This is a genomic window from Thermovenabulum gondwanense (genome assembly GCF_001601575.1).
GTDB lineage: Bacteria > Bacillota > Thermosediminibacteria > Thermosediminibacterales > Thermosediminibacteraceae > Thermovenabulum > Thermovenabulum gondwanense.
In genome coordinates this window covers 115,343-171,685 of the sequence record NZ_LOHZ01000023.1, presented here as the reverse complement: position 1 = coordinate 171,685, position 56,343 = coordinate 115,343, and the positions used below count along the sequence as shown (strand labels likewise).

Annotated in this window: 63 protein-coding genes, 1 tRNA gene, 5 pseudogenes and 2 riboswitches (2 of these 71 only partly in view); of the genes and pseudogenes, 59 read left to right on the top strand and 10 right to left on the bottom strand. The window is 37.5% G+C overall.

The features are described 5' to 3' along the window. The 3 genes from ATZ99_RS04345 to ATZ99_RS04335 all read left to right on the top strand — a co-directional run. Positions 1–221, top strand: partial view of a glycosyltransferase family 2 protein gene (locus ATZ99_RS04345; protein WP_187694821.1) — the 3' end only. It extends 448 nt beyond the left edge of the window; 221 of the gene's 669 nt are visible here — the last part of the coding sequence; its start codon lies beyond the left edge, outside the window; the stop codon is at positions 219–221. Between the two features lie 66 nt (positions 222–287). Then, complete coding sequence (locus ATZ99_RS04340; protein WP_068748019.1) at positions 288–938, top strand: lactate utilization protein; 651 nt, start codon at positions 288–290, stop codon at positions 936–938. A gap of 290 nt (positions 939–1,228) precedes the next feature. Further along, positions 1,229–2,440 (top strand): MFS transporter, encoded by a 1,212-nt coding sequence (locus ATZ99_RS04335; protein ID WP_068748018.1) that lies wholly within the window; start codon positions 1,229–1,231, stop codon positions 2,438–2,440. Between the two features lie 118 nt (positions 2,441–2,558). On the opposite strand, the gene ATZ99_RS04330 is transcribed toward ATZ99_RS04335, so the two are convergent. Both ATZ99_RS04330 and ATZ99_RS04325 read right to left on the bottom strand, forming a co-directional pair. Continuing rightward, a complete protein-coding gene (locus ATZ99_RS04330) occupies positions 2,559–3,458 on the bottom strand; it encodes an IS3 family transposase (protein ID WP_245641302.1) in 900 nt (299 codons plus the stop codon). Between the two features lie 2 nt (positions 3,459–3,460). Further along, complete coding sequence (locus ATZ99_RS04325) at positions 3,461–4,144, bottom strand: helix-turn-helix domain-containing protein (RefSeq protein WP_068748017.1); 684 nt, start codon at positions 4,142–4,144, stop codon at positions 3,461–3,463. 276 nt (positions 4,145–4,420) lie between these two features. On the opposite strand from ATZ99_RS04325, the pseudogene ATZ99_RS11595 reads away from it, so the two are divergent. The 11 genes and pseudogenes from ATZ99_RS11595 to ATZ99_RS12295 form a co-directional block, all read left to right on the top strand. Further along, positions 4,421–5,459 (top strand): annotated as a pseudogene (locus tag ATZ99_RS11595) (UPF0236 family transposase-like protein). Between the two features lie 454 nt (positions 5,460–5,913). Next, on the top strand, positions 5,914–6,843 hold the full coding sequence (gene yhfZ, locus ATZ99_RS04310) for a GntR family transcriptional regulator YhfZ (protein ID WP_068748014.1): 930 nt from the start codon (positions 5,914–5,916) through the stop codon (positions 6,841–6,843). 90 nt (positions 6,844–6,933) lie between these two features. Next, positions 6,934–7,308 (top strand): PRD domain-containing protein, encoded by a 375-nt coding sequence (locus ATZ99_RS04305; protein WP_068748013.1) that lies wholly within the window; start codon positions 6,934–6,936, stop codon positions 7,306–7,308. Beyond that, positions 7,305–7,667 (top strand): DUF2620 family protein, encoded by a 363-nt coding sequence (locus tag ATZ99_RS04300; RefSeq protein WP_068748012.1) that lies wholly within the window; start codon positions 7,305–7,307, stop codon positions 7,665–7,667. The genes ATZ99_RS04305 and ATZ99_RS04300 overlap by 4 nt, the downstream gene beginning before the upstream one ends. A 17-nt stretch (positions 7,668–7,684) precedes the next feature. Then, positions 7,685–8,968 (top strand): YhfT family protein, encoded by a 1,284-nt coding sequence (locus tag ATZ99_RS04295; RefSeq protein WP_068748011.1) that lies wholly within the window; start codon positions 7,685–7,687, stop codon positions 8,966–8,968. 54 nt (positions 8,969–9,022) lie between these two features. Continuing rightward, positions 9,023–10,132, top strand: a complete 1,110-nt coding sequence (locus ATZ99_RS04290; protein WP_068748010.1) for an amidase — start codon at positions 9,023–9,025, stop codon at positions 10,130–10,132. Continuing rightward, on the top strand, positions 10,133–11,032 hold the full coding sequence (locus ATZ99_RS04285) for a phosphotriesterase family protein (RefSeq protein WP_068748009.1): 900 nt from the start codon (positions 10,133–10,135) through the stop codon (positions 11,030–11,032). Positions 11,033–11,035: 3 nt separating this feature from the next. Then, positions 11,036–12,127: an aminotransferase class V-fold PLP-dependent enzyme gene (locus ATZ99_RS04280; RefSeq protein WP_068748008.1), complete on the top strand. Its 1,092-nt coding sequence runs from the start codon at positions 11,036–11,038 to the stop codon at positions 12,125–12,127. Positions 12,128–12,138: 11 nt separating this feature from the next. Beyond that, positions 12,139–13,335 (top strand): YhfX family PLP-dependent enzyme, encoded by a 1,197-nt coding sequence (locus ATZ99_RS04275; protein ID WP_068748007.1) that lies wholly within the window; start codon positions 12,139–12,141, stop codon positions 13,333–13,335. After that, positions 13,332–14,534 carry a phosphopentomutase gene (locus tag ATZ99_RS04270; protein ID WP_068748006.1) on the top strand — a complete coding sequence of 401 codons (1,203 nt, stop codon included), beginning with the start codon at positions 13,332–13,334 and terminating at the stop codon, positions 14,532–14,534. The genes ATZ99_RS04275 and ATZ99_RS04270 overlap by 4 nt, the downstream gene beginning before the upstream one ends. A 54-nt stretch (positions 14,535–14,588) precedes the next feature. After that, a pseudogene (locus ATZ99_RS12295) lies at positions 14,589–14,819 on the top strand (adenine nucleotide alpha hydrolase family protein); the annotation flags it as partial. 495 nt (positions 14,820–15,314) lie between these two features. On the opposite strand, the gene ATZ99_RS04265 reads toward ATZ99_RS12295, so the two are convergent. Continuing rightward, positions 15,315–15,746: a DDE-type integrase/transposase/recombinase gene (locus ATZ99_RS04265; protein ID WP_068748005.1), complete on the bottom strand. Its 432-nt coding sequence runs from the start codon at positions 15,744–15,746 to the stop codon at positions 15,315–15,317. A gap of 322 nt (positions 15,747–16,068) precedes the next feature. Between ATZ99_RS04265 and ATZ99_RS12375 the strand changes: the two are divergent. Next, positions 16,069–17,281 (top strand): annotated as a pseudogene (locus tag ATZ99_RS12375) (IS3 family transposase). Between the two features lie 65 nt (positions 17,282–17,346). Here ATZ99_RS12375 and ATZ99_RS11820 read toward each other — a convergent pair. Then, positions 17,347–17,484: a hypothetical protein gene (locus ATZ99_RS11820; RefSeq protein ID WP_157074707.1), complete on the bottom strand. Its 138-nt coding sequence runs from the start codon at positions 17,482–17,484 to the stop codon at positions 17,347–17,349. 120 nt (positions 17,485–17,604) lie between these two features. Between ATZ99_RS11820 and ATZ99_RS12290 the strand changes: the two genes are divergently transcribed. The 4 genes and pseudogenes from ATZ99_RS12290 (at position 17,605) to cobT (ending at position 20,250) form a co-directional block, all read left to right on the top strand. Beyond that, complete coding sequence (locus ATZ99_RS12290) at positions 17,605–17,883, top strand: transposase (RefSeq protein WP_342669104.1); 279 nt, start codon at positions 17,605–17,607, stop codon at positions 17,881–17,883. 206 nt (positions 17,884–18,089) lie between these two features. Further along, positions 18,090–18,344 (top strand): annotated as a pseudogene (locus tag ATZ99_RS04250) (hypothetical protein); the annotation flags it as partial. A 282-nt stretch (positions 18,345–18,626) separates the two neighbouring features. After that, positions 18,627–18,714 (top strand) — tRNA-Leu (locus tag ATZ99_RS04245). Between the two features lie 219 nt (positions 18,715–18,933). Then, positions 18,934–19,110, top strand: a riboswitch (cobalamin riboswitch). Between the two features lie 87 nt (positions 19,111–19,197). Beyond that, complete coding sequence (gene cobT / locus ATZ99_RS04240) at positions 19,198–20,250, top strand: nicotinate-nucleotide--dimethylbenzimidazole phosphoribosyltransferase (protein WP_068748035.1); 1,053 nt, start codon at positions 19,198–19,200, stop codon at positions 20,248–20,250. Position 20,251: 1 nt separating this feature from the next. Here cobT and ATZ99_RS04235 read toward each other — a convergent pair whose 3' ends face one another. Further along, positions 20,252–22,336, bottom strand: a complete 2,085-nt coding sequence (locus tag ATZ99_RS04235) for a PAS domain S-box protein (RefSeq protein ID WP_068748001.1) — start codon at positions 22,334–22,336, stop codon at positions 20,252–20,254. Positions 22,337–22,719: 383 nt separating this feature from the next. Here ATZ99_RS04235 and mgtE point away from each other — a divergent pair, with 383 nt between their 5' ends. From mgtE to ATZ99_RS11980, 29 genes are all read left to right on the top strand, one after another. Continuing rightward, on the top strand, positions 22,720–24,033 hold the full coding sequence (gene mgtE / locus ATZ99_RS04230) for a magnesium transporter (RefSeq protein ID WP_425428282.1): 1,314 nt from the start codon (positions 22,720–22,722) through the stop codon (positions 24,031–24,033). A 72-nt stretch (positions 24,034–24,105) separates the two neighbouring features. Continuing rightward, a riboswitch (cobalamin riboswitch) is annotated at positions 24,106–24,273 on the top strand. 123 nt (positions 24,274–24,396) lie between these two features. After that, positions 24,397–25,701 (top strand): cobyrinic acid a,c-diamide synthase CobB, encoded by a 1,305-nt coding sequence (locus ATZ99_RS04225; RefSeq protein WP_068748034.1) that lies wholly within the window; start codon positions 24,397–24,399, stop codon positions 25,699–25,701. Between the two features lies 1 nt (position 25,702). Further along, positions 25,703–26,083 (top strand): sirohydrochlorin chelatase, encoded by a 381-nt coding sequence (locus ATZ99_RS04220; protein ID WP_068747999.1) that lies wholly within the window; start codon positions 25,703–25,705, stop codon positions 26,081–26,083. Continuing rightward, complete coding sequence (locus ATZ99_RS04215) at positions 26,073–26,705, top strand: precorrin-8X methylmutase (RefSeq protein WP_068747998.1); 633 nt, start codon at positions 26,073–26,075, stop codon at positions 26,703–26,705. Before ATZ99_RS04220 ends, ATZ99_RS04215 begins: the two co-directional genes overlap by 11 nt. Continuing rightward, positions 26,696–27,769 (top strand): cobalt-precorrin-5B (C(1))-methyltransferase CbiD, encoded by a 1,074-nt coding sequence (gene cbiD / locus ATZ99_RS04210; RefSeq protein WP_222927069.1) that lies wholly within the window; start codon positions 26,696–26,698, stop codon positions 27,767–27,769. The genes ATZ99_RS04215 and cbiD overlap by 10 nt, the downstream gene beginning before the upstream one ends. Continuing rightward, on the top strand, positions 27,751–28,329 hold the full coding sequence (gene cbiE / locus ATZ99_RS04205; RefSeq protein WP_068747997.1) for a precorrin-6y C5,15-methyltransferase (decarboxylating) subunit CbiE: 579 nt from the start codon (positions 27,751–27,753) through the stop codon (positions 28,327–28,329). The genes cbiD and cbiE overlap by 19 nt, the downstream gene beginning before the upstream one ends. Next, positions 28,320–28,889 (top strand): precorrin-6Y C5,15-methyltransferase (decarboxylating) subunit CbiT, encoded by a 570-nt coding sequence (cbiT, locus tag ATZ99_RS04200; protein WP_068747996.1) that lies wholly within the window; start codon positions 28,320–28,322, stop codon positions 28,887–28,889. Before cbiE ends, cbiT begins: the two co-directional genes overlap by 10 nt. Beyond that, positions 28,868–29,521, top strand: coding sequence for a precorrin-2 C(20)-methyltransferase (gene cobI, locus ATZ99_RS04195; protein ID WP_068747995.1), 654 nt, complete (start codon positions 28,868–28,870; stop codon positions 29,519–29,521). The genes cbiT and cobI overlap by 22 nt, the downstream gene beginning before the upstream one ends. Positions 29,522–29,525: 4 nt before the next feature. After that, positions 29,526–30,275, top strand: a complete 750-nt coding sequence (gene cobM / locus ATZ99_RS04190) for a precorrin-4 C(11)-methyltransferase (protein ID WP_068747994.1) — start codon at positions 29,526–29,528, stop codon at positions 30,273–30,275. Continuing rightward, complete coding sequence (cbiG, locus tag ATZ99_RS04185) at positions 30,272–31,237, top strand: cobalt-precorrin 5A hydrolase (protein ID WP_068747993.1); 966 nt, start codon at positions 30,272–30,274, stop codon at positions 31,235–31,237. The genes cobM and cbiG overlap by 4 nt, the downstream gene beginning before the upstream one ends. After that, the gene (gene cobJ, locus ATZ99_RS04180; protein WP_068747992.1) at positions 31,230–31,949 is read left to right on the top strand and encodes a precorrin-3B C(17)-methyltransferase; all 720 of its coding nucleotides are present in this window, start codon (positions 31,230–31,232) and stop codon (positions 31,947–31,949) included. Before cbiG ends, cobJ begins: the two co-directional genes overlap by 8 nt. Next, entirely contained in the window at positions 31,946–32,683 is a 738-nt protein-coding gene (cobK, locus tag ATZ99_RS04175; RefSeq protein ID WP_068747991.1) for a precorrin-6A reductase, read from the top strand. The genes cobJ and cobK overlap by 4 nt, the downstream gene beginning before the upstream one ends. 9 nt (positions 32,684–32,692) lie before the next feature. Further along, the gene (hemA, locus tag ATZ99_RS04170; RefSeq protein WP_068747990.1) at positions 32,693–33,868 is read left to right on the top strand and encodes a glutamyl-tRNA reductase; all 1,176 of its coding nucleotides are present in this window, start codon (positions 32,693–32,695) and stop codon (positions 33,866–33,868) included. Beyond that, on the top strand, positions 33,832–34,491 hold the full coding sequence (locus ATZ99_RS04165) for an NAD(P)-dependent oxidoreductase (RefSeq protein ID WP_068747989.1): 660 nt from the start codon (positions 33,832–33,834) through the stop codon (positions 34,489–34,491). The genes hemA and ATZ99_RS04165 overlap by 37 nt, the downstream gene beginning before the upstream one ends. Beyond that, a complete protein-coding gene (gene hemC / locus ATZ99_RS04160; protein WP_068747988.1) occupies positions 34,457–35,332 on the top strand; it encodes a hydroxymethylbilane synthase in 876 nt (291 codons plus the stop codon). Before ATZ99_RS04165 ends, hemC begins: the two co-directional genes overlap by 35 nt. A 1-nt stretch (position 35,333) precedes the next feature. After that, positions 35,334–36,830: a uroporphyrinogen-III C-methyltransferase gene (gene cobA, locus ATZ99_RS04155; protein ID WP_068747987.1), complete on the top strand. Its 1,497-nt coding sequence runs from the start codon at positions 35,334–35,336 to the stop codon at positions 36,828–36,830. Further along, on the top strand, positions 36,796–37,743 hold the full coding sequence (gene hemB / locus ATZ99_RS04150; protein ID WP_068747986.1) for a porphobilinogen synthase: 948 nt from the start codon (positions 36,796–36,798) through the stop codon (positions 37,741–37,743). Before cobA ends, hemB begins: the two co-directional genes overlap by 35 nt. A gap of 35 nt (positions 37,744–37,778) precedes the next feature. After that, the gene (locus ATZ99_RS04145; RefSeq protein ID WP_068747985.1) at positions 37,779–38,489 is read left to right on the top strand and encodes an energy-coupling factor ABC transporter permease; all 711 of its coding nucleotides are present in this window, start codon (positions 37,779–37,781) and stop codon (positions 38,487–38,489) included. Then, positions 38,486–38,749, top strand: a complete 264-nt coding sequence (locus ATZ99_RS04140; protein WP_068747984.1) for an energy-coupling factor ABC transporter substrate-binding protein — start codon at positions 38,486–38,488, stop codon at positions 38,747–38,749. Before ATZ99_RS04145 ends, ATZ99_RS04140 begins: the two co-directional genes overlap by 4 nt. After that, positions 38,742–39,440, top strand: a complete 699-nt coding sequence (locus ATZ99_RS04135) for a CbiQ family ECF transporter T component (protein WP_068747983.1) — start codon at positions 38,742–38,744, stop codon at positions 39,438–39,440. The genes ATZ99_RS04140 and ATZ99_RS04135 overlap by 8 nt, the downstream gene beginning before the upstream one ends. A 16-nt stretch (positions 39,441–39,456) precedes the next feature. Continuing rightward, the gene (gene hemL / locus ATZ99_RS04130; RefSeq protein WP_068747982.1) at positions 39,457–40,728 is read left to right on the top strand and encodes a glutamate-1-semialdehyde 2,1-aminomutase; all 1,272 of its coding nucleotides are present in this window, start codon (positions 39,457–39,459) and stop codon (positions 40,726–40,728) included. Positions 40,729–40,744: 16 nt separating this feature from the next. Next, the gene (gene cobO, locus ATZ99_RS04125) at positions 40,745–41,269 is read left to right on the top strand and encodes a cob(I)yrinic acid a,c-diamide adenosyltransferase (RefSeq protein ID WP_068747981.1); all 525 of its coding nucleotides are present in this window, start codon (positions 40,745–40,747) and stop codon (positions 41,267–41,269) included. Positions 41,270–41,396: 127 nt separating this feature from the next. Further along, a complete protein-coding gene (locus ATZ99_RS04120; protein WP_068747980.1) occupies positions 41,397–41,597 on the top strand; it encodes a type II toxin-antitoxin system VapB family antitoxin in 201 nt (66 codons plus the stop codon). Further along, on the top strand, positions 41,594–41,992 hold the full coding sequence (gene vapC, locus ATZ99_RS04115) for a type II toxin-antitoxin system VapC family toxin (RefSeq protein WP_068747979.1): 399 nt from the start codon (positions 41,594–41,596) through the stop codon (positions 41,990–41,992). Before ATZ99_RS04120 ends, vapC begins: the two co-directional genes overlap by 4 nt. Before the next feature lie 182 nt (positions 41,993–42,174). After that, positions 42,175–43,110 carry an ABC transporter substrate-binding protein gene (locus ATZ99_RS04110; RefSeq protein WP_068747978.1) on the top strand — a complete coding sequence of 312 codons (936 nt, stop codon included), beginning with the start codon at positions 42,175–42,177 and terminating at the stop codon, positions 43,108–43,110. A gap of 202 nt (positions 43,111–43,312) precedes the next feature. Beyond that, positions 43,313–43,885 carry an ECF transporter S component gene (locus ATZ99_RS04105; protein WP_068747977.1) on the top strand — a complete coding sequence of 191 codons (573 nt, stop codon included), beginning with the start codon at positions 43,313–43,315 and terminating at the stop codon, positions 43,883–43,885. Further along, on the top strand, positions 43,857–44,465 hold the full coding sequence (locus tag ATZ99_RS04100; protein ID WP_068747976.1) for a class I SAM-dependent methyltransferase: 609 nt from the start codon (positions 43,857–43,859) through the stop codon (positions 44,463–44,465). The genes ATZ99_RS04105 and ATZ99_RS04100 overlap by 29 nt, the downstream gene beginning before the upstream one ends. A 79-nt stretch (positions 44,466–44,544) precedes the next feature. After that, entirely contained in the window at positions 44,545–45,534 is a 990-nt protein-coding gene (gene lplA / locus ATZ99_RS04095; protein ID WP_068747975.1) for a lipoate--protein ligase, read from the top strand. Between the two features lie 184 nt (positions 45,535–45,718). Beyond that, positions 45,719–45,847: a nucleotidyltransferase domain-containing protein gene (locus ATZ99_RS11980; RefSeq protein WP_222927068.1), complete on the top strand. Its 129-nt coding sequence runs from the start codon at positions 45,719–45,721 to the stop codon at positions 45,845–45,847. A 285-nt stretch (positions 45,848–46,132) separates the two neighbouring features. Here the strand turns inward: ATZ99_RS11980 and ATZ99_RS11570 are convergent, their stop codons facing one another. Both ATZ99_RS11570 and ATZ99_RS11815 read right to left on the bottom strand, forming a co-directional pair. After that, the gene (locus tag ATZ99_RS11570) at positions 46,133–46,342 is read right to left on the bottom strand and encodes a hypothetical protein (RefSeq protein ID WP_157074706.1); all 210 of its coding nucleotides are present in this window, start codon (positions 46,340–46,342) and stop codon (positions 46,133–46,135) included. 134 nt (positions 46,343–46,476) lie between these two features. Then, complete coding sequence (locus ATZ99_RS11815; protein WP_157074705.1) at positions 46,477–46,632, bottom strand: hypothetical protein; 156 nt, start codon at positions 46,630–46,632, stop codon at positions 46,477–46,479. A 317-nt stretch (positions 46,633–46,949) separates the two neighbouring features. On the opposite strand from ATZ99_RS11815, the gene ATZ99_RS04090 reads away from it, so the two are divergent. From ATZ99_RS04090 to ATZ99_RS04075, 5 genes are read left to right on the top strand one after another with little or no spacing between them, the layout of a single operon-like run. Then, positions 46,950–47,375, top strand: coding sequence for a hypothetical protein (locus ATZ99_RS04090; RefSeq protein ID WP_068747974.1), 426 nt, complete (start codon positions 46,950–46,952; stop codon positions 47,373–47,375). Then, on the top strand, positions 47,372–47,983 hold the full coding sequence (locus ATZ99_RS04085) for a hypothetical protein (RefSeq protein WP_068747973.1): 612 nt from the start codon (positions 47,372–47,374) through the stop codon (positions 47,981–47,983). Before ATZ99_RS04090 ends, ATZ99_RS04085 begins: the two co-directional genes overlap by 4 nt. Positions 47,984–48,007: 24 nt before the next feature. Next, positions 48,008–48,568 carry a hypothetical protein gene (locus ATZ99_RS04080; RefSeq protein WP_068747972.1) on the top strand — a complete coding sequence of 187 codons (561 nt, stop codon included), beginning with the start codon at positions 48,008–48,010 and terminating at the stop codon, positions 48,566–48,568. A gap of 54 nt (positions 48,569–48,622) precedes the next feature. Continuing rightward, entirely contained in the window at positions 48,623–48,799 is a 177-nt protein-coding gene (locus ATZ99_RS11810) for a hypothetical protein (RefSeq protein ID WP_157074704.1), read from the top strand. Beyond that, the gene (locus ATZ99_RS04075) at positions 48,792–50,144 is read left to right on the top strand and encodes a DUF5050 domain-containing protein (RefSeq protein ID WP_068747971.1); all 1,353 of its coding nucleotides are present in this window, start codon (positions 48,792–48,794) and stop codon (positions 50,142–50,144) included. The genes ATZ99_RS11810 and ATZ99_RS04075 overlap by 8 nt, the downstream gene beginning before the upstream one ends. Positions 50,145–50,276: 132 nt before the next feature. Here the strand turns inward: ATZ99_RS04075 and ATZ99_RS04070 are convergent, their stop codons facing one another. Beyond that, positions 50,277–51,176: a nuclease-related domain-containing protein gene (locus tag ATZ99_RS04070; RefSeq protein WP_068747970.1), complete on the bottom strand. Its 900-nt coding sequence runs from the start codon at positions 51,174–51,176 to the stop codon at positions 50,277–50,279. Between the two features lie 360 nt (positions 51,177–51,536). Further along, complete coding sequence (locus ATZ99_RS11805) at positions 51,537–51,683, bottom strand: hypothetical protein (protein WP_157074703.1); 147 nt, start codon at positions 51,681–51,683, stop codon at positions 51,537–51,539. An 846-nt stretch (positions 51,684–52,529) separates the two neighbouring features. Here ATZ99_RS11805 and ATZ99_RS04065 point away from each other — a divergent pair. Together ATZ99_RS04065 and ATZ99_RS04060 are read left to right on the top strand one after the other, a co-directional pair. Beyond that, positions 52,530–52,796, top strand: a complete 267-nt coding sequence (locus ATZ99_RS04065; RefSeq protein WP_068747969.1) for a cache domain-containing protein — start codon at positions 52,530–52,532, stop codon at positions 52,794–52,796. A gap of 150 nt (positions 52,797–52,946) precedes the next feature. Then, complete coding sequence (locus tag ATZ99_RS04060) at positions 52,947–53,258, top strand: transposase (protein ID WP_068747968.1); 312 nt, start codon at positions 52,947–52,949, stop codon at positions 53,256–53,258. 51 nt (positions 53,259–53,309) lie between these two features. Here ATZ99_RS04060 and ATZ99_RS12370 read toward each other — a convergent pair. Beyond that, a pseudogene (locus ATZ99_RS12370) lies at positions 53,310–53,429 on the bottom strand (Mu transposase domain-containing protein); the annotation flags it as partial. A 223-nt stretch (positions 53,430–53,652) separates the two neighbouring features. Here ATZ99_RS12370 and ATZ99_RS04055 point away from each other — a divergent pair. The 4 genes from ATZ99_RS04055 to ATZ99_RS04040 all read left to right on the top strand — a co-directional run. Further along, positions 53,653–54,315 carry a GntR family transcriptional regulator gene (locus ATZ99_RS04055; protein ID WP_068747967.1) on the top strand — a complete coding sequence of 221 codons (663 nt, stop codon included), beginning with the start codon at positions 53,653–53,655 and terminating at the stop codon, positions 54,313–54,315. An 80-nt stretch (positions 54,316–54,395) separates the two neighbouring features. Further along, complete coding sequence (locus ATZ99_RS04050) at positions 54,396–55,757, top strand: acyclic terpene utilization AtuA family protein (protein ID WP_068747966.1); 1,362 nt, start codon at positions 54,396–54,398, stop codon at positions 55,755–55,757. 2 nt (positions 55,758–55,759) lie between these two features. After that, on the top strand, positions 55,760–56,083 hold the full coding sequence (locus tag ATZ99_RS04045) for a DUF4387 domain-containing protein (RefSeq protein WP_068747965.1): 324 nt from the start codon (positions 55,760–55,762) through the stop codon (positions 56,081–56,083). A 67-nt stretch (positions 56,084–56,150) separates the two neighbouring features. After that, positions 56,151–56,343, top strand: the 5' portion of a protein-coding gene (locus ATZ99_RS04040; RefSeq protein WP_068747964.1) for a tripartite tricarboxylate transporter substrate binding protein. The gene runs 830 nt beyond the window's last position; 193 of the gene's 1,023 nt are visible here — the first part of the coding sequence; its start codon is at positions 56,151–56,153; its stop codon lies off the right edge, out of view.

Here is a 56,343-nt window from a genome sequence, read left to right as displayed (position 1 = left end):
GGGCGGTAAAAAGGGTATTTTTAAAAGACTGCAAATTTTTTTCCCGGGGATACGGTATGGAGGTAGGGCTTACCATTGAAGTAGTTAAAAAGGGAGGAAGGGTTAAAGAGGTTTTAACAAATATGCAGCACGAGGGAACAAAAAGGAATTTAAAAGGTTTTTTACACCGGGTAAAGCAGCTTTTGGATATTATTGTTGCTTTTGCCCAAAAAATGATTTAATTTAGCCGTATTTGTTGTAAAATTAATTGACAGGAGCCCATTTAAAATGAACGGGAGGTGTTGTATATGACTTCTTCTAAGGAAATATTAAATTGGGCTTATGAGAAAAATTGCCAAAAAGCGGTGGAATCTTTAAAGAAAAACGGTTTTACCGCCGTATACTGCACGACAAGAAAAGAGGCTGTAGATTACATAATAAATCAAGCAAAAGAAGCCTCCACCATAGGTTTTGGGGGCTCAATGACGCTGGTGGAACTAAATGTGGCTGAAGTTTTAAAGGAAATGGGGAAGGAACTTTTAAATCATAACGCACCTAACCTTTCTTCTGAAGAAAAAATGGCCATAAGACGCCGTCAGCTCACCTGTGACCTTTTTTTGACAAGCACCAATGCTCTTACTTTAACCGGTAATCTCGTCAATATCGACGGTACGGGAAACCGCGCGGCATCCATGTTTTTCGGCCCCCGAAAGATTATAATAATAGCGGGCAGAAATAAAATAGTCGGTAGCATAGAAGAAGGTTTAAACAGGATAAAAATGTATGCTGCACCAGCCAATGCAAGACGCCTTAATCTGTCCACTCCATGCGCCAGTACCGGCTTTTGTGCGGACTGCAATTCTCCCGAGCGCATTTGCCGCATAACAACTATATTGGAAAGGAAACCGTTATTGACCGACATTCACGTTTTGGTTGTAAACGAGGACCTCGGCTTTTAAAGCTTTCATGCCTTCCGGTAACTCCTCCTTCTGTATCGCAAAAGCATTTAAGAAACATTAATCTTAGTCATTTAAAAATAAAATACAATTCACAAAAACACTATTTGTTATATTAACTACTAAATCTTTGACATAGACCAAACATAAAAAAATAATAGCAGGGAAGAATTTTTTGTTTTATAATTAAATTAATAGCAAATCTTTTTTTTAAGGGGAAGTACCATGGCGCTGATTTGATGTACACCAAAACCAGCAGGTTTTGAAGGCCTCCTGCAGGAGGTCTTTTTAGCATGCAATTTCTCGGAGGTGTACATCAAATGAATAGAAGAAACTATTTTTTAATGTGCGCTGTAGTATTTCTCCAGGGATTCGTGTTTTACGGTCCCATAGCCACTTTATACAGGCAGGCTAAGGGACTTTCGATGTATGATATATTTTTCATTGAATCAGTTTCTCTAATTTTAATGATTGCATTGGAAATACCGTGGGGATGGTTTGCAGACAGGTTTGGTTACAAGTTGACCCTGGCTATTTCAAACTTTTTATTCTTCCTATCAAAAATAGTTTTTTACAGGGCAGATTCCTTTAGCTTATTTTTACTGGAGAGGATTATTCTTGCCTTATCAATAGCCGGAATTTCGGGATGTGATATTGCGCTACTTTATGCATCCATTGAAAAAAAGGAGTCGGAAAGATATTTCGGGATATACGAAGCCGTTTCGACTCTTGGATTTTTTCTTGCATCACTGGCTTCTACAGCTGTAGTCGGGGTTTCAATGGAATTTGCCGCTAAGCTTACGATTTTCCCTTATGGGTTTGCATGGATATTAACATTGTTTCTTCAGGAGACAGGGGGCAGGATCGAAAAAAAACCTTTTCTTTTAACCAGCCTCAAAAATGCGTTTAATAATGGGAGAATGTTATTGTTCATCATAGCTGTGGCACTGGTTACACAGGTCAGCCATTCCACGACGATCTTCTTGAATCAGGTTCAGTATATGAAAAGCGGCATTAACCTCAGGTATTACGGGATAATTATGGCGGGGGTGCAACTGCTGCCGGTTTTTTCTGCAAAAACTTACACTATCACCGGGAAACTGGGTCAGAGTTTATCTATGAAATTGTTTTTCGGCGTCATTTCAACTGCTTGTTTTATACTGTCCCGTACGAAAAACCCTGCCTTTAGCGTTTTATTCATCGCTCTTATAGGAACGTGCTATGCTCTATCCCGACCCATATTTCTGGATATACAAAACAAATCCATAATCACAGATAGCAGAGCTACCCTTTTATCGATTTACTCTATGATCATCAATATAATATGCGCAGTTGTAAACCTGATAATAGGAAAGGCTGCAGATATTTCCATAGAGACGGCTTTTACCGCGTGCGGTATTGCTGCGACGGTGGCATTTATTTTAATCAACGTTTATTTTAACTTTCCTATTGGGAAGGTCCCTTCCGGGGAAAGGGGAATCCAAGATGGTAATTCTTTAATCTGATGCCTTTCTACAAACGGGAGGAAAAACCCCTCCACTTTGAACTGCCCCCTGTCAAGTAGACAGTGGAAATAATTAAAATTCTACGCAAAGCACCAATCAAAAATGGTTGGTGCTTTATTTATGCCGCAATACCTGAAAGATAATTGCGGTATTCAATCGGCGTCATGCATTTTAAGCGTTTCTGGTATCTTCTCGTATTGTAGTAATCTATATATTCTTCAATGGCTTTCTTCAAACTATCATAGTCTTCAAATTTATGTTCAAATTTATGTAAGTAATACATCTCCGATTTCAGGATTCCCCAAAATCCCTCCATAGGGCCATTATCTATGCAGCAACCTACCCTTGACATGCTCTGTGTCATCCCTGCCTTATCCAGTTTTGCATTAAAGATTTTACTGGTATATTGGAAGCCTCGATCACTATGAAAAATAGGTTTTGCATCAGGATATCTGGCAACTGCTAAATCAAAAGTCTCAAACACAAGCGCATTATTGTTCGAACGGCCAACGACGTAAGATACTATACTTCTATCTCCAAGATCAAGGATGGCACTCAGATATGCTTTCTGTCCATCACCATATTTAAATTCTGTTACATCTGTAAGCCATTTCTCACATATATGTTCTGCCTTGAAATCCCTGTTAAGTATATTCTCAGCAATAACTTCAGGAGTTGATTTTATGTAGTTATATCTATTTTTCCTGCATACTGATTTTAGGCCAATTATATTCATCAGCCGATAAATTCGTTTATGATTAACTTTAAGATTGTATTCACGGCGAAGCTTGATGGTTATTTGCCTGTAACCTAATATGCCATCTCTTTCCTCATATGCTTCCCTGATAAGAATAAGCAATTTCTCGTTTTCAAGTTCATTTTGGCTCTTTTCCCTATGTCTCCACTTGTAGTAAGCAGATCTGCTAACTCCTGAGATTTTACATAGAGCTGAAACAGGGTAGTGTTTATGTTCGGATAACATTTGAATGGCCTGGTATATTTCTTCATGCTTAACCAGGCTTAATACCGCCTCCTTTCTATCTCCTCGAGTTTTTTTAAGAAATCTATCTCCATTTGTTGCCTGTAGTTTTTTGATTCAAGCAATTTATTCTGCGCTTTCAGTTTTTCCATTTCAGACATTTCACTTTCATTTTTTCTTTTACCACGTCTATCCTGCAGGGCTTCAACACCGCCGTTTTCATATTTACTTACCCATGTATAAACCTGTTGATAAGACACCTGATATTTCTGAGCAGTTTCAGCGTAATTATTCTGATGTTCAATACAATATTTAACTATTTCAACTCTTTCATCATAAGTGGTTTTTCTACCATTAGTCATTATAGGCGTTCCTCCTGTTCCAGAAGTTTTCAGTTCCTTATGACTATTATACTTCAAAACCCACTCATGAAGCATTCTTTTTGAACGTATCCCATATTTTACACATATATCTAACTGAGAGCTAGTACCCGCAAGATAGTCTTTTACAGCCATTTCTTTTAATTCCGCAGAGTAATAAGAGTTCTTTGAGGTAGTGATTATACCTTCAATACCTAAGGATTGATAATTACAAATCCATTGTCTCAAAGATTTAGGATTAATCCCAATCAAAGTGGCAACATGGTTAATCGATTCTTTTCCTTCTATGCACATTAGAACGTATTTTAATTTCTCGTCTGTTGAAAATTTACTTTTTCTTCCCATAAAAATATGCCCCTCCTTATGTTAAACAGTTTTATTATTTTAACTGTCTACCACAAGGGGAGCATATCATTCGGAGGGTTTTTTACACTTTATATATTCTAACAATTCTCAGTTATTATATAAAAAAACCTAAAAATAATTGACGTACTCCAGAGAAGAGATAGTGTAAAATATTTTTAGGTCGAAAAGGAGGAAAAGCAGAAAAAATGTAGAAAAAAGACCTCACCATCCTACCAAAGGATGAGTTAAAAAACTCAACAGGAAGGTGAGGTCTTTATGGAAATAATTCTATGCATACTCAAAACATTCCTGCTTTGTGCAGAAAAAATTTTTGGTTTACTTACAGGGAAATATACTTTATCTGAATTTGAGATTGAACTTGAAAAATTACTGAAAGATTTAGGAAAGGAAATATGCAGGATAGTATTGCAAGAACTTGATGAAAAAATATATAAAGACAAAAAAGAGAGGGAAAATTGGAGAGTAGTCCAGAAGAACTGCGAAAGGACTATAACGATGAAATTTGGGATGTAACATACAAAAGGCGTTATTACGAAGATAAAAAAACAGGGGAAAAAGCTTATCTTGCAGATAGAGCTGCTGTTATACAAAAATATGAGAGGATAGATGTGGCATTAAAAGCTGAGATAACGGATTTATCGACAATGATGTCATATGAAAAAAGCACCCGGGAAATAAAAAGTAATTTGGGGTAAAGTATTTACCCAATGCCATATATGTGTTAGACCTTTATCATTTACAAAAGTATATAACAACTGCTTTGAAGGATGACAAAAAAATGAAGAAGGCATTATGGAAAGAAATATTTAAAGGTGACAAAGAGAAAGTAACAGGGATATTAATCCAGAAATACAATGAATACGAAGGAGAAGGGGATAAAAATCTTGTAAGGAAATGCATAGATTACATAAAAAACAATTGGGAAGGGATATATTCGTACAATTTATACAAAGGAGAAATAACAGGATGTAGCGCAGAAAGCCATGTAAGCCATGTATTGTCTGAAAGGTTATCGAGAGGGCCATTATCGTGGAGTAAGATAGGTGCCCATAAGATGGCGCAATTAAGGGCGGTAAAAGCAAGCGGCATATCGATTAAGGAAATGATAATAAAGCAGCGATTTGAAGATTTAAAGCCTGTAGAATTGCCCAGGACTACTCTATACAAGGCAAAACAGCAGATAAAAAAGATAAATGAAAAATATGGGACTATACGAGATTTACCAATTCTATTAAACAAGAAGACATTTACAAGTATGACAATAAAGTCATTATTACAGCAAATTAATATTTAATAGAGAAGGCTAAGAAGGTAAAACAAAAGAGGGATATTACAACCATTATATGGTAATATATGGAAATATTTTATGTTACAACAATTCATATAAAAAATTTTTTTCCTTCATCTAATGGGAAGATGGTGAGTTTTTAAAAAACCTAAAAATACTTGACGCGATCAAGGTTGATTCCGAGCTTTTCAAAGCTCTCACGAATTGAATATCTTTAATATTAATACTATTTAACTCATCATATATTGAGAGTTTGCCTGCATTAGGGGAACGGAAAATAGAATGTTTATCGGCATAAATAGAGGTAAGGAAACCAGTCAAAGTGACATTTTAACAGAGAAATTTTAATATGACATTATCACAGAAATACAACACAAAATTTTTAAAATATATTGACACCGGTAAGTAAAAATGTTATATTTGAAACGTACAAAAAATTGTATATTGTCCGGGTGATTAAATGATTAGGGATCTACTAACCAAAAATGGGATTGCAGTAATGATGTTAGCACGAGAAATGCTTTCTTTAAAATGTGGAGATAGAATTGAAACAATAGGAGAATATGCTAAAAAATTTGATCTCGGGCGTGGCACAATCCAAACTGCTTTAAAGTATTTAGAAGATAACAAAGCTATTCAATTGGAACCTCGAGGTCACTTAGGGACTTATATAACTGATATTGATTATAAAAAATTATGGGAGTTTGCGGGGCTTAATATTATTTCTGGCGTAATGCCACTTCCATATTCGAGAAGATATGAAGGATTAGCGACAGGTTTATATAAAGCGTTTGAAAAAGGGAAAATACCTTTTAATATGGCATATATGAGAGGAAGCGAAAGAAGATTAGAAGCATTATTGAATGGAAAATATGATTTTGCAATAATGTCTATGTTAGCGGCAAAATTATATATTGAGTCTGGAAAAAATATAAATATAATAATTGATTTTGGCCCTAATACGAATGTAAGTACTCATCGTATAATTTTTTCAAATACTGCGAAAAATTCGATTGAGGATGGGATGAAAATTGCTATAGATCCCACCTCAATAGACCAATTTATATTGACTTACTATGAATGCGAAGGTAAAGATGTAGAGTTTATAGAATTGCCTTATAATCAAATTATACCTTATATAATGGAAGGTAAGATAGATGCGGCTGTATGGAACTATGATGAAATAGTTGACAGAGGACTGCCTATTAAAAGTGAACCACTTAAAAACAAGAAATCGAAAAAAATTAGTGAAGATAATACCCGTGCTGCTTTAGTAGTTAAAAGAGATAATTGGGGTATTGATAAAATAATAAATAGAATTGTTGATAAAGAAGAAGTTGTAAAGATTCAGGAACAAGTATTATTGAATAAATTATTTCCAGAATATTGATTTATAATTATTAATTTAGTATTTTTTGAAAAATATAGAAGATATATATATTACAATACAAAATACTGTATAATGTTTGGAGGGTTTTAAGTGAAGGATAATGTTGTAAATAGAATAGATTTGTTAGTACAAGGTAGTGTGATCGATTTTGATACTGGAGAAGCTATCAAAAAAATTGATAAGGAATTAATAGTAAATCATAAAATTTGTACTGAGGATGAACACTATGAGATGTTTATTACTCATTTAGCAATGTCTGTAAAAAGATTAAAAGAGGGAGAAAAGTTAGAGCTTACAATAGATGAGGAACTTTTTAACGAAGTTAAAAATTGTCCTAATTATTATAGAGCACTTGATATTTTACAAAATATAGAAAATATAATTGAAATAAAATTACCCGAATCAGAAAAAAGATTTGTGTTATTACATTTGTGTAATCTTTTAGAAAGGGGTAAAAGTACATGATAAGATTCGTTGTAGGTGGAGCTGTTGATAAACAAAAAGTTGCTCAAAAGATAAAGGAAATAGGAGGTGATAAAGTAAGTGTTGAAATAAAATCGGATATTGAGGCTGCAATGGCTGTGAAAAATGGAAAGGCAGATTACTATGTTGGTGCTTGTGCAACAGGAGGTGGTGGTGCTTTAGCTATGGCAATGGCTATATTAACAGCTCAAAAATGTGCAACTATCTCTATGCCTGGGAAACCACCACATGAAGCCGACGTTAAAAAAGCAGTAGTTGAAGGAAAAGTAGCGTTTGGATTTACTAATGACCATATTGAAAAGGCGGTACCTTACATTGTAAACGCAATTTTAGAAAAATAGGGATTGGAGGATAAAAAATGAAGATAGTATTAATTGCTTTAATTGGTGCTTTGGCAGCAATTCTTGCGAATAGTGGTATTGCTGTATTTAATGATGGGCTAAGACCTATAATGCCTGAATATCTAGAAGGTAGAATGAAAAAAGCAGAATTTGCTGCAATGAGTTTTGCTTTATCTTTTGGACTCGTAATCGGTTTTGGAATACCAATTTCAATTGGTGCTACCATATTACTTGTTCATAGTATTTTACTCGGGACAGATATTATAGGAACATGGTCACCAAAAGGTAAAATAGGATATGCTGTTGCTGGAACAATAGGAGCTCTGTGGGGAATAGGACTATTGGTAGGATTACAATGGATTGTTAATGTATTCAAAAAATTACCTGTTAATGTTTTCAATTCAATGGGACAAATAGGTACACCTGTAATATTTGCTTTTGCAGCATTTCCTGCATTAGCAGTTGCATACCAATATGGTGTTAAAAATGGGCTTATTACTTTAACAATATCGGCATTAGTTAGAACTGTAGTAGCAAGATTTTCTCCAATAGTTATTGGAACAAGCAAAATAGCTTTGAATCCAGAAGGTATGGCATTAGTTACTGGAATGATAGTTTTACTTATCTATGCTATGAGAGAAAAGAGAGAAGAAAATTCAACAAATGTTGCTGCTTTATTTACTGAAAGAGTAGACAGGATAAAAAAGAATGTTTGGGTACTTGCTATAATGGGTGCTCTTGTAGCGGCAGCCACGTCTTTGCATATTTTAGCAGGCGATCCAATTTCTCTATCATTGGTTTCTAAAGGTAATTATACAGATGCTGCTTTAGTTGCATTAGCGAGAGCAATTGGTTTTGTACCTTTAGTCGCAACTACTGCTATTGCCACCGGTGTATATGGTCCTGTTGGGATGACTTTTATATTCGCAGCGGCTTTGTTTGCGAACAATATACTGCTTGCAGCAATACTAGGATTTGTAATAATTTTTGCAGAAGTTTACCTGCTGGGAGGTATAGCGGGATTTTTGGATAAATTCCCAGGGATTAAAAAGTCTTCAGATAACATTAGAACAGCGATGGGACAATTATTGGAAGTGTCATTGTTAGTTGGCGGTGCGAATGCGTCTAATATGGTGTTGCCTGGATTAGGGATATTTATTTTAATCGGGTTATACCTTTTAAATGAAATTGCAGGAAGACCTATTGTGAGAATGGCAGTTGGACCCATTGCAGCAATATTAGTTGGTATTCTTGCTAACATATTGGCGGTTTTTGGACTGTATGTTCCACCGGTTAAATAAAGAGGGGAATTCCCCCTCTTCCATATAATAAATTTATTAGGGTGAATGTTATATATGAATGATAAAATAGTTATGCAAAAAATAAATGAGATGGCAAGACTCGCATATGCGATAAATATAGCACGTGATAATTTAGGTTATTCTGTTAGATATATTAATTATATGGCAATAAAAAAAGCTGTAGAAGCGTTAAAAGTATATGATAAATTATACTTTTATGGAATAAAAAATACATCACAAATTAAACGCGAATATTTGCAAAAATTATCTAATGTTGGAAATTATATATGGCTTACAGTTGATGAGATGTCAAAAGGCGGTAGAGCAATTGATATTGAGAGAATAAACCCTGTTACTGGCAGGCCGATGACGGGCTCTACAAGCGCTGGTTGTATCAATGTGTTATTAGGAATAAATGATTTTGCTATTGGCACTGATGGTGGGGGTTCTGTGTTGGGGCCTGCGATGTCTTGTAATTTGTATTCTATCATGGCAAAAGGATTAGGCCTTGAAGGTAAAAAATTAAAAAAATCAACAGATGCTATAAATTTCTTACCTGGTATTGGAATAATTTCAAAGGATTTATTCGTATGTAAAGATGTGTTGTGTAACCTAATAGATTTGGATGATATAATAGATTTTCGCAATTTAAAAGTTGGAATTCCACGAAAAGGCGATATAAACCTTCCGATTATTGGTGACGTCCGTGAAGATTTATATGATGTTGAAAGAGTTTTATCAAAAGAGGGTGTTCCAGTAATTGATATTGATTTGAAGGATGTATTGAAAAGAGAAGATGCTATATATAAGCTTAATAAAGCTTTTGAAGAGGTAGATGTAGTGATAACAAAAGAAGGACCTATTGATATTTTTGGTTTAGGGGATTCGGTTTTAGGTACTATGGGATATGTCGGAAGTTATATTCAAAATAGTTCAGGAAAATATTTAATAAAAGTTGCTAACATGGTAAATACTACAGCTCTTACAATACCATCAGCGAATTTAGGTGTAGGGATTTTAATAATGGCGAAACAAGGAAATAAATATGGTATATGTGCTATTAAGCTGGCAGAGATAGTTGATAGCAATATTAGTCATCCAAAACTATTTTATGAATATTTTAACACTAAAGAATATGATGATATTTTATTTGAGGTGAATTAAATGATTTTAGATAATAATACTGGTTTTAAAGATATAGGTTATACTCTTATACATGAACATTTGACTATTGATTTATCAAGAATCAAAGAAGATGATGATGCCAAACTTGATGATGTAGATAGCTTAATTGAAGATTTAAAAGAACTCAAAAAAAGTGGCATAGATACTATCGTTGATGTTACAAACATAGGTATGGGTCGAGATATTGAAAGAATCAAGTATATTTCTGATATTTCAAATATGAATGTGATTTTATCTACTGGATTTTATAAAGAACCTTTTTTGCCGGAAATAGTTTATAAGAGTTCTGTTAAAGAATTGGCTAATATATTTATTGATGAAATTATTAAAGGAATCGATGGTACAAATTATAAAGCATCTGTGATAGGCGAGATTGGCACAAGTAAAGAAGAAATAAAAGTAGTAGAAAGAAAAATTTTTGAAGCTGCTGCGATTGCACATAATGAAACAGGAGTACCTATAATAACTCATACAACGTTAGGTCTTCTAGGATTAGAACAAATTAAAATTTTTAAAAATATGAAAGTAAATTTAGAAAATGTAGTTATAGGGCATATTGATTTAAACATTGATATGGATTATTATTTAACTTTACTTGATAATGGATGTTATCTTGCTTTTGACACAATTGGTAAAACTAATTATCAACCAGATGAGTTAAGAGCAATATCTATAAAGAAACTTATTGACAAAGGATTTATTAACAAAATTCTCCTTTCATTGGATATTTCAAGGAAATCTTATCTAAAAAATTATGGTGGTTTTGGCCATTCATATATAGTAGAAAAATTTATTCCTCTTTTAAAAAACAATGGGTTAACAGAAGAAGATATAAAGACTATATTATACAAAAATCCATTGGACTTGATTGGAGGATAAAAAATGATTACGTATCCTATTAAACAGATTAGCCTAGAGGAAGCAATTAATTTGCAGTTTAAATTGGTAGATATAATCCAATCAGTTTTTCGAGGACATGAATTACTCGAAGCTGGTGATTATGGTGTATCATTAGAACTTGGACGACCTAAAACCACCGCGAAAGTTGAGAAGGTTCTTGCTAAATTTTTTGATGCAGAAGACTCTGCTTTAGTGAGAGGTGCTGGGACGGGGGCTATGAGACTCGTTTTTAATAGCTTATTAAAACCTCTTAATACATTACTTGTGCATGACGCACCTGTATATCCTACAACACAAAACCTTATGGATATGATGGGCCTTAAGCTTTTAAAAGTAAACATGAATAATTTAGATTCATTTGATATATTAAAAAATACAAAAGTTGATGCTGTGTTAATACAACATTCAAGACAAAAACCTGATGACAGTTATGAACTTGAAAAAGTAATAAAAGTTATTAAATCTATAACTAATGTTCCTATTATTACTGATGAAAATTATGTAGTTATGAAAGCTCCATATATAGGTGTTCAGTTGGGAGCAGATGTTTCAGTATTTTCTATGTTTAAATTGTTGGCACCGGAAGGAATTGGATGTGTAGTAGGCAAAAAATATATTATAGACGAAATTCGAAAATTAACTTATTCAGGTGGGAGCCAAGTGCAAGGACCTGAGGCAATGGAAGCTTTAAGGTCACTTGTATATACGCCTGTTTCATTAGCTATCCAAGCAATGCAGGTTGATGAAATAGTAAATAGGCTTAACACTGGAGAAATAAAAGGGGTAAAAAAGGCATATGTAGCAAATGCGCAATCAAGAGTTGTATTAGTAAAATTTGAAAAACCAATTGCGGCAAAAGTATTAAAGTACGCTGAAGAGATGGGAGCAGTGCCTTATCCTGTAGGTTCTGAATCAAGATATGAAATTGGTGCTATGTTTTACAGAGTTTCAGGAACTTTTATTGAAAATAATCCAGATATAAAAAATTATGTAATTCGCATTAATCCAATGAGAGCAGGTGCTGATACTGTTATTAGAATTTTAAAAGAAGCTGTAAAAAAGAGTTTGACTTAGGAGATGAGGCAATGTTTCTTAATATGGTTATTGAAAGAAATCCACAACTTATTATAGAAGTTACCAAATTACACAGAGACGGTGTTATTGAACCAAATACTTATGTGCTAGATGTTGATAGTATTTATGAGAATGCAAGATTAATTAAAGAAACTGCTGATAAATATAATATTAGCTTATATTATATGACAAAACAGTTTGGAAGAAATCCTATTATTTCAAAAATCATTGAAAAGGCGGGAATTGATAAAGCAGTAGCTGTAGATTTTGATGAGGCAAGGGTATTGTTTGATAATGGTCTTAAAATAGGGCATATAGGACATTTAGTACAAGTCCCAAAAAATGATATTAAATTATCTTTACTCATGAAACCAGAAGTTATAACATGTTTTTCATATGAAAAAGCAAAAGAAATATCAGATAACGCAAAAGAGCTTGGAATTACGCAAGATATATTATTAAGAGTAATAGATGAAAATGATGTAATATATCCGGGTCAAGAAGGAGGTATATTTCGTGGAAAGTTAAAAGAAACAGTTCATCATATATTAAAATTGAAGAATATAAAAATTGCTGGTATTACATCCTTTCCATGTTTGCTTTATGATTATGAGAAGAAAGAAATTACACCAACGCACAATATATATACACTCTTAAAAGCAAAAGAAATATTGAATGAAATGGGGCTTGAAATCTGGCAAGTAAATGGGCCCAGTGCTACATGCTGTAATTCAATACCGCTTTTAAATAAGTATGGTATTACTCATGGAGAGCCGGGGCATGCTTTATTGGGGACGACTCCTTTACATGCATATACAAAACAGCCTGAAAAGCCAGCTATAGTATATGTGTCAGAAATATCTCATGTAAATAATGGGAAAGCTTATTGCTATGGTGGTGGATTTTATCCGAGGTCAAATGTTAAATATGCGTTAGTATCAAATAATCCTGAAGATATTTTAGATAGATTATTTGATGTTGAAGAATTACCACCGGAATCAATAGACTATTATGGAAGTATACTTTTAAACAATAGAAAGGTTAACGTAGGGGACACTGTAATATATTCATTTAGAACACAAATATTTGTAACAAGAGCAAAAGTAGCTCTTCTTGAAGGGCTATCTTCAGGTAAACCAAAATTAACGTATATATTTGATTCAAAAGGTAATCTTTTAAAGGATTTAAGAAAGAAGGATAATAAATGAGAGCCTTAATTCTTGTAATAGATAGTCTTGGGGTTGGTGAAATGGCTGATGTCCCTGAGGTACGTCCGCAAGATATAGGAGCAAATACTTTAAAACATGTTTCTGAATATAATGATAATTACAGTTTAAATAATTTAGAATTAATGGGAGCAGGCCTTATAGTTGAGAGTAAAAATATAAAAAAAGTAAGCAATCCTATTGCAAGCTATGGGTGTTCAAATTTAGAACATGAAGGAGCAGATACTTTTCAAGGGCATCAAGAGATTGTTGGTTCAAAGCCTAGAAAAGCTTTGGTACAGCCTTTTAAAGAGTGTATAGACAAAGTAAAAACTGAGTTAGAGAAAGCAGGATTTGATGTTACTATACCAAATTCTAAACACCCATTTTTATTGGTAAATGGTGTTGTAACAATAGCAGACAATATTGAAGCTGATATAGGTTTAAACTACAATGTTACTGCTCCTTTGGATTATATTTCATTTGAAGAAGAATTGAAAATCGGACAAATAGTAAGAGATAACGTTAACGTTGGAAGAGTTATCGTATTGGGAGGAAAAGGGATCACAATAAATGATATATTAAATGCGGCAGAAGAAAAATCGAATAATATCGTTGGTATAAACTGTACAAAAGCTGGTGTGTATAATAAAGGTTATATGGTGAGACATCTTGGATATGGAATAGACCCAAATGTCCAAGTGACAACTATTTTGAAGAAACATAGTTTTGATGTATCTCTTATTGGAAAGGCTGCAGATGTTATAAACTGTGATGGTGCAGATTATAATCCATGTGTTGATACAGAAACTGTATTAAGTATATTATTGAATAAGTTAGACAGTATATCTAATGGTTTAATAATGGCAAATGTACAAGAAACAGACCTTGCAGGGCATTCACAGGATGTAGAAAAATACGCCGAAAAATTAAAACTTGTAGATGATTATATACCTAAAATTATTGATAAAATGAAAGGGGATGATATTTTATTTATAACTGGTGATCACGGTAATGACCCCACTATAGGGCAAAATCATCACACAAGAGAAAAAGCGCTTCTATTGGTTTACGGTAAAAAATTAAGACCGGTAAAATTAGGGGAAAGAAAGACTTTATCAGATATAGGAGCTACTATAGCAGATTATTTTGATGTTGAAAAACCAAAAAATGGAGAGAGCTTTTTGAATATGATGAAATAAGGAGATGTTCTATCTCCTTTTTCTATATTATTTCACTTGAAGGGAGAAGTCCATATGAGAATAATAGTTCCAATAAAGCAAGTACCTGAGAAGAGTAATGTAAAAATGGATCCTATAACAGGGATAATGATAAGAGAAGAAATCGAAAAACAGCGATAAGGTTAAAAGAAAAATAAGGAGAGGAAATAATTGTTATATCGATGGGTCCCGAAAAAGCAATAGAGGCAATAAAAAGAAGCAATTAAAATGGGATGCAATGATGGGATACTTTTATTAGATAAAAAGGAAGTGTAAATAATTTTTAGTATTTCGGAATCGCATAAGTTTAGAATCGCCACCTTTCATTATAGTTATTGAACTCGGTTGAGTAAACCAGACAATTGTAAATCGTTAACACAGTAAAGATGACTGGATGAAGCCTTTTTTTCATTATTCGTTAACGGTAACCGAAAGTGGGTGTACACCTATTCAATTCTGAGATAATAGACTAAGTAAAAGAGTTATTACAACGCCTGCTCCACTGAGAGAAAATAAGATATTTATATGGGGAAAAGGGATAGGAACAAGTTGTTTACAATCATATATTGTCTCCCAATGTACTGGCCCCCGATTATTTGGACTTAAACGACTAACACTCCCCGACTCGCATTATTTTTTAAAATTTCTTCGTAGAATTTTCTTGGCGTCATATAGCCCAGTGAGGATGGGGCCTTATAGTATTGTATTCCATCATAAAATTATCAAGTCCTTTTATAAACGAGCCATATCCTGCAAAGTCATTTAGCATGACAACTCTTCCTTCAATGTCCTGAAAAATCGCTCTATGTTAGGATTTCTCTCCGGGGATCTTACGGGTATTCGCTCGTGTAATATCCCCTGACGTTTGCAAAAATCATGAAATTCCTTGGATTTAAACTGAGGGCCATTGTCTGTTCGGATTGTGAGATTTCCTTGAATATTCCTTGTTACCATGGATTTTAAAACTGTTTTTACAACATCATGGCCTGTTATAGAAAAACCCGCTTTATAACCCATTATTTCCAAGGTGTATGTATCTATTATACCAAGAACGAAAACAATCTTGGGGAAGAGGGTTATATATGTGATATCCATTTGCCAATGAGTATTAGGTGCATTTACTGCAACTTTTTTGAAGGCTATTGGACATTCCGTAGGCTTATTATGCTTTTCTATTGGCAAGAGAAGATCCATTTCCTTACATGCCTGTATACTTTCTTCTTGTTAATCTTTATACCAAAATTAAATCTCAATAGAACCGTAAGTTTCTTGTATCCATACCTTGGATATTCTTCGGCGAGGTCAAAAAGTATTGTCTTTATTGCTTCGTCAGTTATAATTTTGCCATTTTTTGTCTTTGAAAAGCCGGGAATAAGGCTTCCTCGGCTTATACTACATTTTTCTTCATGAGGTTTGTAAAAGAATGTACTTTTAGGAATACCTGCTATTTAGCCCCCTAATAACTTTGGACAATTAGACCAAATATGATAAACTAAAATTCAAGGGGGTTAAATAGATGCCAGGTAAAAAATATGAACCAGAATTTAAACAAAAAATTATTAAAGAAGCTTTAGAAACCGGTAATTGCTCTATCGTTGGAAGAAAGCATAATATTTCTTCCAGTATAGTTGCAAGATGGGTCAGAGAATATAAACGAAATAATGAGCCTGCTGGGATAAATAAAAACCAATTAATAAATTACGAGCCTACAAATATTAAAAACCTCGAAAAAGAAAATGAAAGCCTTAAAAAATTATTAGGAGAAAAAGATTTAGAAATAGCTATTCTACGTGATCTTTTAAAAAAACCCGCCCACATGGATAAATGCCGGATATAAAGCAAATTTAGTTTTAAAAATATTAAGGATTAGCCGTTCAACATATTACTACAATAAATCCTATAAAAAAGAAATCAAAAACAATAAAGGTGGTAGACCTTACCCCGGTTACTCTTTTAATAAAGAAGGAAAACGTATATGCGATGAACAAATAAAAGAATGGCTATGTGAATTAATTGAAAGTGAAGGAGAATTTTACGGTTATATAAAACTAACAGTTTGTCTGAGGAAAAAATACAACCTTTATATAAACAAGAAGAAAGTATACCGTCTTTGTAAAGAATTAGATATATTACGTCCTCAAAGGCAAAAGAAAATAAAACATCCAAGGAAAATAGCGCGAAATCGTGTAATTACTGCTCCCAACCAATTATGGGAGATAGATGTTAAATATGGTTATATTGCCGGTGAAGATAGATTCTTTTTTATTGCACCGATAATAGATGTATATGACAGTTCTATAGTTGATTGCCATATTGGCCTTTCCTGCAGTGCTTTAGATATTGCTATTACATTAAAAAGTGCATTATTTAAAAGGGCAATATACGATAATGAAGAAAAAACACTCATTTTACGTTCTGATAATGGACCTCAGTTTATTAGCAGCCTATTTGAAGAAACCTGCAACAACTTGAAAATAGAACATGAAAGAATACCTTTCAAAACACCCAATAAAAATGCTCATATAGAATCTTTTAATAATATTCTTGAGCATGAATGCTTAGCATGTAATGAATTTGAAACATACGTAGAAGGCTATAAGGCCGTGTCGGAATTTATTAAATTTTATAATGAAGTCAGAATACATTCCGGTATAAATTATCTTAGCCCAAATGAATTTTATCTAAAGACTCTATTGAATTTGATAGATCCTGTAGAAGTAAGAGTTTAATACAAATTTAAAGATTTTATATAAAAAATGAACTTTTTAAAGTCAAATTGTCCAAAATTAAGGGGTTAAGCCGTTTCCACCTTCATCATGATATTTCTCGTTATGAATATTTCACCGCCGATGCTGGCTTCGATAGCACTCAAACCTGATTCAGATTCAGAAGGTGTCCCTTTGTGTCCTAAAAATCCCGGTTTAAAGTTCAAATACGATGGATTTTGTAAGTCCAGAAATCGGATTAAATGGGTATGTCCTTTGACTAAACGAGGAAAAAGAGGTTACATCTGCACTTGCCCCGATCCCTGCACTAATTCCAAAAGTGCCGAATGGTATACACTTATTCCGAGGACAACTACCGTAGAAATACCCCTATTCCGAGAAATTCAAAGTTGTGGGAAAAAATTTATTCGCAACGTATTGCTGTGGAACAGTCAATTTCTAGATTAAAACTTCCATTAATGCTCGGTCGTCTTACTGTGATTGATTTTCGAAGTGCTTATTGTGAGCTTGTTTTAGCTGCAATTGCTCAGAATGTGGTGACTTTAGTCGCATTAAGAGCGAAAAAACATGACAAGGTAAGGTCACTTCGGTGGCTTGTTGCTTAAAGTTGCAATCAAGCTTAGGGGGTGTTTTTTGCCTTTTCAATCGAGCTTTTAAACTAGAACAAAATATATTCCATAATTTGTTAAATTTGAGTCCAGCCAGGTATAAGGACTTTTTTATTTTTTTACTGTGAGCATAGTTTTGCAAGCACCTAGAGAAATTTTATCATTTTGTGCGTTTTAGTCCAATTCTCTTAAGGGGCCAGCAAGACCGTTCAAGCTACAAATGGGGAAGGTATTACAAAAAAAGGACAGCGGTGGAAAGAGTAAACAGCAGATTAGATGAATCTTTTGGATTTGAGAAACACTACATCAGAGGGAAAAAGAAAATGGAAATAAAATGCGGTATAGCCCTATGTATAATGCTTGCGATGGCCTTAGGAAGGATAAAAGAAAAACAAGCAGAAGAAATGCGTAGCCTGATAAAGCCGGTTCAAAGAAAAAAGGAGCCGGATGCCGCATAAAATAAGCAATTATGACTATAAAAAGCAATAAAAAGAATATCAAAGAAGCCACAAAAAAGTGGTTTAGTTTAGTATTGTCTTTTTTTGGTTAGAAAAATATGGAAATAAAAAACAGGTTGCATTTTGGCTTCAAAAAATTCTTTTTGTTATTTCAATAGAGGGAAAATATTGCAATAAATAAGTGATAAAAATTAAAAAAATGCTACAAAGCAAAAAGCTCTGCATAATTTACTATTGAATAATAAAAAATCTTGTGGTATTATATTTATTGCATCAGGATGTGCCGAAGTGGTGGAATTGGCAGACGCGCTGGACTCAAAATCCAGTGGGCCCAAAACCCGTGCGGGTTCGACTCCCGCCTTCGGCACCATTTTATTTAGATATAAACTTCTCCAAAGGGGGAAGTTTATTTTTTTACACAGGGGTTGTATAATGGAAAAGAAAAAAATTATTTCTTAATTTACAATATCATGCAAAAAGAGTTGAGATATATAATCATTTTTATGTAAGATATAATCAGGTATTCTTTATTATTATGATAAATAAGAAATTGATTATTTTGTAAAGTATTTTATAATATAATTAAGTGAATATTTTTAGCTTTCAGGTGCCCCAAAAAAGGGGAGAATAGGGAATCGGGTGAAAATCCCGGGCGGTCCCGCCACTGTAACGGGGATTTCCTTTACAAATTTGCCACTGGGAAACCGGGAAGGCGTAAGGGAAGGTGAACCGAAGCCAGGAGACCTGCCTGAAGAGCTTGAATCCTCGGGATGATGGTAAAGTCCCTGAGTTGTGTATTTACACGCAGCTTGGGGACTTTTTATTTTATAAAAATTTAAAGGAGGGACTTTTTATGGAGATTTTAAAAAAAGCCATGGAAGGTATTGGCGTGCTGGATGAGGTGTCAATGAAAAGGGCTCAGGAAAGGCTTGACAGCCTGACAAAACCCAGGGGCAGTCTGGGAGTCTTGGAAGAACTGGCGGTAAAGGTGGCGGGTATAAAAAAAGATGTATTTCCCCGGATAAATAACAAGGTTGTGGTAGTAATGGCCGGGGATCATGGTGTAGTGGAAGAAGGAGTAAGCGCTTTTCCCCAGGAAGTAACACCGCAGATGATTTTAAATTTCCTCTCCGGTGGTGCGGCAATAAATGTGCTTTCCCGTCACGAAGGGGCGAAAATAGTATGCGTGGATGTAGGGACAGCTGCGGATATTAACCATCCTGCTTTATTAGTAAAAAAAGTAAAAAAGGGCACCGACAATATGACAAAAGGGCCGGCCATGAGCAGGGAAGAAGCCATAAAGGCAATTGAGGTGGGTATTGAAACCGCCTGGGAAGTGATAGATAAGGGAGCCGAGCTTATTGCAACGGGCGATATGGGAATAGGAAATACAACGCCGAGCAGTGCTATTTTGGCGGTATATGCCGATGAACCGATCGAAAATTTGGTGGGAAGGGGAACCGGAGTAGATGATGAAAGGTTATTAAAGAAAATAAATGCGGTGAAAAAAGCTATAAAAGTAAACAAGCCCGACCCCGGTGATCCGGTTGACGTATTGTCAAAGGTGGGCGGTTTAGAGATTGGCGCTATTGCGGGTTGTATTATTGGGGCGGCTTCCAGAAGGGTTCCTGTTATTATAGATGGGTTTATTTCTACCGCAGGGGCGTTGATAGCATCAAAAATCGAGCCTAAAACGGTATACTTTATGATCCCATCTCACGTTTCGCAGGAACCCGGGCATAAAGTTATGCTGAAACTTTTAGGGCTTGAACCCATGCTCCATATGAATATGCGCCTCGGAGAAGGCACCGGGGCCGTACTGGCAATGAACCTGGTAGATGCCGCTTTAAAAATAATTAAAGAAATGGCAACCTTTGAGGAAGCGGGAGTATCAAAAGAGTTATAATTTACATATTGTTTATGTGATCCACATCCTTTTGACATGCAACGCAATTTTTCCCTTTTTCTTTTGCCCTGTACATCAGGTCATCCGCTCTTTTTATCAAACTATCGATTGTATCGCCCTCCAAAAAACCTGCAACCCCAAAGCTTGCGGTGACTTTTTCGGGGCAGGGGAGAGTGATTCTGGATATATTCTCCCTCAATGTTTCTGCTAAAATAGTGGCTTTTTCTACCGGCGTGCTGGGGAGAAAGATGATAAATTCCTCACCACCCCAGCGCGCTAAAGTATCAGCCTTCCTGATTCTTTCTTTTATAGTTTTTACTACATATTTTAAGGCTAAGTCACCCGTATTGTGGCCGCAACGGTCATTGATCTTTTTAAAATTATCAATATCGAGCAAAATAATAGAAAAATTTCCCCCATAACGTTTAACCCTTTCAATCTCTTCTTCCAGTTTCTTTAAAAGAAATCTCCGGTTAAAAGCTCCTGTCAAATCATCCGTATAGGATAATCTGCGAAGTCTAATTGCCTGTCTTCTAATTTTTTCCTCAAGAATTTTTCTATCGGTTATATCATCAAGAATAATCAGGGCCCCTGTAACTTTATTGCTCTCAATATGGGGTTTTATATGAACCCTTGCCCAGAAATCCTTCCCCCATATGGATTTATAAAATACTTCAAAAATTATAGTTTTATTATTTTCTAAGCATTCTTTTAGTTTTGTCGAGAATCCGTATCCCACAAGGTGGGGGAAAGTAAGCAAATTTATTTTTCTGGTTTCCTCTTCTGAAGGTGACCCCAAAATTTCCAATACTTTTTTATTGACGTAAATTATATTCCCGTCTTTGTCGCATCTTAAAATACCTACGGGGGCATGTTCAGCCAATTCAAAATACATCCTCCACATGTTCTCGATTTCAATCTGAGATTTTTTCTTTTCGGTAATATCTCTAACAATGCCAACCGCATGCCATTTTTCATTTAATTTTATAGGTGAAAGGGTAAGTTCTATATATATTGTCTCGCCATATTTGTTTTTTGCCATTAGTTCCAGTGGATTTCTCAAAAAGCTTAGGTCTCCTTTTTGCCTGAAATAATTCATATAGTCAACGAATGAGTTCTCTATTTTTTCGTAGCAAGGAACAATTAATTTATGAACATCTTCATTTATAATTTCTTTTTCCGAATACCCAAAGATTCTTTCTGCTGCAGGATTCCAGAAAACGACTTTTCCCTCATCGTTTATTACTGTAATAGCATCAAAGGCGGAATCGGTCAGCAATTTTATTATGTAGTCCTTTTCCGCAAGCTTTTTTTCGAAGACTTTTTGATAGGTAAGATCTTGTACATTAGCAACGCATAATTTCTTTCCGAGGTAATCCAGCACGTTCAGTTCTACCTGCACAGGATAAGTAGTTTTATCCTTTCGAAGATGATAGGTTTTAAAAGCTACCGAGGTTTCCTTTTTATCGCATAATTTCTGGATTAATTCTCTGATAGGACTTTCAAGGATTTCCGGCGCTATATCGCGAGGAGAAAGATTTTTTATTTCTTCTTCGGAATACCCTAAGTTTTCCCGGGCATTTTTATTTGCGGTTATAAATTTATTGTTCTGTAAATCCGTGATTAAAAGCTCATTGGGAGAATTTTCAAAAATATGTTTAAACATACTGGCAAGGTTATTGACACTGTATAGCTTCAATGCCATTTCAATAGCGGAAATAATTGCCTCATTGCTTACCTTTTTTTCTAAGTAACCATATGCCGTTGTTTCCTTTATTCTATTTATTACTTCCGGGGAAGTTTTGGCGGTCAAAAATATTATGGGAATATCCTTTTTTTGAAGGATCTTTTTTGCTACTTCAATTCCGTCCATTTCGTCTCCAAGTTCTATATCCATCAAAATCAGGTCGGGTGAAAAGGTATAAAAAGCCATATCGATGGCTTCAAAAGAATTGGACGCGGTCCGGACCTCATACCCATTTGCTGTAAGAAGATCCGACATCATTACCCTTAAAAGACGGCTGTCATCCACGACAAGTATTTTTATCCTTTCAGAATCTAAAGTTCTATTCTCAGATATTCCCATTTGTGTGCCCCCTCAAAAAATGATAAAAATTTGGCTTTTTATCAGTATTATACCATTTAGGGTTTTATGTGTTATAAGGTATTTATCAAGTTTATGAAATTTTTTATTGTCTGCTGGGCAGGTTTTAAAAATATGGATTTTTTGACTTTAAGAAGTTTAAAATTTTTTACGGAAAAGATATAATTAAAATTAGAATGTATAGTCAAAAAGGGGGTGGTCTGGTGGATCCCTTACCTCAATCGTATTGTTTTGTTTTCTTAGTAAATACACAAAATAAAAAGGGGGGAAACTCGCCGGAACCACTCCCTGCCGATGTTGTCCCCCCTAAATTTTAGGGGGTGTTATTTTTGGACATCGAAAGAAACAAGGATAATTTTAGGGAGATGTTTAGAAAAAAGGACTTTATGGCATTAAAAGAAGAAATGTCCGTGCTACCCAGCCAGGATGTGGCTGAAATATTAAACCAAATGGAAGCAAAAGAAAGTTTAATAGCTTTTAGACTACTACCAAAGGATAAAGCAGCGGATGTATTTTCGTATTTATCTGACAAAATAAGAGCCGCTTTTTCCAAAATGATTGAAGAAGATGAATTAAAAAGCCTCATTGAAGATTTATTTTTTGATGATAAAATAGATTTTTTGGAAGAAATGCCGGCTAATGTGGTTAAGAAAATACTTAAGGGAACACCGGAAAGCGAACGGAGGTTGATTAATCAGTTTCTGCAGTATCCAGAGCATTCAGCTGGAAGTATTATGACGATTGAATTCGTAGATTTAAAAGCCGATATGACGGTGGAAGAAGCCCTTTCTCATATACGCTATACGGCACCAAAGAAAGAGACCATTTATACATGCTACGTTATAGATAATCAAAGGCACCTTTTAGGAACTGTCTCTTTAAAAGACCTTGTAGTAGCTGAACCGAACCAAAAAATAGATGATCTTATGGACAAACATATAATTGCGGTTAAAACGGATGATGATCGGGAATACGTGGCTTCACTTTTTAAGAAATACGACTTATTGAGCATGCCTGTAGTGGATCGGGAAAACCGACTGGTGGGGATAATCACAATTGATGACGTTGTGGATGTTTTAGAACAAGAAAATACAGAAGATATTCAGAGGATGGGAGGAATAAGACCAAGCGAGGAATCTTATTTTAATCAGAGCCCTTTTACCATGGCCAAAAATCGATTACTATGGTTGTTTGCTCTTATGGTTTCTGCTACCTTTACCGGGCGTATTATACAACGGTATGAAGAACTTTTGCAAACTATGGTAATACTTGCCGCATTTATTCCAATGCTTATGGATACCGGAGGGAATGCTGGCTCTCAATCATCCACAATGGTTATTAGAGGTCTGGCTCTGGGCGAAATAAAATCACGAGATGCTTTAAAAGTTATGTGGAAGGAACTTGTCGTAAGTATTATTGTGGGTATATCTCTTGCAGGTTTAAATTTTTTAAGGCTAATCGCTATCGAAAAAGTAAATTATGCAATAGCTTTTGTGGTAAGTACTACTTTGATTGTCGTGGTTGTACTGGCAAAAGTGGTAGGCGGACTGCTCCCACTTCTTGCTAAAATGGTTAAAATCGATCCTGCAATAATGGCAAGTCCCCTGATTACTACAATTGTAGATGCCATGGCGCTTATTTCTTATTTTAAAATTGCCGGGATATTCTTGAAAATTTAAGGTTTTTCTATTACATTCGCTATTGAAAAATTAATGATTTGTATTATAATAAAAATAAAGTAAATTCAAACTGAATACGGTGAACTCAGGGGTGCTTTGAGCTTAAAAGGGAAAGCGGTGAAAATCCGCTGCAGCCCCCGCTACTGTATACGGAGACGAATCCAGTCCCACTGGGAAACCGGGAAGGGTGGAGGAGGATGACCCGTGAGCCAGGAGACCTGCCTCTGGGTAGATGCCGGTCCTTCGGTGGGAAGGGAAAGGCAAAAAGACGAACTTTAAACTGCAAAAAGCCTACCCTTTGGGTAGGTTTTTTTAATACTCTCCGCCGAAGGTGGAGGGTAATTTTTTTTGATGAGGTGCGTTATGAAGGGAATCGTAATCTCAGCTCCTTCCAGCGGAAACGGAAAAACTTTGTTTACAATGGGGCTATTAAAAGTATTAAAAGATATGAATTTTTCGGTATTCCCGTGCAAGGTGGGACCGGATTACATCGATACAGGGTTTCTGGGGAGGGCCGCGGGGGTAACCGCGCAGAATCTTGATCCTTTTCTTCAGGGGAAGGATTATAAAAAACTGTTAGAAAAAAATAACGACTTTTGTGTAATTGAAGGGGTTATGGGCTTTTTCGACGGTATTTCCAATACCTTTATAAATTCCACCTTTCATATAGCGAGGGAATTCGGTCTTAATTCGGTGCTCGTATACACCCCGAAGGGGGAAATGTTTTCGGCGGCGGTGAAGATCAAGGGGATGGTGGACTTCAGTAGAGGGGTAATAAAAGGGGTGGTGCTAAACAGGGTTTCCCTTACCGCCTATAAGCTGTTAAAAGAGGCCATCGAGAAATACGCGGGTGTAAAGGTGCTGGGCTACATCGAGGAGGATAAAGGGCTTGCGGTAAATTCCCGGCATCTCGGGCTCATTCAGAATACGGAGATAGAGGGATTTAACGAAATCCTGGATAGGATGGCCTATCGCATAAAAGAAAGCGTGGATGTAAAAGAGCTGCTTGGGCTTTTTGAAGAAATGGACCTACCCGGAGAAGGATTTAGCTTACCCTTGAAAACCAACCGCAAAGCCGCTGTGGCATTTGATAAAGCCTTTTCCTTTTATTACAGGGAAAATATTAATATTTTATCGAACCTTTTCGACGTTACTTTTTTTTCCCCGATGAAGGATAAACGCCTTCCCGATTGCGATTTCCTTTATATAGGCGGGGGATATCCCGAGGTCTTTAAGGAGGAGCTTTCGGAAAACCGCTCCATGCTTCGTTCCATAAGGGAATTTGCCGAAGGGGGCGGGTATATATTCGCCGAGTGCGGAGGGCTTATGTACCTCACCCGAAAAATTGACGGGTTTGAGATGACAGGGGTATTCGACGGAGAAAGCCGTATGACAGATAGGCTGCAGAACTTCGGATACGGTAAGGCAAGGGTTTTGGAAGACTGCCTCATAGGACCGAAAGGCTTTCAATTTAACGTCCATGAATTTCACAAGTCCGTTTCGAACATCAACAAAAAAAGCTGCCTCCTGATAAAAAGGGTAAGGGATGAAGGGGAAAACCCGTGCGGTTATCAGTACAAAAACACCTTCGGCATGTATCCCCACGTGAGCTTCCTCGGCAGCTTTAAAATCCTCGAAAGTATATTGAATAAAATGGGGAGGGGTTGAAATGGAAGCGATTTTGCTGATAAGTCACGGAAGCAGGGAAGACTCTACGGTAATGACGGTGGAAAGGGTGGCGAGAGAGCTGGAAAAAGCCTTGGGGAAAAGGGTGGTTCCTGCTTTTATGGAGTTCAACGAACCCGGCGTGGAAAAAGCCCTGGAACTATTATACCAGCAGGGGTATAAGAAAGTTACGGTGCTTCCCTATTTCCTCTTTTCGGGAATTCATATGAAAAAAGACGTACCAAAAATAATAAATTCCTTTGTAAGGGATAAAGGGGCCGTGAAGGTAAATATGGTTTCACCCATAGGTTACCACCCACTATTAATAGAAATCTTAAAGGACAGGTTAAACGAAGGAAGGGAAGAAAAGGGCGATGTTCATTAAGGACCCCGAATTGATAGAAAAAAAGAGCTTTGAAATTATAAAATCGGGGCTTTTAAAAAGTCACGGGGATGGAGAACTTCAAATAATCCTCAGGGCCATACACGCCACAGGGGATTTCGATTACGAAAACCTGCTGGTTTTCAAAAATAACCCCGTGGAGGCGGCGCGCGGGGCATTTGATAAAGGCTGCAGGGTATTTGCGGATACCCGAATGGCTTATTCGGGAATAAACAAAAGGTTTTTGGATGAAATGGGTGGGAAAATCTTTTGCTTCATAGATGAGGAAGAAACCAGGGTTATCGCCGAGAAAAAAAGGATTACCCGATCCATGGCATCCGTAGAAAGGGCTCTCATGGAGGGAGCGGATGTTTTCGTCATAGGCAACGCCCCCACCGCTCTTTTTTACCTTTGTTCCCTAATCGAAAGGGAAAGGGTGCTTCCCTCGCTGGTGATAGGGGTGCCGGTGGGTTTCGTTGGAGCCCGCGAGTCAAAGGAGTATTTGAGGACCATGAATGTGGCGTCCATATCCACCCGGGGAAGTAAGGGTGGCAGCAACGTGGCGGCCGCCATTTTCAACGCGTTGATGTATTCGTACCGACCGGAGGTGAAAAGGTGGAGGTAATAAGATACGGGAAAAAGATGAGATGCGGCTATACCACGGGAAGCTGCGCTGCCGCTGCCGCAAAAGCCGCTGTGATAAGGCTTCTGGGCGGGGAATGCCGCGAGGTGCGGGTGAGGACGCCCTCCGGTGAGGTGCTTTTGATTAAAATTTCAGAATGCCGCGTGGAAGGGGACGAGGCTATCTGCCGGGTGGTGAAGGATGCAGGGGATGATGCGGACGCTACCGATGGCATAGCTATTTACGCTAAGGTTTCCCTGAGAGGGGACGGCAGGGTGCTGATCGAGGGGGGCGAGGGCATAGGAAGGTTTAAAGAAAATTCCCCCTACGGGAAAAAGGGTGAGGCGGCGATAAATAAAGTTCCCAGAAGGATGATAGAGGCCTCGGTGCTCGAAGCACATCCGGGAGGAGCTAACGTTTTAATCTTTGCGCCGGAGGGAAGGGAAATTGCAAAAAAAACTTATAATCCCAGGATGGGCATAGAAGGCGGTATATCCATTCTCGGCACCACCGGAATAGTTTACCCCATGTCCGAAGAAGCTTACAAAAAGGTGATGTACACCGAACTTGAGGTGATGAGGAAGAATACCGACGAAGCGGTATTGACCTTCGGTAATTACGGTATGGAATACATAAGAAAAGCAGAGCTTTCAAAAGAAACGGTGAAAATATCCAACTTTGTGGGCGAGGCGCTGCTTTACTGCAGGGAACTCGGTTTTAAGAAGGTTACCCTGGTGGGACACGTGGGCAAGATGTGTAAGATTTCCATCGGGGCATTCAACACCTCCAGCAGGGTGGTGGATTCCCGGGTGGAAGCATTCGTCTACTATCTGGCGAAAAACGGCGCGCCGCGGGATTTAATAGAAAGCGTGGAGCGCTTTAAAACTGCTGAGGAATGCGCAAATTTTTTGCGGGAATCGGGGTATGACCGCGTGCTGGAGGACATGAAGGAGGGCATAGTGCGAAGGATTAAGGCTTATTTGAAGGAAGATAATATGAAAATCGAGGTTTTCATGTATACCTTTAAAGAAATGCAGGGGTGGGGAAAATGGTCCTCGTGGGAATAGGTCCCGGGAATCCGGAGTATGCAAGCGTCCGGGCAGTGGAGGTAATAAAAAGCTCCAAGCGGGTTTTTGCTTTCAAAAGGGTGGCCGAAAGCATAGGAGGGTTAAACAGGGTAGAATGCATACAAAACTTGGAAGACCTTTTAAAAATCGAAGGCGATTACACCCTGGTGGTATCGGGGGATCCTCTGCTTTACAGCGCGGCGGATTTTTTGAAGAGGAACAACGTGAAAATTGACGAAATAATTCCCTCCATATCTTGTTTTCAATACATGCTATCGAAGATACAAAAAAATTGGGAGGATGCTTCATTTTTGAGCTTTCACGGCAAGAATCCGGATTGGACGAAGGTCAAAAATCCGGGAATCACCATCGTATTTACCGATTTGCAAAATACTCCGGATAAAATTTCCAGAACGTTGTTTCAAAAGGGATTCAAGGGCAAGATTTACGTGGGTTTTAATCTCTCCTATGATGATGAAATAATCCTGGAAAAAATCATAGGCGATGAGATAGAAAACCTTTCGGATTTGAGTCTTGTGGTGGTGGAAATATGTGGATAAAAGATGAGGAGTTTATCAGAGGGAATATCCCGATGACCAAGTTCGAGGTAAGGGCTGTCACCCTATCCTATTTGGATATTTCAACTGGGGATGTGCTTTTGGACCTGGGCGCGGGGACGGGAAGCATTTCCGTCCAGAGCGCCCTTTTGGGCGCAAAGGTTATAGCTGTTGACAGGGAAAAGGAAGCGGTGAGGTTAATCGAGGAAAACGCGCGAAAGTTCAATGTTACCATAGAAATTTTTGAAGGAGAGGCGGTGCAAGCGGTCGGAAGGTTTAATTTCAACAAGTGCTTTATCGGAGGAAGCGGCGGGAATATAGGGGCAATACTGGAGGCTGTAAATAACAGGCTGCCCCCCGGGGGAGTGGTGGGTGCAAACTTTATAAAACCCGAGAACGCATGGAAATTTCATGAAAGGCTAAAAATATTAAATTACGAAGTAGATTCCTGCATGGTGAGCGTTGTCAGAATGGACGAAAGGGGTATTTATAAAGCCCTGACTCCGGTGATAATAGTGCGGGCTAAAAAAGGGGGATTGGGATGGGCATACTTTACGGTGTAGGAATAGGACCGGGCGACCCCGAGCTGATAACCTTGAAGGCGCTTAATGTTTTGAAAACCTGCGATGTGATTTTTCTGCCCTCAAACAGGGGTTACAGCCTTGCAGAAGCGGTAATAGAAGATTATCTTGGAGATGCTAAAAGGGTGTATCTTGAATTTCCTATGGGGGAGGACAACAACCGGGCTTACAAAAACGCAGCTATGGAAATTTTTCACATTCTCAGCGGTGATAAAAAAGGTGCTTTCGTAACCCTGGGTGATCCAATGTGTTACAGCACATTTATCTACCTTTTTGAAGAAATTAAAGCTCTCGGAGTTGAAGTGAGCATAATCCCCGGCGTACCCTCCTTCAGCGCAGTGTTTTCCCTGCTGAAAATACCCTTTGCCCGAAAAGGGCAGTCGGTGCTTGTAACGGATAAATGGTTTAATGCGGATGAATTTATTAACTCTGACAGGGTCCTGCTTTTGAAGGGCAGCGTGAATAAGGAGGCAATTTTAGCCCTGAAAAAGATGGGCTATGAGGTGTATTATGCCAGAAGGATTTTCATGGAAGGCGAAGCAATTTACACCCGGGAAGATGACATGATTAATGATGCGGATTATTTTTCGATGATTATAGGGGTGAGGGGATGAGTGTATGGTTTACTTTGTAGGGGCTGGGCCCGGGGATGTGGACCTTATCACCGTCAGGGGGAGGAAACTGCTGGAGAAGGCCGATGTGGTTATTTATGCGGGATCTCTCGTATCCCGCGAGCATCTGAGGTTTTGCAAAAAGGAAGCTATCCTTATCGACAGCTCCGGGTTGACTTTAGAGGAAATACTGGAGGTTATAAAAATCCATGAAGGTAGGGATAAAGTAATTGTCCGGCTTCATACCGGAGACCCAACCATTTACGGTGCTATAGCGGAGCAGATGGAGGGATTGAAAAAGCTGGGCATCGATTACGAGGTGATACCCGGGGTGAGCTCCTTTACCGCCGCGGGAGCGGTATTAAAAAAGGAGTTTACCGTTCCGGGAGTTACCCAGACTGTGATACTTACCAGGCTTGCCGGTAAAACTCCCGTTCCTGAAAGGGAGGATTTGACACAGCTTTCGAAAATAGGCGCTTCCATGGCGATATTTCTTTCGGTGAAGAATATAGAAGATGTGGTAAAAAAACTCAGGGCGGGTTACGGGGAGGATACTCCTGTGGCGGTGGTTTACAAAGCCACGTGGGAAGACCAAAAAATTATCACAGGTACACTGAAAGACATTTGCAACAGGTTAAAAAATGAGGGCTTTGAAAGCACTGCAATCATACTGGTAGGAGATTTTTTAACCAGTATTGGTAAAAGCAGGCTTTACTCGAAAGATTTTTCCCATGCCTTCAGGGAGGCGAAAAATTGATCGCGTGCTTTTATTTTACCGAAGATGGGGAAAAAATTGCATTTAAGATCAGGGGGCATTTTCAAGATGTAAAGATTTATAAAAAAGAAAATTATAAAGAAAATTTAAAGGCTGTGTTTGAGAATTTCGACAAAATTATTTTTATCTCTGCTGCAGGCATTGCGGTAAGGCTCATAGCCCCGTACATACGGGATAAATGGAACGACCCGGCGGTGGTAGTGGTGGACGATATGGGAAGGTACGTGATAAGTCTCCTGTCGGGCCACTTCGGCGGTGCAAACGAATTTGCAGTAAAGGTGGCTGAAGTATTAAATGCCATTCCGGTCATAACCACCGCTTCGGATTCCCGGGGATTTGAGAGCATAGACCTGTTTGCGAAAAAAAGAAATTTCGTTATAGAAAATCCTGAAGATGTGAAGGTTATCACCTCACTAATGCTACAAAAAAGGAAAATCGCGGTGTTTTCCGATATAGGCCCGGTCGAAATTAATTACCCCTGCCTTACCCGGGAAGGGGAGGGATTTATTTATATAACCTGTAAGGATAAATTTGACAAAAAATATCCTTCCTGCGTATTAAGGCCCAAGGTGCTGAACGTGGGAATAGGGTGCAAAAGGGGTACATATAAAAAGCAAATTGAGGAAGCCATAAACAGGGTATTTTTAGAAAACAATCTTAGCGTAAAATGCATAAAAATTATGGCAACCGTGGACTTAAAGCGTGATGAAAGGGGCCTTATTGAGTTTGCTGAAGAAAAAAACATACCACTAAGGTTTTTCTCAAGGGATGAGATAATGAAGGTTCAGGAAAGATTTAGAAAAAGTGAATTTGTATATAAAAGCCTGGGGGTCTACTCCGTGGCGGAACCCTGCGCCTTTCTTCTTTCTCCTGAAATTATCGTAAGAAAAACGGCGGTAAATGGGGTGACCCTTTCGGTATCCAGGGAGGTATTCGATGTCTAAGCTTTACATAGTGGGTATCGGTTCGGGGAATGTAAAAACCATGACCATGAGAGCTCTGGAATGCATTAAATCTTCCCGGGTGGTAGTGGGATACGATGGATACATTGAACTTATTAAAGACCTTGTAAAGGATAAAATCGTAATAAGTTCCGGGATGGGGCAGGAGGTAAAAAGATGCCGCATAGCTGTTGAAAAGGTCAAAGAGGGTTACGACACCTGCATCGTTTCTTCCGGGGATGCGGGTCTTTACGGTATGGCGGGGCTCGTTCTGGAGATAGAAAACCGTATAAATTTCGAGGTGGTACCCGGGGTAAGTGCGGTCTTTCTTGCGGCATCCTGTTTAGGAGCACCTCTCATGGATGATATGTGCACGGTTAGTTTAAGCGACCACCTGATACCCTGGGAGGTTGTCAAAAAACGTTTGGTAGCGGCAGTGCAGGGGGATTTTGTTATTGCGTTGTACAATCCGAGAAGTCATTTGCGCCCGTATAACCTTGAAAAAGCGGTACAGCTGCTTTTAAGCTACAGAGATAAAAATACTCCGGTAGGAATCGTTAAAAATGCGGGAAGGAAGGGGGAAAGGGTAATTATTACCACCCTCGGCAAGGTGGAATACGAGGTAGTAGATATGATGACAACGGTAATAGTGGGTAACAGCAGAACTTATATAAAGGATAATACAATAATAACTCCTAGGGGGTATCCAATTTGATTTGGGTAATAGGGGGAACTTCCGATGTCAAAAAGATTCTTTTTCTGATACACGGGAAGACGGATTACACTGTTACCGTGGCTACCGATGAGGGGAAAAGGGAGCTCGAAGGATACAATTGTCTTGTGAAGAAAATGAACTGCGATGAGATGAAGGTGTTTATCAGGGATTTTTCCGTAAAGGCAGTTGTGGATATGTCCCATCCCTTTGCGGTGGAGGTCACCCGGAATGCCAGAAAAGCCGCTCAGGAAGAGGGAATCGAATATATAAGGTTTCTAAGAAAGGGGGTAAAAACGGAAGGGTACAGGGTATTCGAAACCTTCGAAGAATGTGCCCATTATCTAAAAGAAAAGGAAGGGAATGTATTTTTCACCATAGGCTCAAAAAATATCGAACTTTTTGAAAGGATGAAAGGCAATGGGAGGTACGTCTACAGGATTTTGCCGACAGAATTCAGTATTTCCCGCTGCAAAGAATTGAACATCCCTATGGAAAACATAGTTGCCATGAAGGGCCCGTTTTCCGTACAGCTAAATGCGGCGCTTTTTAAGGAATACGAAGCAAAATACGTGGTGATGAAGGAAAGCGGGGAGGAGGGAGGTTTCAGGGAAAAAATAAAGGCTTGCGAAATACTGGGGATAGAACCCCTTGTTATAAAAAGGCCCGAAGAAAGCGGGGTCCAAAGCATTGAAGAAATACTTAATAGAATAAAAAAATTAGGATTGATAAAGTAGGGGATAGATATGCTTGGGGTACTGGGAGTAAATCCTAAGGCGGATATAAGACTCAGGGAAAAAATGGTTCTCGTGGAAAAACGCGTGGACAAAAAAATGGAAGATTTAAGGGGAGTCTGCGGGGAAAACATCATTTTAAACACCTGCAACAGGACAGAAGTATATTTCGTTGGCGATGAAGGAGGAACGAAGGACGAAATATTAAAAATCCTCGGGTGGGAAGGTTTCAAAGATTACACCTTTTATTACAGGGATGAAAAAGCAGCAGAGCACCTTTTTGAAGTGGCCTGCGGATTCGATTCACTGATACTGGGAGAAGAACAAATACTCGGTCAGGTGAAAAGGTCCTTGGAAAGAGGAAGGAATATAAAGAGCGCGGGACAAGTATTAAACAGGCTTTTTTTACAGGCCATAGCCTGCGGCAAAGAGTTCAGGACCAAAGCAAAGCTCCACGAAGTGCCCGTTTCAGTAGCGTCCATAGTATCGAAGGAGATAGAAAAAAGGGGAAAAAAGAGGGTGCTCATCTTCGGTTATGGTGAAATAGGAAGGCTCTGTGCAAAATACCTTTGTTCGAAAGATTCCTTAGAGAAGGTTTACATAGCGGTGAGGGACCTTTGCAAGGGGGAAAACCTTGGTCCTAAAGCCGTGTTCGTCGAATTTTCTCTCTGGAGGGATTACCTGAAAGAGGTGGAGGTATTGATATCGTGCACTTCATCTCCCCATATCGTGGTAAAGAAGGAAGATGTGGATGGAAAAAAGCTTTTAATCTTCGACCTTGCCGTTCCCCGGGATGTGGAGGAAGGGGCATTGGGAGTTGAAGGGCATTACAACATAGACGAAGTTTCGAGGATGAACGAGGAGAATTTGGAAGAAAGAAGAACCCTCATGGAAAATAACAGGGCAGTGTTAGAAAAACACGTCAAGGAGTTTACGGAATGGTACAGGCTCAGGGAGATTACTCCATTTATAGAAAATGTAAAAAACTTTGCCGAAAGGGTTTACAAACCCCGGTTTGAACGGTTCAAAAATAAATACCGCATAGACGATGTGAGGACCGCCGAGCTGCTTTTCAAGAGCACGGCGGATGCCTTCGCGGAAAACGCCATCAGGGTTTTGAAGGAAGAATTTTTGGAGGGCAGGGGCGAAGAATGCATGAGGTTAATAGCGAAGATATTCTCGGATTGAATTTCCTTGGCATTTCTTTAATAGCCTGCAAGATAAGGGTTGGCATAGTTGGAGGCGGAAGGGCCGCCTTTATAAAGGCCCTTTCCTTCGCAGGGCGGGGAACTGAGGTAGAAGTGCTTTCCCCCGATTTTTCCGAAGGGTTTTGCGGGTTAAAGAATGAAAACGTGAAATTAATAAAAGGGGAGTACGAAGCGGGTTTTATAGAGGATAAGCATTTGGTGATTATTGCGGTGAAGGGAAAAGATGAAGATAGGATTATAGAGGACTGTGAAAGGGCAAACAAGCTTTACTTAGTATGCAGTAACTTTAGAAAGGGCAATTTCATTAAACCCTTTCAGGATAATACTAAAAATATATTTTTTACGGTGAATACAAGGGGTAACCCCATGGGGGCGGTATTTTTGGGGAAAAAGGTCGGAGAGGTTTTGAAGGGTTACGATGATTTTATGGATTTTATTTTCGAAGTAAGAGAAAAATTCAGGGGAAGCAGGATTAAAAAAGAGCTTATGGAGTATGTAAACAGCGAGGAATTTTACCGTTTATTCAAATCGGGAAGGCACGAAGAAGCTATAAAGGGGTTTTTAAAAGATGAGGACCATAAGGGTGGCGACGAGAAAGAGTAATTTAGCGCTGATACAGACCGATGAAATAATAGGACTTATAGAAAAAAATCTGAAGGTGAAGTGCGAAAAAAAGTTGTTTTCAACAAAGGGAGACGAGGTTTTGGATACATCCTTGGAAAAAATAGGAGGGAAGGGACTTTTCGTAAAGGAGCTGGAAAGGGCCCTTCTTTTAAAAGAAGCCGACATTGCGGTGCACAGCATGAAGGATGTGCCGACCTTTCTGGAAGAACATTTTGAAATTTGCGCGGTCCCGGTACGGGAAGACCCGCGGGATGTATTTATTTCCTTCAACAAAAAGGGCTTTTACGCTCAGAAAAAGGGTGCAAGGATAGGGACGAGCAGCGTCAGGAGGGAAAAACAGCTTCTTCTCCTCAGAAAGGATTTGAACATCGTTCCCATCAGGGGCAATGTGGAAACAAGGCTGGAAAAGCTGAAGAATGAGGATTTGGACGGCATTGTGCTTGCCGCTGCCGGGATTAAAAGGCTCGGGCTGGAGGAATTCATAACCGGTTATTTTGAATTGGAAGAAATGATTCCCGCTTGCGGACAGGGTGCCATTGCGGTGGAAGCACTGAAGGGCGGCGAAATCGCCGGGATGATTAAAGGTTTGGACGATGAAGAAATCCGAATTTGCACGGAGGCGGAAAGGAACGTGATGAGGATATTAAACGGCGGATGTCATACCCCCGTTGCGGCTCATGCCCGGATTGAGGGGGAATGGATAAAAATTTGGGGGGTAAACCAGGTGGGGGATACCCTGGTTAAATTGCAGGTCAAGGGGAAAAAGGAAGATTACCTTAACTTATCCTGTAAACTTGCTATGAAATTATTGGAGGGGTAAGATGGGCAAGGTTTATCTTATCGGAGCTGGGCCCTACGATGAGGAGCTCCTTACTTTAAAGGCGGTAAGGGCTTTGGGAAAGTGCGATGTGGCGATATACGACAGGCTCGTAAATAAAAATATCCTCAATTACCTAAAAGAGGGCTGCAAAATTTTTTACTGCGGTAAGGAGAGCGGGTGCCACTATAAAACACAGGAAGAAATAAACCGGATGCTGGTCTGCTTTGCCAGGGAGGGTTACACCGTGGGCAGGATTAAAGGAGGGGACCCCTTTGTATTCGGGAGGGGCGGGGAGGAAGCGGTTTACCTTCGGCAAAACGGGATAGACTTCGAAGTGATACCCGGAATTTCATCGGCGGTGGCAGTACCGTGCTACGGCGGTATTCCGGTTACCCACAGGAGCATATCCCGAAGCTTTCACGTGTTTACCGGGAAAACCGGGGATGAATGGGATTACGATTGGGAGGTAGTTTCAAAACTCGACGGGACCTTGATTTTTTTAATGGGTATGGAAAATCTGGAAGGGATAGTTAAAAATTTGCTGGAACGCGGTATGAATAAAGAAAAACCGTGCGCTGTTATATCAAACGGTGCCTCCTCTAATCAAAGGGTTGTGACCGGTAGGCTGTGCGATATCCGGGAAAGGGCAAAAAAAATGGGAATGAAACCTCCTGCGGTGGTGGTGATCGGCGAGGTGGTGAAACTAAGGGAAATCCTCAATTGGTATGAAGAAAAACCCCTGTTCGGGAAAAAGATATGCATTACCCGGCCGCGGGAGAGGGCTCTAGAATTTAAGGAAAGACTTCAGGACCTCGGTGCCGATGTGGTGGAGGTGAACTCAATAAAAATAAAGGATACGAGCGAAAATTTGGGAGAGGTTATTAAGCTGCTTGAGGATTTTGATTATATAATTTTTACCAGCGCTAACGGCGTGAGGATCTTTTTCGATTATCTGAGGAAAGTGAAGTACGACCTCAGGAGGATAAAGGCGGGTTTTGCCGTGATCGGAGAAAAGACGAAGGAAGAACTGGAAGAAAGGGGTATAATTCCCGACATCGTCCCCGGGGAATACGTCGCCGAATCCCTGTATGAAGCATTGAAACCCCATTTGCATCCCGGACAAAAAATCCTGCTGCCCCGGGCGAAAAATTCCAGGAGCTTTTTAAAGGATGCCCTTTCAAAAACGGGAGCGGAAGTTTTCGAGGTAGAAATTTACGAGGCTGTACCCGGCGAAGACTTTCGGGACGATATTTTGGATGCGGACTATTTTACCTTTGCCAGCCCTTCTGCGGTGAAGAGTTTCGTGGAAATGTACGGTTCGAATATTTTAAATGGGAAAAAGGTGGTGGCAATAGGCCCGGTAACGGCGGCAGAGCTTGAAAAATGCGGAGTTAACGCGGTGAAGGCCGACAAATATACCGCCTGTGGGATGGTAGAAAAGATACTCATGATGGAGGGAAATTATGTTTGCAAGGACGAGAAGGCTAAGACAAAATGAGGCGATAAGAACCTTAGTTCGGGAAACGCGAGTATCAAAGGAGGACCTGATTTATCCCGTTTTCGTGGTGGATGGGAAGGATAAAAAAGAAGAAATACCGTCCATGCCGGGAGTTTACAGGTACTCCATCGACCGGCTGGAAGAAATACTGGAAAGGGTGGAAAAGGCGGGTATAAAGGGAATAATGCTTTTTGGCATACCCTCCCGCAAGGACGAATGCGCATCCTCGGCCTACGATGACGAAGGGGTGGTCCAGAGGGCTTTAAGGAGGATAAAGGAGATCTCGAAGGTTTACTGCATCACCGATGTATGCCTTTGCCAGTATACAAGTCACGGGCATTGCGGCATAATCAGGGATGGTGCTGTGGACAACGATGCAACCTTAGAGTATATTGCAAAAGTTGCCCTTTCCCACGCAAGGGCGGGGGCGGATATGGTGGCTCCTTCGGACATGATGGATGGAAGGGTTGCAAGGATAAGAGCGGTGCTGGATGAAAAGGGTTTTTATTATACCCCCATTATGGCTTACAGCGCAAAATACGCCTCCTGCTTTTACGGACCCTTCAGGGAGGCGGCTCATTCCGCCCCCCGGTTCGGAGATCGGAAAACCTATCAGATGGACCCCGCCAATATCAGGGAGGCCATGCGGGAAATAGAAAGCGATATAAATGAAGGTGCGGACATCGTCATGGTGAAGCCGGCATTGGCCTACCTTGACGTTATAAGGTGGGCAAAGGACGGGTTTAACGTACCCGTTGCCGCTTACAATGTGAGCGGGGAGTATTCCATGATAAAAGCCGCATCGAAAATGGGCTGGCTCGATGAAAAAAAGGCTATTTTTGAAGTGCTCACATCCATAAAGCGAGCGGGAGCGGATATGATAATAACCTACTTTGCCCTGGAAGATATGTAAACCGCACATTAATAAAAACGAGGAGGAATTTAATTATGAAAAAAGTTTTTCCTCTTTTAGCAATTTATTTGCTTGCACCGGGGGTAGCTTACGCGATGCACATTGCCGAAGGTTTTTTGCCGCTTGGCTGGTGCTTGTTTTACTTCGTGCTGGTTGTCCCCTTTATCGCTGCGGGAATGAAAAAAATAACATCCCTTTACGGGCAGGATAAGAAAAACAAAATGCTTATAGCGGTATGCGGAGCTTACATTTTTTTGCTTTCGGCTTTAAAACTCCCTTCCGTAACGGGATCGTGTTCCCATCCCACAGGGTGCGGGCTTTCGGCGATACTATTCGGGCCTTTAGTAACTTCAGTATTATCCTTAATTGTGCTGCTATTTCAGGCTCTGCTTTTGGCCCACGGCGGGTTGTCCACCTTAGGGGCAAATACCTTTTCCATGGGTATTGCGGGGCCCTTCGTAGCCTATGTTGTTTACTCGATCCTCAAGAGGAGAAACCTTAAAGTAGCCGTATTTTTGGCCGCCGCTCTGGGAGATTTATTCACTTACGCCGTTACCTCCCTCCAGCTTGCCCTGGTCTTTCCATCAAGCAGCGGGATACTTTCATCTGCGGTAAAATTTTTGTCCATTTTTTCCGTTACCCAGATACCCTTAGCCATTACCGAGGGGTTATTTACCGTGGTACTTTTTGACTATTTGGCGAAAAATTATCCAGAGATTAAAAAATTGGGGGAATTTAAGATATGAAAAAGAACATTCTATTAATCGCATTGGCTTTTGCCATCATAATTTTTTCCCTTTACATGGGATCTCAAAGGGGAGATCTGGGAGGTGCAGACGAAAAAATCGAAGAAGTGATAAAAGAGATATCTCCGGATTATCAACCGGTTTTTAAAAGCATTTTTGAACCTCCTTCGGGAGAGATTGAGAGCTTGCTTTTTGCACTGCAGGCATCGGCGGGAGCTTTTGTCATAGGATACTTTGTGGGAAAGGTAAAAAATGATTAAAGAGGTAATTTTGTATTCCACCTCGAGCAGGGGTAGGTTTGTAAACCCCCTCGAAAAACTTATGTTAGTCCTTACAGCAGTTATATCATCCAATTATTTTAATACACCGCTACCTTTCGCGATAAATTTTACGGTTTTTTTGTTCCTCCACCTGTATTTTAAAACTCCATTTAATAAGGTAATGAAACTTCTTTGTGAAATTGCCGGCTTTTATTTTGCGTCTTCCCTTGTTTTTCTTGCGGATAAAAATATAAAGGGCTTTCTAATCGCAAATGCAAAGGGTGTTGTGAATTCTTCAGCCCTCACCTTTTTAATTTTTACAACTCCGGTGGACGATTATCTTTATTTAATGTCCGGCACGGTTTTTTTAAAAGAGATCGCCGATTTGGCAAAGACTATGGAACGCTTTATACTGCTTTTTGAAGACGAGCTTAACTTGATGATACTTTCCGCGAAGGCAAGGGGAGGCTTTGACGGATTTTTAAACGGCATAAGAAGCTGTGCGAAAATTGCGGCACTTTTATTGATGGATGTTTTGAACCGATGGAAAAGCATCGATGAAGCGATTTCAAGCAGGTGCTTTTCGGGCAAAATCCCCTACTCCAAAAGGGAATTTAACCGTTCCGGGAAAAGGATTATCCTTATTCTCCTTTTTGCGGTCCTGGAGGTAATTTTAGCGGTAAATTTTTAGGAAGGGGTGTGTCGAGATGCAAAACCAAAAAATTTACCATGAGTCAAAAAAATACATGCCCGGCGGCGTAAACAGTCCCGTGCGGGCATTTACCGGCTTAAATATTGCTCCTCCTGCGCTTGTAAGGGGAGAAGGTGCTTATGTTTACGACATAGAAGGTAAAAGGTATGCGGATTACGTGGGGGCATGGGGGCCCATGATACTGGGGCACTGCGATGAAGATGTGGTAAAAGCTATAGAAGATACGGCCAATTCTTCAATAGCTTTCGGAGCTGTAACGGAATTGGAGTTAAGATTTGCAAAACTTATATGCGATACTACAGGGATCGACATGATAAGATTTGTGAATTCGGGAACGGAAGCTACCATGAGCGCTGTTAGACTTGCAAGGGGATATACCGGAAGGGATAAGATTGTCAAATTTTCGGGATGCTACCACGGGCATTATGATGGATTTTTGGTTTTGGCAGGTTCGGGGATAATGACGCAGGGTATCGCAGGAAGTGCGGGAGTGCCTGAGGACCATGTGAAAAATACCATTATCGGAGAATACAATAATGTGGAACAGATACGCCATATTTTCGAGAAATTCGGCGAGCAGATTGCCTGTGTGATTGTGGAGCCAATAGCCGGGAATATGGGCGTTGTTCCTGCAAAAAGGGAGTTCTTGATGGAAATAAGAAAATTGTGCGATGCATACGGAAGTTTGCTCATTTTTGATGAGGTAATAACGGGATTTAGAGTGGCATATAGAGGGGCAAGAGAAATTTATGAGATTGAGCCGGAACTTGTAACCTACGGGAAAATAATCGGTGGAGGATTACCATGCGGTGCATACGGTGGAAAAAGAGAAATAATGAGCATATTATCGCCCGTAGGACCCGTTTATCAGGCTGGAACCATGTCGGGGAATCCAGTTATAATGGCTGCCGGTTATGCAACAGTGAAAAAAATTTATGATAATAGGGATAAGTTTTATACTTATCTTGAATCCTTGGGACAAAAATTAGAAGACGGTTTAAAAAAGGTATTTTTCGAGAAAGGAATAAAAGTTGTGATTAACAGGGTTGGTTCAATGTTTACCATATTTTTTAATGATAATGACAAAGTTGAGAATTACGAGCAGGCAAAGGCAAGCAATGTTAATATTTACAGACATTTTGCAGAGCAAATGATATTAAAAGGGAATTATATTTCTCCATCCCAGTTTGAAGCCCTGTTTTTATCGATTAAACATACGGATTATGAAGTTGAAAAATTTATCGAGGATGTTTATCAAATTTTTTAATTTGGAGGGTTAAAAAATGGCGGAAAAAGGGCTTGTGCTTTTATACACCGGAAATGGGAAAGGGAAAACAACAGCAGCCTTGGGGCTTGCATTGAGAACTGCAGGACACGGTCAGAAAATCTTTATGATACAGTTTATGAAGGGAAACCCTAAATATGGAGAAATTCAAGCATCCAAATTTATCCCCAATTTCACCGTAGTGCAAAAGGGCAGAGACACCTTTGTAAGAAAAGGTAATCCGGAGCCCGTAGATTTAGAGCTTGCAAAAGAAGGCTTGAATCTTGCTAAAGATATATTACAAAAAGGAGAACACGATCTGGTGATCCTTGATGAAATAAATGTGGCCGTTGATTTCGGTCTATTAAAGGAAGAGGACGTGGAAGATCTAATAAAATTCAAAAAGCCAAATACTACTTTGGTCCTAACGGGAAGGTATGCATCGGAGAAATTAATTTCCATAGCGGATATGGTAAGCGAGGTAGAAGAGATAAAACATCATTATAAAAAGGGCATACCGGCACAAGCGGGTATCGAATTTTGAAATTTTAAAGACTTTCAGTAAGTTTATAAGCTTAAAAAAGGAACTTTCGATGTTACAATACTTTCTTATTGAGTGCCGTTGACAAAGATCTTATGTGTATTATAATACACATAAGGAGGTGTATAATATGAGGACGAATATTATTATTGACGAAAATTTGATTAAAGAAGCATTAAAAATTTCAGGATTAAAAACTAAAAAAGAAGTGGTCAACTTGGCTTTAAAAGAATTTGTTGAAAATCGTAAAAGGAAGAACTTAATGGATTTAAAAGGCAGAATAGAGTTTGATGAAAATTATGATTACAAAAAAATGAGGGAAGAAAAATGATATTGGTAGATACATCGGTTTTAATATCGTTTCTAAAAGGTGTGAATAAAGAGCAGGTTAGAAAATTTGAAGAAGTAATTCAAAAAAATATACCTTTTGGAATAAATTACTTTATTTATCAGGAACTATTACAGGGAGCAAAAAATGAAAAAGAGTTTGCTCTAATTAAAAACTATTTTAGCACTCAGAAATTTTATGACCTGAAATATGGCGTAAGGTCTTATGAAAATGCTGCAAAATTGTATATAAAATGCAGAAAAAAAGGAATAACTATTCGAAGTACCATTGATTTACTCATAGCGGAAACCGCAATAGAAAATGATTTATACTTGCTGCATGATGACAATGACTTCTCCCTAATAGCAAAAGTTGATGAAAGATTGAAGGAGTATTGAGAGGGTGAACGTGTGATTTACTTGAAGATGCTCTTTGGGAGAGGGGACTGGTGCAGTTTTTGCAATGCTTTAGATGTAAAAAATTTAAATTTTTCTTTACTATTTTTTTATGCGATATTATAATAAAAATAGCGATATGCTTTAAAAAACATAACGAAATATCAGGATAAAGGAGGAAAATTATGTTTTACGGAAAAAGAACTAAACTTAATTCATTATTTGTTTTTATGTTGATGCTTTGCATATTCTTATTCCTGTTAACTTCATGCGGGCAAAAAACTATTTCACAACAAGGGCAATCAAAGAATATACAAAATAGTAAAGAAATTATTCTCGCTACTACCACAAGCACTCAAGATAGCGGGCTTTTAGACGTACTTATACCTCTTTTCGAACAAAAAACAGGTTATAAAGTAAAAACTATTGCAGTTGGAACCGGACAAGCTCTTGCTATGGGAGAAAAAGGAGATGCCGATGTAATGTTGGTTCATGCACCGGAAGCGGAGATGGAATTAGTAAAAAAGGGTGCTGCTATCAACAGGCAGCTTGTAATGCATAATGACTTTATAATAGTAGGTCCACCTGACGATCCCGCTGGAGTAAAGGATGCAAAAAGTGCTGCAGAAGCTTTCAGATTAATTGCCGAAAAAAAAGCATTATTCATATCAAGAGGAGATAATTCGGGTACTCATAAAAAAGAACTCGCTCTATGGAAAAAAGTAGGGATAGAACAACCCACTGGTAAGTGGTATCAGTCAACGGGGCAGGGTATGGGAGCTACTCTTGACATTGCGTCTGAAAAAGGTGGTTATACTCTTACCGATAGAGCGACTTATTTAATGAAGAAGGAAAAACTCCGACTTATTATATTAAAAGAAGGCGACAAGGAATTGCTTAATATATATCATGTTATGCAGACAAATCCGGAATATGTAAGGCAAAATAACCCAAATGCTGCTAAGATGATTAATGTAGAGGGTGCAAAGGCCTTTGTAGAATTTATGGTGAGTCCCGAGACTCAAAAAGTGATAGGTGAATTTGGTAAAGAAAAACTTGGTCAATCGCTTTTTGTTCCTGATGCTGGCAAGGATGAATCCGATATTTTACAACAGAATTAAAGAAATTAAACTTTCAATAACAAGATTGACAAAAAGCAAACAATATCATATAATTTAGTCAAAAGCACGTATCAAGAAGATATGAGAACATGACCATGAAGGTCTATGGCGGATGAATCCGTCAGGGCTTCATGGTTTTTTATTTTATCAAAGTTTTTCTGTATGCCTTGAAATTATAAAAAATATCGGGAGGTTATCTCAAATGCCATCGAAAAATTATCATCTTGCCACTTCCGGTTTGCTGATCGCCATTGGTATCCTTTTACCTGTAGCTTTTCACTCATTTAAGTTAGGAGGACAGATTTTTTTGCCCATGCACCTGCCGGTGTTCATGGCTGGTTTTATGTTGCCCTGGAAATTTGCCGGGGCCGTAGGATTAATTACCCCATTCCTCAGCTTCCTATTTACTTCCATGCCTCCGGTACCGGCAGTTTTTAGTATGATGGCAGAACTTTTTACATACGGGTTTGTTACGTCTGTAGTTTATAATAAACACAGATTGGGAATCTATCCATCTTTGATAGCATCAATGCTTGCCGGGAGATTTGTATCTATTGTAAGCAACTGGATTATAACTGAATTTATAATAGGAAAAACCTTTAACTTTGTAAAATTTACATACGGGCTTTTTGTGGTAGCGCTACCGGGAATAGCAATTCAATTAATTCTGATACCGCTTCTTGTAAAGTTGATTGTAATTGGTGCAAGAAACGGGAAAGCGAGTAAAATTAAAGAAGGTGATAAAATTGGCATTGACTCAGAAAGAATTTTTTAATAATTTGGCTTTGGAATGGGACGATAAGGTAAAACACGATCCTTTCAAATTGAGGGAAATAATAAATTTAGTTAATTTTTCAGAAGGTGCTGCTGTTTTGGATGTGGGATGCGGCACCGGAGTGTTGGTCCCTTATATTAATGAAAAGATAGGGAAATCCGGGCGTATAGTGGGTCTTGATATTGCAGAAAAAATGATCCAGAGAGCTCGTGAAAAATTTTCTGAAAAGGATTTTCCGAATGTAAATTTTGTCGTAGGAGACATTATGGATTATAATTTTTCCGATTCTTTTGACTTTATTATATGTTATTCGTCTTTCCCTCATTTCCCCGACAAGATACAAAGCATTAAAAAAATGGCTTCATTGTTAAAGCCTAAAGGTAAGTTAATAATATGTCATTCTGAAAGCAGGGAAAAGATAAACAATCTGCACAGGTCCTTAGAAAAAGTGGTATGTTCGGACGTACTGCCCGCCGGGCAAGAAGTTGCGGAATACATGTGTTATGCGGGATTAAAGATAGAGAAAGTGATAGATGATGACGATAAATTCGTGGTTATCGGTATGTGTGCAATGGGATAGATTTTAAAACCCTATTGCCTGTAGTTGGCTTTTTTGAGAAAATATATAAAAAACATCATTTATAAAAGGGGGAAAATTCTTGCTTTACATAAGAAATAGCTCCAACGATCCTTATTTTAATATGGCTTTAGAAGAATATGTGATAAAAAATATGGATCCTGCAAAGGAGTATTTCATATTGTGGCAGAACCGACCAACAGTAGTAATCGGTAAAAATCAAAACGCAATAGAAGAAGTTAACCTGGAATACGTAAAAGAAAACAACATAGCTGTTGTAAGAAGGCTTTCGGGAGGCGGTGCGGTTTACCACGACTTAGGCAATGTAAATTTTACCTATGTGGTGGACTATAGACCAGAATTTTTCAACAGCATTGAAAGGTTTGCGCAAGCTGTAGTAAAAGCTTTAGAAAAGCTCGGTATAAAAGCTGAATTTACCGGAAGAAACGATATTACCATAGAGGGAAGAAAGATATCAGGGAATGCTCAGTTTCTTTACAAAAGAAGGCTTTTACACCACGGGACGCTTCTTTTTGATTCCGATTTAACAAGGCTTTCTTCGGCACTAAATGTCAAGCCCCAAAAGATTGCTTCTAAAGGTGTAAAATCCGTCAAAAGCAGGGTTGCCAACATCAAAGAATATCTCAAGGAAGATATAAGCGTCGAAGGATTTAAGGAATTATTATTAAAATATATTTTTGAAGTCGAGGGACAGTCCTTAATCGAATACAACCTTACTCCTGAAGATTTAGAAAGAATAAACCGTTTAAGGGATGAAAAATACGCTACTTGGGATTGGAATTTCGGCACGTCTCCCGAGTTTGATTTGATAAAATCCCAGCGCTTTGATGCAGGGGAAATTGAAGTAAGGATAAATGTAAGGGATGGGCGTATCACCGATATAAAGTTTTACGGGGACTTTTTGAGCATGAGGGATGTTTCTGAAGTAGAAGAAAAATTAAAGGGCCTCCGCTACAAAGAAGAAGATGTAGGGGAAGCCCTAAAGAGCTTTAATTTGAAAGAATATTTCGGGGGTATAACCTTTGAGGAAATATTAAAAGTTATGTTTTAATATTTTATACAAAATTAATTACTGGGGGCTGATGTAAGGTCATATTTTCTCACTCATCAACTTTTTGTTAATATAATTTATTCATTGAATGGGCTTTGAGTTAATGATAGGATAAAGATGGTAATATGTTATTTTTATGGTTATAAAAGGATAATAATGGTGTAATAATTTCAGGTGGTTTGATATGTTATTATTAGAAAAAATCATCTCGGCTTTAAAAAATTATATGGTTCTTAAAGAAAATATAAAATTTGTTTATCTTTTTGGTTCCTTTGCTGAAGGAAAAAGTAAAATAGAACTTCTCCTCTGTTAAATCAAGAATGACGTAAATATTTCAAATCAACAAAAGAAATAATAAGAAAGAAATTGGCCGATGGTTAAAAGAGATGTTATATCAAAAAAGAAAAATTTGATAAGATATCATTTAGAAAGAATTATTTTAAAAAGTAATGTTTCTTTGGAGCAGTTTATAAACAATGAGGATATAAAAGATATCGTATGCCATAATCTGTTTATTGCTTTTATTTTTTTGTAATATGTTATATATTTCACATATAAATTTCCATTACTTTATTTATGGTATTTTATTTTTTATGATTTAGATTATCGCCGTAATATTAAAGCGGATTAATTCCTTTAAAACATACTTTATCCACGGTCTACCCGCATATGGCCCTCTTAATGCGGGTAGAGATACTCTAATCCATTCTTCTACGTCTTCTACTCCATATCTCTTTTCTGTTTTTATTTGAAGTATTTCTTTGATTTTATTGCTCTTTAATGACCATGATTTAGTATATTTATCCAATTCTCTATTTGCTTTCTCTGCAAGGATTCTGTGTTAACTATCCCTTACCAATTCTCTGCAATATAGTTTAAAAGTTTAAGAATTCTTCTTCTCCGGTTACATTTAACCTTTCTTACCGCTCCTCTTAATGTTTCTTAAATGCTTTTAAGGTTACCTTTATAAATAGCTTCGCATAGTTTATCATAGGTTTCCTCGTCATACCAAAGGGCTTCTTTAAGGTGTTTGCTAAGATGATAAGGGTCCAGTGCAAAAAAAAGGATTGCGCCGACAATCTGTCGAATATCTAACACAAGACCTCACACTCCTTTTTAGTGTTTTGTTTTTGTTTTGGGCGGAGAGGTCTTTTTTCTATGTTTTTATCCCTTTTTCCTTCCTCTCACCTACTTAAATTTTACACTGCCATTTTGTTGGATCACAAGAACTGGCGTTACTATGCTTTCGTGTAGTTTAATTTTATGAGATTGAATAATATTTGATAAAAAAATAATTTTTAAAAAATTATATTTTGATATTGAAAATTATCTAAAGTATTGTTAATATTATTATGCAGAGTCAAGATAAAATTAAATTACAAAAAAATGGATAATAATGGGAAGGAGGATTTTATATGGAATTAAAAAAATTTATTGTTGATTTTACAATTGAAATGCTTTATAACGTAGAAAAAGACGAATTAAGCATTATTGAAACAAGACCTAATGTTGTAAAAGTCGAAACGGTAAATACTAAGCATACAATTGAACATTATGTGACAGATGCTGAAATCAAATATGGAATATTACTGCTTGGTGCAAAAAATGAAGTTGGTTCTAATATTCCTTTGGATACAGAAATTACAGTAAAACTAAATGGAAATAATTTTGGGAAAGCTAAAAGCCACAAGAAAATTAAAGGTCGAGTAGATAGATTAAAACGTATTTTTAACCTAATAATAGGTGATTTAATAAGAAATGATTCAAAGATTACCGTATCTTTTGATTTGGAAAGTAATACTCTGGAAATTATTACTAAGAAAGGGGGTGATAAAATATGAAAAAAAAGGAAAAAACATATTATGATGTAGCAACAAATGCGGCAATAGTAAGAACTATTTTATCTTCTCCCAATCTCTCAATAAATGAAATAGAAAAATATATTAAATTTTTTTACGAAAAAACAAAAAAGAGAAGTTATAAGAGTTTTGTCGCAGAGCTAAATAATGGAAAAACACTAGAAAATATTTTAGAAGAGGTAATGAAAAACGAAAATAAAAATAAAATGATAGATTTCTTAAAGGTTTTTGTTCCGGACAAAAATATAAATGAGCAAATTGATAATATTTTAAAAATATTATCACTTGAACAAGAATTATCAAGGCTTTTTGATGGTATAGATGATATAAGTGATATAGCGGATGATGAACTGCTATCTAAAGAAGAACTACCTGAAGAACTTTTTGAAAATGTATCATTAGATGCGGCTGATTTAATAGGTGATCCTATAAGAAATACTTCTCCAGAAATAATATCATCTGAAATATTTTACAGAAACGATTTGAAGAAATTTACGTTAAGAGCCAAGATAACAGGAAAAATAGATTTAAAGAAAAACTTATTATCTGTAAATCATATTATATGTGAGATTTATAAAAAAGAGTTCTAAATATTAAAAAAGGAGGTTTACATTATGCTTACAACTAAAAAAGAATATGAGAATTATATAGAAGAAATTGCACTTGCGGTGCATAAAAAATTTAGTGATATTATAACCGTAAAAGATTATAAAAAAGAAATGGAAATTTGTGGTTTTAAAGGAATATATAAAAATAATGACTTAGGCATAATACATGTTGAAATACCTTCTGTTAGATCAGAGATAAAAGATGTAAAAAATATTTTTATCAGATTACGCTTAAATGATTCTGATATTTTAGAAGATATTTTAAAAACTAAAAAAATGAGAAAAGATTTTATGGACTTCGTATTTGAACGTCATAAAGAAGAATTTAAACAAAATTCAACCAAAATGGAATGGAAATGTATAAAACCCCACAGTTCTGATATACGAATAGAAAAAAGAATACATATTTGTAAAAATAAAGGGCTACCCCCAAAAGAAGAAATAATAGAACCAATTTCTATACTAGCAAAAATAGACCTACTTGATGATTTGCGAGCATGGGAAAAAGAAAGATTGCCTTTATTCTCCATAAAGACCAAAATAGCACGTATAAAACAACCGTTGTAACTAATTTTGTATGTGCAAAAAAATAATAAAGAAGAAAGCAGAGGGGGCCTACGCATGAGCAAAAAATTTATAAGATTAATTATAGTTTTAATATTAACAGTAGTAATTTTATTATCGCAGGCAATTAATACCTTTGCATTATCTTACTACAATAATACAAACAGTAGTAGAGAAGATAAATTAAAAGATACGGTTATAATGCTTATTGGGAGTCCAAATGCTTATGTTTAATGATATTTTAATGAATATAGATATTTCTAATCCAAATGTAGTTCCTGTTGTTGAAAACGACCGAGTATTAATTCCTCTCCGTTTCTTATCAGAGGGCCTTGGCTGGAGTGTTAATTGGGATAAAAATACTAAAACTGTTACAGCTACATTAGAAGGAAGAACTGTTAGAATACAATTAGATACTGACAAAATGTTTATAGATGGAATTGAATATACATTAGACGTTCCTGCACGAAGCATTAACGGAAGGATATTTGTTCCTTTAAGAGCCTTTGTTGAAAATGCTTTAGGAAAGTCTTGCTTTTATAATAATGGTTTAATCGTTATAAGCGAGAAGGAAAATACTTTTGACAGCACTAAAGATAGTGCTTTGTTGAATGAACTTATTAAGGAGTTAAGTGCAAAAAAAGGCAATACGTCATCAAATCTTGTAAATTATGGATATGTGGTTAGAGATGGAGATTGGATTTACTATATAATCACAACAAATACAGAGAAAAATGTTGGCTATGGTATAAGTTATCTTTACAGAGCTAAACCTAATGGGAGCCAGAAAAAACTTCTGTATTCATTAAAAGGATTTATTTGTGATTTACAAATTGTTAACAACAAAATTTATTTTGTGGCAGGTGAACTTAATGAACCCGATGTTTATAGAATGAATACAGATGGAACAGGAAAAATAGCTTTAAGCACACATAAAACTCAAGAAGATAAAATATGGGAGATAGTCGTTTACGGAGATTATATATATTATAAAAAAGATAATGGATTATATAAAATGAATTTAGATGGTTCAAACCCTGTAAAAATCCTTGACCGTGAGGATATATTTGAAATAATTTCCGTAGAGGGCAACAAGATATACTTTACAATATGGGATGATTTATACAGCATAAATACTGACGGTACTAATTTCAAAAGACTAATCTCAAATGCACACAACTATATTGTGTCAAATGGATTTGTTTACTATACAGATTTTATATCGTTTAAGGAAACAATAATAGGAAAGTTAGATTTATCTACAGGTACTGAAACCATATTGAAGAAATTTGAATATACTAGTGATATTGGTTTAAGTGCTATTGATAGAATAAATGTTAATGGAGAATGGATTTACTACAATGACAACTTTAATAAGCAAATTCGTAGAATGAAAATAGACGGCACAAATGATACTGTTGTATCAAATATATCTAATGTCAAAGGTGAAATAATCGGTATTTATATTGCCGGTGATTGGATTTTTTATTGCACAGAATTATCTCATGGCCCTGTTGCTTGTGAAAACCATTTTTATAAATTAAAAATTGACGGCTCTTTAAATCAAATTATAAAATAAAAAGTTTTTACCCTTTCACATAATTCCATACCCTTCTTAATTTAAAAACACTTGGCATACCCCCCTTATTTAATTTTAAAAACACTTGCAGAAATGTAAAAAGTTTCTGTAAGTGTTTTTTTATTTGGATAATTATTGTATTTTCGTAAAATACCACCACCCGTCATTGAATTTGTCCTTATACACCTCATTTACCGCTATGCCCATTAGACTATACAGACGCCTGATTTCTTCCGCCTTTTCTTTTTCACCTTTTACCCTTATATACTCTTTTCCTTCCCTCGTCTTTTTTACTTCTATTTCTTCTATGCCGTATTTCATTGCTATTGGTTCCGCTTCTTCTATTGCCTTCGCTACCGCTTCTATCTGCTCTTTTGTCAGCCTTTCCCCTTCTTTTGTTTTTCTTTTCAGGTACAGGCTCAACGCAAGTCCGCTTTCAAATACGGGCAATGAACAGTCCTTAACCTTCAGCCATTTGCAGTTCGTCATAAGAACGACCGGTATTATCACATCTTCTATAATTATTGTTGTATCCAGATTTTGACATTTCAGCCATTTTGCAAATACTTTTTTGTGGTATTTGTTCTGCTCCGTGGGACTCTTGCACGGCATCCACCTATCTCCTTCTTTTCTTTTCCAACGATCGTTAAAGCCTATGTATGCCCCGTCCCAGTTTTTTGTTTCTACCAAGAATATTCCCGGCGGCCCTAATATGATGTGGTCTATCTGTGCGTATTCGTCCACTTCGGCCTCTATCACTATGTCGTTTGCTACCCTCCAGCTATTGGGGAGCATTAGCAGAAAGCTCAATGCTGCCCCTAATTCTCCGCTGTCTCCTCTTTCGCTGTTCTTGTTCTGTGTCATGTTGTAATTCAGGTTTACCAAAGGCTTCACCGCCCATGTTATCCACTTCGGCAGTTTTTCGTCTATTTTTTTGTTCATTTTTGCTTTTTCCTGCTCTATTTTTTCTTTTATTCTTTTGTAAAATTCTTCTTTTGCCTTCCTGCTCTGTCTTATTATTTTTGCCGTCATTTTTATTTTTCCTTTCTTTTTTTATTTTTGGTTTTATAACGTGCGTTTTTAACCATAATTAGATAAGCACTTGTTTTTTTACCACTATTGGTATAATATTTTGTTAGATGGTATATAATTTTTTATGGGAAAATAATATTTACGATAAAAGTTACTCTCCAGCATAGGGGAATACTGGAGAGTAATGATGGTGTGGTTTTAATGAATTTTTATTCCGTTCCTGTCTTTGACGGGTAGTATGAGCAAGGAGACTATCTATATATTATTCTATATTTTGCCTTATAGGAGGCTTATTTTTTTTGTGCTGCTAAACAATAATCATTATTACAAGCTGGATCAAAATAAGTAGTTCGATTATTGTCATGGCTTCACCTCCTTTCCCCCGCCAGAAGACAGGGATTCGGAGGTAAATTCTCCCACACCATCGGTTTTATTATAAAATTCTTTATTTTTATATTCAACAAAAATCTTTTCTTGTCTTGTATAATTTTTTGTTTTTTGGAGCATGATAATATAAGTGCCCCCTGTTGCAGTTTATCTAATTTTATTTTACTATTTCAGTTTTTATGTTTTTGCGACAATTTAGCTTATAAGCGTGTGTTATTAATTATTTTTTAAAAATTTTTTTGGTATAGGGGAATTGTATTTTTTGATTGAATAGTATATTATGTAATTGACAATAATATTAATGATATTAACTAATGCAAATAAATTACCCTTCGGTATTGGCAGATACCGAAGGGTAACCAGCGATGTGGTCGAATTTTTGTTCCGTTTTCCGGTTTTGACGTTAGGCGATGTTTTTTTCTAAAAATTTAGCACGGATTTTTACTTATCTTATGCCTTTAATAAGGCTATTTTTTTTGCTGTAATGCTATTCCAATTATATCTACTACAAGATGTAGTAATAGAAGTATTTCGGCTGTTGTCATTTTATCACCTCCTTTCTCGGCGTCAAAGACCGAGAAACGGAGGGAAATTCTTCCACATCACCGTTTTTATTATAGAATATACTATACATGTAGTCAAAGCAATTTTTTGAGTAATTTTTAAAATATAATAAATATAAAGGCTCCAGTTGTTTTTCTGGAGCTTATTTATTTTTTATAACGGTTTATTGTAAATATTTGTCGAAAATTATGAGTTATTTATTATATAATTAATGCTAAATATATTTTTTTATATTAAAGGGGGCACGTTTAAGTGAAATTAGTCAAACCTACTTTTAAACTCAATTCGCTTAAATCTAAAATAATTTTTTTATGGCAGTCTTCTCTATTTTAATTATCGTTACTGTTATTAATTTTTTTGTTTTTAGCTATTCCTTTGGTTCAGGATAAGTTTAAGGTTACTATGAGCTTGGCTAACGAACTTGCGGACAATATGTACCCGGGGGATTGGCATATCGATGGGAATATCCTTAAAAAAGGTGATTTCGTTATAAACGATAATCATATTTTGCCAGATAGAATTAAATCTTTGACCGGTATGGATTGTTCGATTTTCTTAATGGATAAAAGAGTTGCGACTACCGTTATCGAAAACGGAGAAAGAAAAATTGGCACTACCGATGCACAAAATGTCGTTGACACCGTTATTAAATTAGACAGACGTAATTGAATATTGCTAAGGTTTTAGAAAAGGATTTCTTTACGATGTATATGCCCATTGCCCAAAAAGACGGGACGGTCGTTGGTATCTATATAGCCCCCTAACATCCTTGGAGAAAACCCGTGTAAGTGATAATATAACAACAGGGGGTTGATTCAAATGATAAAGAAACAATATACCGAAGAATTTAAAGAGCAACTGTTGAAGGAATGTCAGGAAGTAGGTAACGTATCCCTGGTAGCTCTCAGGCATAATATCTCATCTAACACCATTCATGGGTGGATACGAAGCATCAGAAAAAGAGGATCAGTAAAGCCGTTGCACAGGAACGAAGAAAAACGTATTCTGGAGATAGAAAAAAGATTAGAAGACGTAAGCAGAGAAAATAATACCCTAAAGAAACTTTTAGGAGAAAAGGAGCTTGAACTTGCAATAATAAGAGAACTGAGAGATAGGGTAAACCCTCGGTAACCGACAAAGTCGAAATAGCTAAAAAGTGGATAAATAAGGGTTACAGAGCAATATTAATTCCCCGTTGTAGAGGATTTCGATTTTGCCGTTTTTGTCCCTTACAACCACCTCTTTTCCGCTATACTGCCAGGGAACGCCATACCTTACGCCGCTGAAGCTTAAAAGGCTTTGGGCGGAGAGGTCTTTTTTTCTATGTTTTTATCCCTTTTTCCTTCCTCTCACCCACTTAAATTTTACACTGCCAAAAGCTGTTAATTTATATCTGTCTAATTTTGTCGATATTTTTTATTAAAAATAAAAAATTTAAAGGAGGAATTTTTAAAAAGAGGAAGAATATTATAAATTAAATTAAAAATGTATCCCGTATCCCAAATCCTTTTAATGAGGTGATATTTTGGAGCATACCATGGAATTAGAGTTTTCAAATTTAAAACCAATTCGAGAGTTAATTTATGAACATATTCGGAAAATGATATTCAGCGGAGAATTAAAAGAAGGAGAAAGGCTTGTAGAAAAAGATTTAGCCGAAAAGCTGAAAGTAAGCAGAACTCCGGTTAGAGAAGCTTTAAGAAAATTGGAAACCGAGGGCCTGGTCGTTCATCTTCCGAGAAAAGGCGTGGTGGTAAAAGGATTCAGCAAAGAGGACGTAATAGAGATATATTCGATAAGAAAGTCCTTGGAGGCCCTTGCCATATCGTTTACAGTCCAAAATATTACCGAAAAGGAGATTGAAAAGTTAAAAAATTTAAATGAAAAAATGAAAGAAGTTGCGAAAGAGGAGGATACGGAAAAGCTATTTGAACTATTAAGGGAATTTAATAAAGTACTGGTAGAATCCTGTAGGATGCCCAGGCTTATCAATTTAATAAACACCTACAGGGAGTATTTAGAGCGCTTCAGGGTTGTAACAATGTCGAAAAAGGAAAGGAGACTTTCGGCGCTCAAAGAACACGATGAAATAATAGATGCGATTATAAGAAGGGATGCAAATCGAGCCCAATCCCTGGTTCAAGAGCACTTGCAGGGTGCTTTGGAGGCATTTTTAGCAAATTTTTAATTTTTTTTAATCACAAATTGCATCCCGTATCCAATACAGAATTTTTTAAAAAAATCAAGTTTTGAAGGAGATGGTTGGAGATGAAAGAGGAAATAAGGGTATTAACTCCTGCGGGGATGCTGGGTTACGGTTTCCCCGTAAAATGGTTCAGGGAGGGTTTAAGTCGAAATCCAGATGTTATCGCCATCGATTCCGGCTCTACCGATAGCGGTCCTCATAAATTGGGAACGGGAGCCATGACCTGCTCGAGGGAAGCTTATATTAAGGACATTTCTTTGATGCTCGAAGCTTGTTATGAGAAAAAGATCCCGGTGTTCATCAGCTCCGCCGGGGGAGATGGCAGCGATCAGCATGTGGATGAATTTTTAGAAATAATAAAAGGTATAGCGAGGGAAAAAGGTTATCATTTCAAGATTGCAGCTATTTACAGCAATGTTGACAAGTCGTATTTAAAAAGCAAATTGAAGGAAGGGAAAATAAGTCCGTGCGGGCCTGTCCCTGAATTAACGGAGGAAGAAATTGATAAGGCTACCACCATTGTCGCTCAAATGGGAGTTGAGCCGTATTTAAAAGTATTAAGAGAGCAAAGGGAAATAGACGTAATCGTATCGGGGAGGACCTATGATCCGGTTCCGATAGCCGCACTCGGAATATTGGAAGGATTTGACCCCGGACTTTGCTGGCATATGGGTAAAATTATGGAATGCGGTGCAATATGTGCGGAACCTGCGGGGAAGAACATTTTTGGAATATTAAGAAAGGATCATTTTATAGTTGAACCTTTAAACCCTGCGGAAAGGTGCACGGTTGCTTCGGTAGCCGCTCATACCCTGTATGAAAAAACCCACCCCTTTCTCCTTCCGGGGCCTGGAGGTATAACAGACCTTTCCAACACTAAATTCGAACAGATGGATGAAAGAAGCGTAAGGGTAACTGGGAGTAAATTTATACCTTCAGAAAAATATACCCTGAAACTTGAAGGAGCAAAGAAGGTAGGTTACAGGAGCATTTTCATAGCTGGGGTAAGGGATCCTATCGAAATAGAACATATGGATGAAATTATCGAAAGGGTTAAAAAAGACGTGGAAGAGTATTTTAGCGAGATTCCCAAGGATAGCTATAAAATGATTTTCCACCTGTACGGTAAGAACGGGGTAATGGGGGAATTTGAACCTGTAAAGGATTTTAAACCGCTGGAACTTTGCGTGATATTGGAAGTAACGGCTCCCACCCAGGAATTAGCCACAGCAATTTGTTCGAGAGCAAGAACCGAGATGTTGCACTCTCCTTATGAAGGAAGAATTGCTACTGCGGGCAATATTGCATTTCCCTTTACACCTTTAGAAATACCGCTGGGCATTGTGTGCGAATTTAACGTTTACCACCTGTTAGAAGTGGAAGACCCCTTGGAAGTTATTAGGTTTAAGTATTTGGAGGTGTAAAAATGAAAAAGGTTTATCTAAAGGATATAGCAAAAGTCCTAAGGAGCAAAAATTCGGGGCCTTTTGAAATGACTCTGGACATCATATTTAAAAATAAAGAGGATTATGAAAAAATAAAGGGTTTGGGAATAATTAATGAGGATTTAATATCCAGGATTTACAACATAGACAGGGAAAAAATAATCACCTTCGTTTATTTTGATGCTGCCAATGCAATAAAAATCACCATACCTCGGCTAAGACCGCAGGGCACCGTAGGAGAAACCGATATGCACGCAGCGCAGCAGCATATTCCTTTGATGTTTGTAGAAGTTCCGTGGGAATAAAAGGGAGGTGAGATAAACTACATAAAACCAAAAAAATTAAATTAAAATCAGAGAAGGAGGAATCAAAATGAAAAAAATGCGAAAAAGCTATTTTTATTTAAGCGCCATGCTGATTTTGATGTTGTTATTAACTGCAGGGTGTTCGTCGAATAAATCGTCTCAAAACAAGCAGGTAAATTATCCCACAAAACCCTTTGAATTTGTTGCTCCCGCAGGACCGGGCGGCGGTTGGGATACTACCATAAGAACAGTGGCGAAGG

Coding starts and splice junctions, on each gene's coding strand:
- ATZ99_RS04340 (WP_068748019.1), top strand. CDS start 288: ATGACTTCTTCTAAGGAAATATTAAATTGGGCTTATGAGAAAAATTGC.
- ATZ99_RS04335 (WP_068748018.1), top strand. CDS start 1,229: ATGCAATTTCTCGGAGGTGTACATCAAATGAATAGAAGAAACTATTTT.
- ATZ99_RS04325 (WP_068748017.1), bottom strand. CDS start 4,144: ATGGGAAGAAAAAGTAAATTTTCAACAGACGAGAAATTAAAATACGTT.
- yhfZ (WP_068748014.1), top strand. CDS start 5,914: ATGATTAGGGATCTACTAACCAAAAATGGGATTGCAGTAATGATGTTA.
- ATZ99_RS04300 (WP_068748012.1), top strand. CDS start 7,305: ATGATAAGATTCGTTGTAGGTGGAGCTGTTGATAAACAAAAAGTTGCT.
- ATZ99_RS04295 (WP_068748011.1), top strand. CDS start 7,685: ATGAAGATAGTATTAATTGCTTTAATTGGTGCTTTGGCAGCAATTCTT.
- ATZ99_RS04290 (WP_068748010.1), top strand. CDS start 9,023: ATGAATGATAAAATAGTTATGCAAAAAATAAATGAGATGGCAAGACTC.
- ATZ99_RS04285 (WP_068748009.1), top strand. CDS start 10,133: ATGATTTTAGATAATAATACTGGTTTTAAAGATATAGGTTATACTCTT.
- ATZ99_RS04280 (WP_068748008.1), top strand. CDS start 11,036: ATGATTACGTATCCTATTAAACAGATTAGCCTAGAGGAAGCAATTAAT.
- ATZ99_RS04275 (WP_068748007.1), top strand. CDS start 12,139: ATGTTTCTTAATATGGTTATTGAAAGAAATCCACAACTTATTATAGAA.
- ATZ99_RS04270 (WP_068748006.1), top strand. CDS start 13,332: ATGAGAGCCTTAATTCTTGTAATAGATAGTCTTGGGGTTGGTGAAATG.
- ATZ99_RS04265 (WP_068748005.1), bottom strand. CDS start 15,746: ATGGATCTTCTCTTGCCAATAGAAAAGCATAATAAGCCTACGGAATGT.
- ATZ99_RS12290 (WP_342669104.1), top strand. CDS start 17,605: ATGGTATACACTTATTCCGAGGACAACTACCGTAGAAATACCCCTATT.
- cobT (WP_068748035.1), top strand. CDS start 19,198: ATGGAGATTTTAAAAAAAGCCATGGAAGGTATTGGCGTGCTGGATGAG.
- ATZ99_RS04235 (WP_068748001.1), bottom strand. CDS start 22,336: ATGGGAATATCTGAGAATAGAACTTTAGATTCTGAAAGGATAAAAATA.
- mgtE (WP_425428282.1), top strand. CDS start 22,720: ATGTTTAGAAAAAAGGACTTTATGGCATTAAAAGAAGAAATGTCCGTG.
- ATZ99_RS04225 (WP_068748034.1), top strand. CDS start 24,397: ATGAAGGGAATCGTAATCTCAGCTCCTTCCAGCGGAAACGGAAAAACT.
- ATZ99_RS04220 (WP_068747999.1), top strand. CDS start 25,703: ATGGAAGCGATTTTGCTGATAAGTCACGGAAGCAGGGAAGACTCTACG.
- ATZ99_RS04215 (WP_068747998.1), top strand. CDS start 26,073: ATGTTCATTAAGGACCCCGAATTGATAGAAAAAAAGAGCTTTGAAATT.
- cbiE (WP_068747997.1), top strand. CDS start 27,751: ATGGTCCTCGTGGGAATAGGTCCCGGGAATCCGGAGTATGCAAGCGTC.
- cbiT (WP_068747996.1), top strand. CDS start 28,320: ATGTGGATAAAAGATGAGGAGTTTATCAGAGGGAATATCCCGATGACC.
- cobI (WP_068747995.1), top strand. CDS start 28,868: ATGGGCATACTTTACGGTGTAGGAATAGGACCGGGCGACCCCGAGCTG.
- cobM (WP_068747994.1), top strand. CDS start 29,526: ATGGTTTACTTTGTAGGGGCTGGGCCCGGGGATGTGGACCTTATCACC.
- cobJ (WP_068747992.1), top strand. CDS start 31,230: ATGTCTAAGCTTTACATAGTGGGTATCGGTTCGGGGAATGTAAAAACC.
- hemA (WP_068747990.1), top strand. CDS start 32,693: ATGCTTGGGGTACTGGGAGTAAATCCTAAGGCGGATATAAGACTCAGG.
- ATZ99_RS04165 (WP_068747989.1), top strand. CDS start 33,832: ATGCATGAGGTTAATAGCGAAGATATTCTCGGATTGAATTTCCTTGGC.
- hemC (WP_068747988.1), top strand. CDS start 34,457: ATGAGGACCATAAGGGTGGCGACGAGAAAGAGTAATTTAGCGCTGATA.
- cobA (WP_068747987.1), top strand. CDS start 35,334: ATGGGCAAGGTTTATCTTATCGGAGCTGGGCCCTACGATGAGGAGCTC.
- hemB (WP_068747986.1), top strand. CDS start 36,796: ATGTTTGCAAGGACGAGAAGGCTAAGACAAAATGAGGCGATAAGAACC.
- ATZ99_RS04145 (WP_068747985.1), top strand. CDS start 37,779: ATGAAAAAAGTTTTTCCTCTTTTAGCAATTTATTTGCTTGCACCGGGG.
- ATZ99_RS04140 (WP_068747984.1), top strand. CDS start 38,486: ATGAAAAAGAACATTCTATTAATCGCATTGGCTTTTGCCATCATAATT.
- ATZ99_RS04135 (WP_068747983.1), top strand. CDS start 38,742: ATGATTAAAGAGGTAATTTTGTATTCCACCTCGAGCAGGGGTAGGTTT.
- hemL (WP_068747982.1), top strand. CDS start 39,457: ATGCAAAACCAAAAAATTTACCATGAGTCAAAAAAATACATGCCCGGC.
- cobO (WP_068747981.1), top strand. CDS start 40,745: ATGGCGGAAAAAGGGCTTGTGCTTTTATACACCGGAAATGGGAAAGGG.
- ATZ99_RS04120 (WP_068747980.1), top strand. CDS start 41,397: ATGAGGACGAATATTATTATTGACGAAAATTTGATTAAAGAAGCATTA.
- vapC (WP_068747979.1), top strand. CDS start 41,594: ATGATATTGGTAGATACATCGGTTTTAATATCGTTTCTAAAAGGTGTG.
- ATZ99_RS04110 (WP_068747978.1), top strand. CDS start 42,175: ATGTTTTACGGAAAAAGAACTAAACTTAATTCATTATTTGTTTTTATG.
- ATZ99_RS04105 (WP_068747977.1), top strand. CDS start 43,313: ATGCCATCGAAAAATTATCATCTTGCCACTTCCGGTTTGCTGATCGCC.
- ATZ99_RS11980 (WP_222927068.1), top strand. CDS start 45,719: ATGTTATTATTAGAAAAAATCATCTCGGCTTTAAAAAATTATATGGTT.
- ATZ99_RS04090 (WP_068747974.1), top strand. CDS start 46,950: ATGGAATTAAAAAAATTTATTGTTGATTTTACAATTGAAATGCTTTAT.
- ATZ99_RS04085 (WP_068747973.1), top strand. CDS start 47,372: ATGAAAAAAAAGGAAAAAACATATTATGATGTAGCAACAAATGCGGCA.
- ATZ99_RS04080 (WP_068747972.1), top strand. CDS start 48,008: ATGCTTACAACTAAAAAAGAATATGAGAATTATATAGAAGAAATTGCA.
- ATZ99_RS11810 (WP_157074704.1), top strand. CDS start 48,623: ATGAGCAAAAAATTTATAAGATTAATTATAGTTTTAATATTAACAGTA.
- ATZ99_RS04075 (WP_068747971.1), top strand. CDS start 48,792: ATGTTTAATGATATTTTAATGAATATAGATATTTCTAATCCAAATGTA.
- ATZ99_RS04070 (WP_068747970.1), bottom strand. CDS start 51,176: ATGACGGCAAAAATAATAAGACAGAGCAGGAAGGCAAAAGAAGAATTT.
- ATZ99_RS11805 (WP_157074703.1), bottom strand. CDS start 51,683: ATGCTCCAAAAAACAAAAAATTATACAAGACAAGAAAAGATTTTTGTT.
- ATZ99_RS04065 (WP_068747969.1), top strand. CDS start 52,530: ATGAGCTTGGCTAACGAACTTGCGGACAATATGTACCCGGGGGATTGG.
- ATZ99_RS04060 (WP_068747968.1), top strand. CDS start 52,947: ATGATAAAGAAACAATATACCGAAGAATTTAAAGAGCAACTGTTGAAG.
- ATZ99_RS04050 (WP_068747966.1), top strand. CDS start 54,396: ATGAAAGAGGAAATAAGGGTATTAACTCCTGCGGGGATGCTGGGTTAC.
- ATZ99_RS04045 (WP_068747965.1), top strand. CDS start 55,760: ATGAAAAAGGTTTATCTAAAGGATATAGCAAAAGTCCTAAGGAGCAAA.